General features: G+C 73.0%; 41 protein-coding genes, 1 tRNA gene and 1 pseudogene. 26 read left to right on the top strand and 17 right to left on the bottom strand.

Translation table 11 applies throughout. The features are described from left to right. Positions 1-92: 92 nt before the first annotated feature. Entirely contained in the window at positions 93-1,541 is a 1,449-nt protein-coding gene (locus Q3W68_RS28045) for a hypothetical protein (protein WP_302908288.1), read from the bottom strand. A 3-nt stretch (positions 1,542-1,544) separates the two neighbouring features. Between Q3W68_RS28045 and Q3W68_RS28040 the strand changes: the two are divergent. Both Q3W68_RS28040 and Q3W68_RS28035 read left to right on the top strand, forming a co-directional pair. Then, positions 1,545-2,063, top strand: a pseudogene (locus Q3W68_RS28040) (Replicase polyprotein 1ab); the annotation flags it as partial. A gap of 524 nt (positions 2,064-2,587) precedes the next feature. Continuing rightward, positions 2,588-3,658: an HAD-IIA family hydrolase gene (locus Q3W68_RS28035; protein ID WP_302908287.1), complete on the top strand. Its 1,071-nt coding sequence runs from the start codon at positions 2,588-2,590 to the stop codon at positions 3,656-3,658. Between the two features lie 15 nt (positions 3,659-3,673). Here Q3W68_RS28035 and Q3W68_RS28030 read toward each other — a convergent pair whose 3' ends face one another. After that, positions 3,674-4,009: an SCP2 sterol-binding domain-containing protein gene (locus Q3W68_RS28030; protein WP_120570457.1), complete on the bottom strand. Its 336-nt coding sequence runs from the start codon at positions 4,007-4,009 to the stop codon at positions 3,674-3,676. Positions 4,010-4,120: 111 nt separating this feature from the next. Between Q3W68_RS28030 and Q3W68_RS28025 the strand changes: the two genes are divergently transcribed. From Q3W68_RS28025 to Q3W68_RS28005, 5 genes are all read left to right on the top strand, one after another. Beyond that, positions 4,121-4,807 carry a phasin family protein gene (locus Q3W68_RS28025; protein WP_302908286.1) on the top strand — a complete coding sequence of 229 codons (687 nt, stop codon included), beginning with the start codon at positions 4,121-4,123 and terminating at the stop codon, positions 4,805-4,807. Then, positions 4,804-5,031 (top strand): hypothetical protein, encoded by a 228-nt coding sequence (locus Q3W68_RS28020; protein ID WP_073831637.1) that lies wholly within the window; start codon positions 4,804-4,806, stop codon positions 5,029-5,031. The genes Q3W68_RS28025 and Q3W68_RS28020 overlap by 4 nt, the downstream gene beginning before the upstream one ends. A gap of 21 nt (positions 5,032-5,052) precedes the next feature. Continuing rightward, positions 5,053-5,901, top strand: a complete 849-nt coding sequence (locus Q3W68_RS28015) for a TlyA family RNA methyltransferase (RefSeq protein ID WP_302908285.1) — start codon at positions 5,053-5,055, stop codon at positions 5,899-5,901. Next, positions 5,898-6,782: an NAD kinase gene (locus Q3W68_RS28010; protein ID WP_013285580.1), complete on the top strand. Its 885-nt coding sequence runs from the start codon at positions 5,898-5,900 to the stop codon at positions 6,780-6,782. The genes Q3W68_RS28015 and Q3W68_RS28010 overlap by 4 nt, the downstream gene beginning before the upstream one ends. Before the next feature lie 467 nt (positions 6,783-7,249). After that, positions 7,250-10,978, top strand: coding sequence for a S8 family serine peptidase (locus tag Q3W68_RS28005; RefSeq protein WP_302908284.1), 3,729 nt, complete (start codon positions 7,250-7,252; stop codon positions 10,976-10,978). Between the two features lie 46 nt (positions 10,979-11,024). On the opposite strand, the gene Q3W68_RS28000 is transcribed toward Q3W68_RS28005, so the two are convergent. Beyond that, positions 11,025-11,999, bottom strand: coding sequence for a helix-turn-helix domain-containing protein (locus tag Q3W68_RS28000; protein WP_302908283.1), 975 nt, complete (start codon positions 11,997-11,999; stop codon positions 11,025-11,027). A 79-nt stretch (positions 12,000-12,078) separates the two neighbouring features. Between Q3W68_RS28000 and recN the strand changes: the two genes are divergently transcribed. From recN to Q3W68_RS27955, 9 genes are all read left to right on the top strand, one after another. Next, the gene (gene recN, locus Q3W68_RS27995; protein WP_302908282.1) at positions 12,079-13,836 is read left to right on the top strand and encodes a DNA repair protein RecN; all 1,758 of its coding nucleotides are present in this window, start codon (positions 12,079-12,081) and stop codon (positions 13,834-13,836) included. A gap of 118 nt (positions 13,837-13,954) precedes the next feature. Further along, complete coding sequence (steA, locus tag Q3W68_RS27990; protein ID WP_135239482.1) at positions 13,955-15,133, top strand: putative cytokinetic ring protein SteA; 1,179 nt, start codon at positions 13,955-13,957, stop codon at positions 15,131-15,133. A gap of 27 nt (positions 15,134-15,160) precedes the next feature. After that, positions 15,161-16,102, top strand: a complete 942-nt coding sequence (locus Q3W68_RS27985; protein ID WP_302908281.1) for a copper transporter — start codon at positions 15,161-15,163, stop codon at positions 16,100-16,102. Positions 16,103-16,162: 60 nt separating this feature from the next. Further along, complete coding sequence (locus tag Q3W68_RS27980) at positions 16,163-17,026, top strand: hypothetical protein (RefSeq protein ID WP_302908280.1); 864 nt, start codon at positions 16,163-16,165, stop codon at positions 17,024-17,026. Between the two features lies 1 nt (position 17,027). Then, positions 17,028-18,725, top strand: coding sequence for a murein biosynthesis integral membrane protein MurJ (gene murJ / locus Q3W68_RS27975; protein WP_302908279.1), 1,698 nt, complete (start codon positions 17,028-17,030; stop codon positions 18,723-18,725). Next, on the top strand, positions 18,722-19,855 hold the full coding sequence (locus Q3W68_RS27970) for a glycosyltransferase family 4 protein (RefSeq protein WP_302908278.1): 1,134 nt from the start codon (positions 18,722-18,724) through the stop codon (positions 19,853-19,855). Before murJ ends, Q3W68_RS27970 begins: the two co-directional genes overlap by 4 nt. Beyond that, positions 19,855-22,209 (top strand): hypothetical protein, encoded by a 2,355-nt coding sequence (locus Q3W68_RS27965; RefSeq protein ID WP_302908277.1) that lies wholly within the window; start codon positions 19,855-19,857, stop codon positions 22,207-22,209. Before Q3W68_RS27970 ends, Q3W68_RS27965 begins: the two co-directional genes overlap by 1 nt. Positions 22,210-22,392: 183 nt before the next feature. Beyond that, positions 22,393-24,123, top strand: a complete 1,731-nt coding sequence (locus Q3W68_RS27960; protein ID WP_302908276.1) for a CTP synthase — start codon at positions 22,393-22,395, stop codon at positions 24,121-24,123. A gap of 34 nt (positions 24,124-24,157) precedes the next feature. Further along, a complete protein-coding gene (locus Q3W68_RS27955; RefSeq protein WP_302908275.1) occupies positions 24,158-24,763 on the top strand; it encodes an NUDIX domain-containing protein in 606 nt (201 codons plus the stop codon). Between the two features lie 65 nt (positions 24,764-24,828). Here Q3W68_RS27955 and Q3W68_RS27950 read toward each other — a convergent pair whose 3' ends face one another. Continuing rightward, complete coding sequence (locus Q3W68_RS27950; protein WP_030274369.1) at positions 24,829-25,080, bottom strand: TM2 domain-containing protein; 252 nt, start codon at positions 25,078-25,080, stop codon at positions 24,829-24,831. 288 nt (positions 25,081-25,368) lie between these two features. Between Q3W68_RS27950 and ald the strand changes: the two genes are divergently transcribed. The 9 genes from ald to Q3W68_RS27905 all read left to right on the top strand — a co-directional run bounded on the left by ald (position 25,369) and on the right by Q3W68_RS27905 (position 33,941). Then, complete coding sequence (ald, locus tag Q3W68_RS27945) at positions 25,369-26,484, top strand: alanine dehydrogenase (protein ID WP_302908274.1); 1,116 nt, start codon at positions 25,369-25,371, stop codon at positions 26,482-26,484. 11 nt (positions 26,485-26,495) lie between these two features. Then, positions 26,496-27,467 (top strand): tyrosine recombinase, encoded by a 972-nt coding sequence (locus Q3W68_RS27940; RefSeq protein ID WP_302908273.1) that lies wholly within the window; start codon positions 26,496-26,498, stop codon positions 27,465-27,467. Between the two features lie 195 nt (positions 27,468-27,662). After that, positions 27,663-28,586 (top strand): ParA family protein, encoded by a 924-nt coding sequence (locus tag Q3W68_RS27935; RefSeq protein WP_013285595.1) that lies wholly within the window; start codon positions 27,663-27,665, stop codon positions 28,584-28,586. Positions 28,587-28,627: 41 nt separating this feature from the next. Next, complete coding sequence (locus Q3W68_RS27930) at positions 28,628-29,638, top strand: ScpA family protein (protein ID WP_302908272.1); 1,011 nt, start codon at positions 28,628-28,630, stop codon at positions 29,636-29,638. Positions 29,639-29,642: 4 nt separating this feature from the next. Continuing rightward, positions 29,643-30,647, top strand: a complete 1,005-nt coding sequence (gene scpB, locus Q3W68_RS27925) for an SMC-Scp complex subunit ScpB (RefSeq protein WP_302908271.1) — start codon at positions 29,643-29,645, stop codon at positions 30,645-30,647. Beyond that, complete coding sequence (locus Q3W68_RS27920; RefSeq protein WP_302908270.1) at positions 30,634-31,404, top strand: pseudouridine synthase; 771 nt, start codon at positions 30,634-30,636, stop codon at positions 31,402-31,404. The genes scpB and Q3W68_RS27920 overlap by 14 nt, the downstream gene beginning before the upstream one ends. A gap of 169 nt (positions 31,405-31,573) precedes the next feature. Then, positions 31,574-32,254, top strand: a complete 681-nt coding sequence (gene cmk, locus Q3W68_RS27915; protein WP_302908269.1) for a (d)CMP kinase — start codon at positions 31,574-31,576, stop codon at positions 32,252-32,254. A 46-nt stretch (positions 32,255-32,300) separates the two neighbouring features. Then, positions 32,301-33,710, top strand: coding sequence for a ribosome biogenesis GTPase Der (gene der, locus Q3W68_RS27910; RefSeq protein ID WP_302908268.1), 1,410 nt, complete (start codon positions 32,301-32,303; stop codon positions 33,708-33,710). A 157-nt stretch (positions 33,711-33,867) separates the two neighbouring features. Next, a tRNA-Pro gene (locus Q3W68_RS27905) sits at positions 33,868-33,941 on the top strand. Between the two features lie 26 nt (positions 33,942-33,967). Here Q3W68_RS27905 and Q3W68_RS27900 read toward each other — a convergent pair. From Q3W68_RS27900 to Q3W68_RS27855, 10 genes are all read right to left on the bottom strand, one after another. Continuing rightward, positions 33,968-34,993, bottom strand: coding sequence for a site-specific integrase (locus Q3W68_RS27900; protein ID WP_302908291.1), 1,026 nt, complete (start codon positions 34,991-34,993; stop codon positions 33,968-33,970). A gap of 173 nt (positions 34,994-35,166) precedes the next feature. After that, entirely contained in the window at positions 35,167-35,391 is a 225-nt protein-coding gene (locus Q3W68_RS27895; protein ID WP_302908267.1) for an AlpA family transcriptional regulator, read from the bottom strand. Between the two features lie 57 nt (positions 35,392-35,448). Further along, positions 35,449-36,915 carry a replication initiator gene (locus tag Q3W68_RS27890; RefSeq protein ID WP_302908290.1) on the bottom strand — a complete coding sequence of 489 codons (1,467 nt, stop codon included), beginning with the start codon at positions 36,913-36,915 and terminating at the stop codon, positions 35,449-35,451. A 98-nt stretch (positions 36,916-37,013) separates the two neighbouring features. Further along, a complete protein-coding gene (locus Q3W68_RS27885; RefSeq protein WP_302908266.1) occupies positions 37,014-37,997 on the bottom strand; it encodes a hypothetical protein in 984 nt (327 codons plus the stop codon). Positions 37,998-38,319: 322 nt separating this feature from the next. Continuing rightward, positions 38,320-39,000 (bottom strand): hypothetical protein, encoded by a 681-nt coding sequence (locus tag Q3W68_RS28380; protein ID WP_368045775.1) that lies wholly within the window; start codon positions 38,998-39,000, stop codon positions 38,320-38,322. Beyond that, positions 38,997-39,395, bottom strand: coding sequence for a hypothetical protein (locus Q3W68_RS27875; RefSeq protein ID WP_302908265.1), 399 nt, complete (start codon positions 39,393-39,395; stop codon positions 38,997-38,999). Before Q3W68_RS27875 ends, Q3W68_RS28380 begins: the two co-directional genes overlap by 4 nt. A gap of 89 nt (positions 39,396-39,484) precedes the next feature. Then, entirely contained in the window at positions 39,485-39,814 is a 330-nt protein-coding gene (locus tag Q3W68_RS27870) for a hypothetical protein (protein WP_302908264.1), read from the bottom strand. After that, positions 39,811-40,647, bottom strand: a complete 837-nt coding sequence (locus Q3W68_RS27865) for an FtsK/SpoIIIE domain-containing protein (RefSeq protein ID WP_302908263.1) — start codon at positions 40,645-40,647, stop codon at positions 39,811-39,813. The genes Q3W68_RS27870 and Q3W68_RS27865 overlap by 4 nt, the downstream gene beginning before the upstream one ends. Before the next feature lie 13 nt (positions 40,648-40,660). Next, complete coding sequence (locus Q3W68_RS27860) at positions 40,661-41,119, bottom strand: single-stranded DNA-binding protein (RefSeq protein ID WP_302908289.1); 459 nt, start codon at positions 41,117-41,119, stop codon at positions 40,661-40,663. A gap of 68 nt (positions 41,120-41,187) precedes the next feature. Then, a complete protein-coding gene (locus Q3W68_RS27855) occupies positions 41,188-42,039 on the bottom strand; it encodes a hypothetical protein (protein WP_302908262.1) in 852 nt (283 codons plus the stop codon). A gap of 221 nt (positions 42,040-42,260) precedes the next feature. On the opposite strand from Q3W68_RS27855, the gene Q3W68_RS27850 reads away from it, so the two are divergent. After that, positions 42,261-43,517 carry an XRE family transcriptional regulator gene (locus Q3W68_RS27850; protein ID WP_302908261.1) on the top strand — a complete coding sequence of 419 codons (1,257 nt, stop codon included), beginning with the start codon at positions 42,261-42,263 and terminating at the stop codon, positions 43,515-43,517. 366 nt (positions 43,518-43,883) lie between these two features. Here the strand turns inward: Q3W68_RS27850 and Q3W68_RS27845 are convergent, their stop codons facing one another. From Q3W68_RS27845 to Q3W68_RS27835, 3 genes are all read right to left on the bottom strand, one after another. Further along, positions 43,884-45,524 (bottom strand): DUF262 domain-containing protein, encoded by a 1,641-nt coding sequence (locus Q3W68_RS27845; RefSeq protein WP_302908260.1) that lies wholly within the window; start codon positions 45,522-45,524, stop codon positions 43,884-43,886. Between the two features lie 453 nt (positions 45,525-45,977). Then, positions 45,978-46,442, bottom strand: a complete 465-nt coding sequence (locus Q3W68_RS27840; protein ID WP_302905318.1) for a hypothetical protein — start codon at positions 46,440-46,442, stop codon at positions 45,978-45,980. 90 nt (positions 46,443-46,532) lie between these two features. After that, positions 46,533-48,299 (bottom strand): IS481 family transposase, encoded by a 1,767-nt coding sequence (locus Q3W68_RS27835; protein WP_302905687.1) that lies wholly within the window; start codon positions 48,297-48,299, stop codon positions 46,533-46,535. Between the last annotated feature and the right edge of the window lie 128 nt (positions 48,300-48,427).

Genomic DNA, 48,427 nt, shown 5'->3' with positions numbered 1-48,427 from the left:
TCTTCCAGTCGAGGGCCGCCCCAGCAGGGGCGGCCCTCGACTGCGTTAGCGTTCTCGGCGGAAACGCCATCAGGAAGGATGTACCTGTGAGCTCAGGACCCCAGGGCGGGGACCGCCCCCGTCGTTACGAGGATCGCGCCGACCGCGGCCAGGGGCGTGGTGACGCCGGCCGCGACGGCCGTCGCGATGACCGTCCCTCGTACCGGGGCGGCCGCGACGACCGCCCGGGCGGCTTCCGTGGTGGCGACCGAGACAGCGGCGCCCGTGGCGGCGATCGCCGCGAGGGCGGTTTCCGCGGCGGCGACCGGCGCGAGGGCGGCTTCCGCGGTGGCGGTCGGCGTGAAGGCGGCTCCGGTGGTGGTGATCGCCGCGAGGGTGGTTTCCGTGGCGGCGACCGTGAGGGTGGCTTCCGCGGTGGGAACCGTCCGGGCGGCGACCGTCGCGAAGGCGGTTTCCGCGGCGGTGACCGTGACGGCGGCTTCCGCGGCGGTGAACGTCGCGAAGGCGGCTTCCGCGGGGGTGACCGTCGCGAAGGTGGCTTCGCCGGCGGCGACCGCCGTGAGGGCGGCTTCCGTGGCGGCGACCGCCGCGAGACCGGCGCCCGCGACGGTGGCTTCCGCGGCGGTGACCGTCGCGAGGGCGGTTTCCGTGGTGCCGAGCGTCGTGAGGGTGGCTTCCGGGGCGGCGACCGCGAGGGTGGTTTCCGGAGCGGGAACCGTCCGGGCGGGGATCGTCGCGAGGGCGGCTTCCGTGGCGGCGACCACCGTGAGGGCGGCTTCCGGGGCGGCGACCGTGACGGTGGCTTCCGCGGCGGGGATCGCCGCGAAGGCGGTGCCCGTGAGGGTGGTTTCCGTGGTGGCGACCGCCGTGAGGGTGGCTTCCGCGGCGGTGACCGCGATGGCGGTTTCCGTGGTGGCGACCGTCGTGAGGGTGGTTTCCGTGGTGGCGACCGTCGTGAAGGTGGTTTCCGTGGCGGTGACCGTGAGGGTGGCTTCCGTGGCGGTGATCGCCGTGAGGGTGGTTTCCGGGGCGGCGACCGTCACGAGGGCGGCTTCGGCGGTGGAGACCGTCGTGAAGGCGGTGCCCGCGAGGGCGGCTTCCGGGGCGGCGACCGTCGTGAAGGCGGTTACCAGGGCGGCAACCGCCGCGACAGCTACGCAGGCGGCGACCGCCGTGAGGGCGGATTCCGTGGCGGCGACCGCGACCGTGGCTTCCGGCGCGACGACCGTGGCGACGACCGGCGGCCGGGCGGCTACCGGGGCGAGCGGGACGGTGAGCGCCGTGGCTACGGCGACCGGCCGGGCGGCGACGACCGGCGGACCGGCAGCTACGGGCCGCAGCGGGAGCGCCAGGACGAGCGCGGCGAGGGGCGTACCGGTGAGGCGCCGGAGCTGCCCGACGAGGTCGTCGCGAGCGACCTCGACTCGGCCGTCCGGGCCGAGCTGCTCTCCCTCGCCAAGCCGGTGGCGGAGACGGTCGCCCGGCACCTGGTCGCGACCGGTCTGCTGATCGACGAGGACCCGGCGCTCGCGCTGGCGCACGCCATGGCGGCTCGCAGGCTCGCCTCGCGGATCGCCGCGGTGCGGGAGGCGGTCGGGTTGGCCGCGTACCACGCGGGTGAGTGGCAGACCGCCATCGCCGAGCTGCGGACGTACCACCGGATGAGCGGCCTGCAGAGCCACCTGGCGGTGCTGGCCGACTGCGAGCGGGCGTTGGGCCGGCCGGAGCGGGCCATCGACCTGTTCCGCGGCGCGGACCGGGACAAGCTCGACCAGGCCGTCGCGATCGAACTGCTGATCGTCGCCGCCGGGGCGCGCGGCGACCTCGGGCAGAAGGACGCCGCGGTGGCGATGCTCCAGGTGCGCGAGCTGACCGGCGACTCGACCGAGCCGTGGGCGGCGCGGCTGCGCTACGCGTACGCGGACGCCCTGCTGGCGGTGGACCGGCGCGAGGAGGCGCGGGAGTGGTTCTCCCGGGCCGCCGACGTCGACTCCGAGGGGGAGACCGACGCCGCCGAGCGACTGCTGGAACTGGACGGCGTGGTCATCGAGGGCGACGACGAGCCGGAGGACGACGCGGACGCGTCCGAGCCGTCGGCCGAGGCCGCCAACGACGACGAGGACGACGACCTCGACGACGATGACGACGATGACGATGACGATGACGATGACGACGACGACCTCGACGACGACGATGACGACGACGAGGATGACGACGACGAGGATGACGCGCGGCTGAGCGGCGGCGGCGACATCACCTCGGCTGCCGGCGGGGACGCGGCACGGGCCGGCTACCGGGACCGTGACGCCGGCGATCTGGCCGACGACGAGCTGACCGACACGGAGGCCGGCTCGCTCGCCACCAGCACCGCCACCACCCCGACCTTCGTCGCGGCGAACGAGGAACCGGCCACCACCGCGCCGGCCACCACCGCGCCGGCCACCACCGCGCCGGCCAGCACCGCGCCGACCGGCACCCCCGCGGCTGCCGAGGCACCGGCCGCCACCCCGGCGGACGAGGCCGACGGCGACGACCGGCCCGCGCCGGGTGACACCGCGGGCGGCGAGGGTGAGGCGGCGGAGCGCCGATGACCGGGTACGCCGGTGACACCGCCTCCGGCGCGGATCGGGGAGAACCCGACCGCGCCGGGGCGGGCGGCGCGCTGGTCGAGGCGTACTCGCTTGTCGTCTTCGACCTCGACGGCGTCATCTACCTGATCGACCGGCCCATCCCCGGCGCGGTCGAGGCGGTCGGCCGGCTGCACGCCGAGGGGCGCGCGGTCGCGTACGCGACGAACAACGCCTCCCGCCGCTCCAGCGAGGTGGCCGACCTGCTCACCGGCATGGGCGTTCCGGCTCAGCCGGCGGAGGTGCTCACCTCCGCCGCGGCCACTGCCGAACTGCTCCGCGACCGGCTGCCCGAGGGCGCGGCCGTGCTCGTGGTCGGCGCGGAGGCGCTGCGCGCCGAGCTGCGGGCGATGGGCCTGCGGCCGGTGTCCACGGCCGACGAGGAGCCCGCCGCCGTCGCCCAGGGCTACGGCCCGCAGGTCGGCTGGTCCGACCTGGCCGAGGCGTCCCTGGCGGTACGGGCGGGCGCACCCTGGTACGCCACAAACACCGACCGCACGCTGCCCAGCCCACGCGGCCCGCTACCGGGCAACGGTTCGCTCGTCGCGGTGCTGCGTACCGCGCTGGGCCGCGACCCCGACGTGGTGGTGGGCAAGCCGGAGCCGGCGCTGTTCACCACCGCCGCGCGGCGGGCCGGAACCGGGCGCACGCTCGTGGTGGGCGACCGGCTGGACACCGACATCGAGGGCGCCCGCCGGGCCGGACTGGACAGCCTGCTGGTGCTCACCGGGGTCAGCGACGCCGCCGAGCTGCTGGCCGCACCCGAGGAGCGCCGCCCCGCGTACGTCTCGTTCGACCTGGCGGGTCTGTTCGACCCCGCCGCGGTGGTGGCGGTGCCGGGCCGGGCGACCGGCGGCGGCTGGTCGGTGACGGAGGCCGGCGCGGACCTCGTGCTCGACGGCGCGGGAGCGCCGCTGGAGGCCCTCGCGGCGCTCTGCGCGCTGGCCTGGTCGACGGCGGCCGGGCCGCGCGTGCGGGCACAGTCCCCGGCGGCGGAGGAAGCGCTCGCCGCGTTCGGTCTCGACGACTGAGGCGCCGGGCTGCCGTCAGAGCAGCTTGCGGAGCTTCATCAGGTCGAACGGGTTCGCCTTGATCGAGACCCGCCGGGAGGCCACCGCCGACATGACGTCGAGCCGGCCGTGCACCAGCGCGACGAGGTCGTCGCTGCCGGTGCTCAGCGCGATCTTCGCCTTCGGGTCGTCGCCGTCGGCCAGGTCGACCAGCCGGCCACCCTCCAGCCGCCCGTGGAACGCCGTGCCGAGGTCGGTGATCCGGCAGGCCAGGGTGCGGTCGAGGTCGATGCGTCCCTGTGCCTCGGCGTTGCGGTCCAGCCGCGCGGCCAGGTCCTGCAACGCCTGCCGGCACTCGTCCACGCTGGCCACATCGTCTCCTCACCACGAACCACGCCGTTCCCGGCACCGTACCGCAATGGAGCGTCCGGGGTGCCCGGTAGCGTGGCACCTGCACACCTCGCCCCGCGGAAGGACTCAGGCATGCAGGACGCGTGGCGCGCCTACCTCGAGCTGGCCATGGGCCTGACGGAGGCGCCCCGGAAGAAGGCACAGGACGCGGTCATGCGCGTCGTCGGCCAGGGCGGCGCGACAGCCGCCCAGCTCCAGACGCTCGCCGAGGAACTGGTGGCGACCGGCCTGGCGAACCGGGAGTCGCTGACCAAGCTGGTCCGCTTCGAGGTGGACCGGGCGCTGGGCGCGGTCGGGCTGGCCACCGCCGACGAGGTCGCCGAGCTGACGCGCCGCGTGCACGACCTGGAGCGGCAGCTGCGCGAGGCGCGCGGCCACCTCGGGCCGGGCGAGACGCCGCCCGCCGGAGCGTCCGAGCCCGCCGCCGCACCGGCCGGGACCGCGGCGGCGCCGTCCGGCGCGACCACACCGCCGGCCGAGCCCTCCGGCGCCGAGCCGCCCGAGGCAGCGCCGTCCGGGACCGAGCTGTCCGAGGCCGGGCCGTCGAAGAGCGGGCCGCCCGCCGCCGAGTCCTCGCCGACGACGAAGGCCCCCGCGACGACGCCGACGAAGGCCCCCGCGACGACGCCGACCAAGGCGGTGGCGAAGAAGACGGTGGCGAAGAAGGCGATCGCGAAGAAGCCGCCGGCCACCGTCTCCCGTACCCCGGAAGCCGCGCCGGCGAAGAAGGCCACCGGGCGCAAGGCGGCCGGCTCGTGACCGCGCCCCGGCCCGGCCCGCCGCCGGGTCCGCGGCCCGGACCGCCCCCGGGGGTACGCCCCGCGCCGGTCGAGGAGGTCGGCGAGGCGCGGCACCCGGCGGTGGACGCCGCGGTGCTCGGCATGGCAAACGCCGAGGCGCTCGCCCCGGCCGACCAGATCGCCCAGTACGAGGCGGCGTACGAGACGCTGCGCGAGACCCTCGCCACCATCGACCAGGCCTGAGCAGAGGCGGAGAGACACCTGATGGCTCGTCGTACCCGGCTGGACGCCGAACTCGTCCGGCGCGGGCTGGCCCGCTCCCGGGAGCAGGCCGCCGCGCTGGTCGAGGCCGGTCGCGTCCAGCTGCGCGGAGTGCAGGCGCGCAAGCCCGCGGCCATGGTCGACCCGGCCGATCCGCTGCTGGTCACCGGCGAGGACCCGGCGCAGGAGTACGTCTCCCGGGGCGGCCACAAGCTGGTCGGCGCGCTCGCCGCGTTCGCCCCCGGCGGGCTGACCGTCACCGGCCGGCGCTGCCTGGACGCCGGCGCGTCGACAGGCGGTTTCACCGACGTGCTGCTGCGCGGCGGTGCCGCCGAGGTGGTCGCCGTGGACGTCGGCTACGGGCAGCTCGCCTGGTCGCTGCGTACCGACGAGCGCGTGCGGGTGTTCGAGCGCACCAACGTGCGTACCCTCACGCCGGAGGCGATCGGCGGCCCGGTCGACCTGACGGTGGCCGACCTGTCGTTCATCTCACTGCGGCTGGTGCTGCCCGCGCTCGCCGCGTGCACCGGCCCCGGCGGCGACCTGGCGCTGATGGTGAAGCCCCAGTTCGAGGTCGGCAAGGAGCGGGTCGGCGCCGGGGGTGTGGTGCGCGACCCGGCGCTGCGCGCCGAGGCGGTGCTCGACGTGGCCGCGGCCGCCGCCGGGCTGGGCCTCGGCCTGGCCGGCGTGGCGGCCAGCCCGCTGCCCGGGCCGAGCGGCAACGTCGAGTTCTTCGTATGGTTGCGCGGGGACGCGCCCGCCGCGGATCCGGAGCGGGTCCGCGCGGTGGTGGCCGCCGGCCCGCAGGGCGCCGCCGCGACGGCGGCCACGACCGAGGAGGTGTCCGGGTGAGCCGTACCGCGCTGCTGGTCACGCACACCGGCCGTCGACGCAGCACCGAGCACGCACGCGCGGTGGCCGCCGACCTGATCGCCGCCGGGTTCGAGGTGCGGGTGGTGGCCGAGGAGGCCGACGACCTGGACCTGCCGGGCGTGGTGCCGGTGACCGGCCCGGAGGCCGCCGAGGGCGCCGAGATCGTGTTCGCGCTCGGCGGGGACGGCACGTTCCTGCGCGCCGCCGAGCTGGCCCGCCCGGCCAAGGTGCCGCTGCTCGGCATCAACCTCGGCAAGGTCGGCTTCCTCGCCGAGGCGGAGATCGACGACCTGGACACCGCCGTGCGTGACGTGGTCGACCGCAACTACACGGTGGACGAACGGCTCACCCTCGACGTCACCGCCGAGTTCGAGGGCGGACCGACCATCGAGTCGTGGGCGCTCAACGAGATCAGCGTGGAGAAGGGCGAACGCGCCCAGATGCTGGAGCTGCTCGTCGACGTGGACGGCCGGCCGCTGTCCCGGTACGGCTGCGACGGCGTGATCTGCGCGACCCCGACCGGCTCGACCGCGTACGCGTTCTCCGGCGGCGGGCCGGTGGTCTGGCCCGAGGTGGAGGCGCTGCTGCTGGTGCCGATCAGCGCGCACGCGTTGTTCAGCCGCCCGCTGGTGACCGCGCCCACGTCGACGTTCGTCATCACCGTCGACCCGTTCACCACCCTGGCGGTGCTCTGCTGCGACGGGCGGCGCGTCTACGACCTGCCGCCCGGCGCCCGGGTCACGGTGCGCCGGGGCACGCTGCCGGTGCGCATCGTGCGGCTGCGGGCCCGTCCGTTCACCGACCGGCTGGTGGCCAAGTTCGACCTTCCCGTCCAGGGCTGGCGGGGCAACCGTCGCTGACCAGCGGCTCAGCGGAAATCTCCGTTCGGCCCACCGGTCCCGGCGCGTGCGCGCGTTACGGTGGGCGGACGGGCCGCGAGAGGTGAGTCCGGGCGCGGCGGTGAGGCCCGCCGCTTCGGGATGCGGCCCACCTGTCGCGGGCTCGGCCAGGGGGTGGTCGGGACCGCGACGGTCGGGACGCCGGAGCGTCGTGAGCCGGCCGCGGCGGGCGGACCGGCACGCCGTGTCCGGTCGGGTGTCGACCCCGGCCGGGCCGACAGGTCGCAGGGCCGCCGCCGGAGGAAGCGGCGGCACGCGAGCTGGGCGACACGGTCTCCGGCGTCCCGGCCTCCACCCCGTCGTGCTCGTGTCCACCTGGCGACATGTCGCCGGTGCGGCGGCCCCTACCCGGTGACCCGGCAGCGGACGCCGTCGCAGACTCCGATCGCCGGCCTTACGAGGTCGGCCTCGGAGTAGAGGAGCGTCACATGCACCGGTTCCCCCGCTGGCTCGCCGCCGGCGCGGCCGGGGCGTTGGTGGTCGGGCTCGCCGTACCGGCGTCCGCCGTACCGCCCGCCCGGCCCGCCGGCCCGCCCCCGGGCACATCCGCCCCGGGCGCGCCGCCCGCCCGCGTCACGCTGATCACCGGCGACCAGGTCGAGCTGGTCCGGGCCGCGCCGGGCCGGATCGCCGCCACGGTCCACCCCGGCCCGGGCCGCGACCGGATCGTCTTCCAGACCACGCAGGCCGACGGCGGGCTGCGGGTGCTTCCCGCCGACGTCGTGCCGTACGTGTCGGCGGGCGTGCTCGACCCGGACCTGTTCGACGTGCAGGAACTGGCCGAGCAGGGCTACGGCGACGCGGGCCAGAAGGCGCTGCCGCTGATCGTGCGTTACCGGGAGCCGGCCGCGGGACGGGTTCGCCCGCTCGCCGTCGCCGCCGAGTCCCGTCCGCTGTCCAGCATCAACGGCGCCGCGCTGCGGGTCGACAAGGACGACCTGGGTGCGCTGTGGACGTCGCTGCGGGCGGCGCCGCAGGCCCGCGCCGCGGGCGCCGGAGCGGTCCGGCTCGGCGCGGGCGTGGAGCGCGTCTGGCTCGACGGGCGGGCCCGGGTGGCGCTGGAACACAGCGTCCCGCAGATCGGCGCGCCCGCCGCGTGGGCGGCCGGCCGCGACGGCGCCGGGGTACGGGTCGCGGTGCTCGACACCGGCGTGGACGCCGGCCACCCCGATCTGGCCGGCCGGATCGCCGAGGCGCGCGACTTCACCGGCGGCGGCAGCGCCCGGGACGGCCACGGCCACGGCACCCACGTGGCGGCCACCGTCGCCGGCAGCGGCGCGGCCTCGGCGGGGCTGCGCAAGGGCGTCGCACCGGGCGCGCGGCTGCTGGTCGGCAAGGTGCTCGACGACTCCGGCTCCGGCTACGACTCCGGCATCATCGCCGGCATGGAGTGGGCCGCGCGCTCCGGCGCGAAGGTGGTCAGCATGAGCCTCGGCGGCGCGCCCACCGACGGCACCGACCCGATGAGCCAGGCCGTCAACGACCTCACCGCCGAAACCGGCGCGCTGTTCGTGATCGCCGCCGGCAACGACGGGGAGCCGCGCAGCGTCGGTTCGCCCGGCGCGGCCACCGCCGCGCTCACCGTCGGCGCGGTCGACCGCGACGACGTGCTCGCCGACTTCTCCAGCCGCGGCCCGCGGCTGGGCGACAACGGCCTGAAGCCGGAGATCACCGCGCCCGGCGTCGGCATCGTCGCCGCCCGCGCCGCCGGCACCACGATGGGTACGCCTGTTGACGACGCCTACACGCGCGCCTCGGGCACCTCGATGGCCACGCCGCACGTCGCGGGCGCCGCCGCCGTACTGGCGCAGGAACATCCCGGGTGGAGCGCGGGGCAGCTCAAGGACGCGCTGGTCAGCACCACCCGGCCGAGCGCCGGCGCGACGGTGTTCGAGCAGGGCGCCGGGCGGGTCGACGTGGCCCGCGCGCTGCGCCAGCGGGTGTACGGCACCGCCACCGCCGACTTCGGCCGGCTGACCACCGGCGCGCCGGCCGCCACCCGGACGGTGCGCTACGTCAACGGCACCGCCGCCGCGCAGACGCTGCGTCTGGCGCTGGAGCTGCGCAACCTGGACAGCGGCGCGGCCGAGACCGACGGCCTGACGCTCGACGCCGGCACGGTGACGGTGCCGGCCGGCGGCGGCGTGGACGTGCCGCTGCGCGCCGACCCGGCCCGGCTGGACCGGGGCCCGCACGGCGGCTGGCTGGCGGCCACCGGCACGGACGGCGTGACGGTGCGCACCGCGGTCGGGCTCACGCTCAGCGGCCCGCAGCACACGGTGACGCTGCGCGCGCTGGACCCGGCCGGGCGGCCCGGACCGGCGCCGGTGGTGACGCTGTTCGGCGAGCACCCGGAGCCGGACGCGCTGGGCTGGCTCGGCGGCGGCGACGAGTGGCAGGTCCAGGTGGAGGAGGGCCCGTACCTGCTGCACGCGCTGATCGAGCACGGCGCGCCGCTGGACGAGCAGCTCACCCTGGTCACCGACCCGGAGCTGACAGTGGACCGGGACCTCACCGTGGTGCTCGACCCGCGGCGCGGCACACCGGTACGGATCGAGACGCCGAAACCCGCCGAGCAGCGGGCGGTCCTCAGCTTCTACCAGCACCGGGTGTTCGGAAACGGCCGGCAGGTCGACCACGGCGTGATGACGTTCAGCACCGTGCAGCAGCTCAACGTCACCCCGACCCGGCAGGTGCGCCGCGGCGAGTTCGAGTTCTCCTCGCGCTGGCAGCTCGTCGCGCCGATGGTCGACATCGACGTCAGCGGCGTGTCCGGTGCCCTCGACGTCAACCTGATGGGTCAGTCGCCGGCCCCGGCCGGCCGGCAGCGGCTGCGCCTCGTCGCGGCCGGCACCGGCGCGCCGGGCGAGCTGGCCGGGGTGCGGGGCGCGGCGGCGCTGCTCACCGCGTCCGCCGACCGGTCCGAGGAGGAGCAGGTGGCAGCCGCGGCGGCGGCCGGCGCGAAGGCGGTGCTGATCGTCCGGCCGGCGGACCAGAGCGCGTGGACGGTGTGGCGTCCGACCGGGGACCGGCTCCCGGCGCCGGCGCTCGCGGTGGCGTACGACGACGGGCAGCGGCTGCTCGCGGCGGCGCGTACCGGCCGGGCCCGCGTCGACCTGACGCTCACCGTGGACAGCCCGTACCTCTACGACGTGTTCCAGGTGTCGAAGGGCCGCGTGCCGGAGCGGATCTTCCACCGGGTCACCGCCGCCAACACCGCCGAGGTGACCGCGCGTTACGGCGACACCGGCGGCCTGGACTGGGCCACCGAGCAGCGGTTCGGGTGGCGGCCCTGGCAGGAGTTCTCCTGGAACGACGACCAGCGGATGGTGCGTACCGGGACGACCCGCCGGGAGTACGTCAGCTCCGGTGACTCGTGGTGGCAGCACCGGGTGCTGCACCGGCTGATGTTCTCCAGCATGGGGACGCTGACCGGCGGCCTGTCCGACCGGCCCCGGCGCTACGCGCCCACCGACCGGACCACCGAGTCGTGGCACGCGCCGCTGGTGCGTCCCGCCGTGCCCGCCGGTGCGGCCGCGCCGAGCCGGACCGGTGACACGCTCGACCTGCGGGTAGCCGAGTTCGTCGACGCCGACGGTCACGCCGGCGTGGACAACCGGTCGGAGGAGCAGGACGCGGTGACCCGCCGGGTCAGCCGGGACGGGCGGCACATCGCCGACCTGTCCGCCGGCTGGGCGCCGGTGCCTGCCACCGCCGGTCCGGCCCGCTACCGCCTCGACGTGACCACGGCCCGGTCGTCGGCGGAATGGCGGTGGGCGACCCGTACCGAGACGGCGTGGGAGTTCACCTCGGCCCGCCCGGCCGGGGACGCGGCCCGGCCGCTGCCGCTGCTCCAGGTCGACTACCGGGTGCCGGCCGACCTGCGTGGCGAGGTGCCGGGCAAGCGGAAGCACGCGGTCGGGCTGACGCTGCGCCACCCGGCTGGCCTGCCCGCGCCGACCGGCACGACGGTACGCGCCGAGGTGTCGTTCGACGGCGGACGCACCTGGCGCACGGCGCCGGTGCGCGGCTCCGGCACCCGGTTCACCGCCGAGATGCCGGCCGGGCGCGGCTCGGTGTCGCTGCGGGTCTCCGCGCGGGACCGGTCCGGCAGCACCGTGACGCAGACCGTGATCGACGCGTACGGGCTGCGGTGAGACGCCGGGGCGGGGCGGTCCTGGGGCCGTCCCGCCCCGGCCCCGGTCAGATCCAGCCGCGCCGGGCGGCCTGGAACGCCAGTCCGGGCCGGGTGTCCACACCGGCGGCGGCCATCAGGTCGGCGAGCCGGCGCTGCACGGTACGCCGGCTCACCCCGAGCTGTGACGCGATCGACTTGTCCGGCACCCCGGCGACGAACAGCGACAGCAGCCGCGCCTCGTCGCCGTCGGGCTGGTAGCCGGTGGCCGCCCGGTCGGCCGGCGTGCCGAGCGGCGTCGCCATCAGCCAGTGGCTCTCGAAGAGCGCTACCAGCGCGTCCAGCAGCTGACTGCGGCCGATCACCGCTGCCGTGGGCTCCCCGCCGTCGCGGTCGGGCACCAGCGGGCAGACGGCGGTACGACCGTCCACCACGGCCAGTCGAACCGGCAGCCGGTCCAGCACCCGGGCCTGTTCCCCGGCGCGTACGCCCCGCTCCACGTCGGCCAGCGCGCCCGGCTCCAGCAGCATCGCCCGTTCGTAGATGGCCCGGTAGCGCACGCCGCGGGCCAGCGCGTCGAACTCCTCGACGTTCTCCGGGCCGGGCATCGCCAGCGGGTTCGCCCGGCAGAACCAGAGCACCTCCTCGCGCGCGCCGTTCTGCAGCTCACGCAGCCGTTCCCGCAGCGCCCGCGCGCCGGTGACCACCTCGACCAGGTGCGCGGCGTCGTGGCGGCGCATCCCGGCCCGGTAGTCCTCGGCGAGCCGGCTGACCGCGGCGCGGGCCTCCTCCAGCGCCGACTGGCGGCGCAGCAGCGCCTCGCCGAGCGGCACGTCCGGCGCCAGGGGCCGCAGCGGCGCGTCCGGCTCCGGGCCGGTCGGCAGCACGAGACCCTTGTCCCGCAAGGCGTCCAGCCGGGCGACGACCTCCGCGCGGGGTCGCCCCAGCCGCTGCGCGAGCTCACCGACGCGGGCCGTGTTCGCCCTGACCAGGCAGCGGTAGAGCTCCTCCTCGTCCGGGGTCAGGCCGATCTCCTCCAGCACGGGGCTGAACTGTACGGGTGCCGACGCCCGGCCCTGCCGGCTGGTCAACTGTCACACGGCGGGGCTACTGTCGGGTGCTGTGCTGGAAGAGCTGCGCATCACCGGACTGGGCGTCATCGAGGACACGACGCTGCCGCTGGCCGCGGGGATGAACGTCATCACCGGCGAGACCGGCGCCGGCAAGACCATGGTGGTGACCGGCCTCGGCCTGCTCTTCGGCGGCCGCGCCGACGCCGGCCGGGTGCGCGCCCAGCCGGGCCGCGCGGCGGTGGAGGGCCGGGTGCGCCTGAGCGGACGGGTGGCCGAGGCGGTGCACGCCCGCATCCTCGACGCCGGTGGCGAGCCCGACGAGGACGGCTCACTGCTGCTCAGCCGCACCGTCACCATCGAGGGCCGCTCCCGGGCGCACCTGGGCGGGCGCGCCATGCCGGTGTCCACGCTCGGCGAGGTCGGCGAGCAGGTGCTCGCCGTGCACGGCCAGTCCGACCAACTGCGGTTGCTGCGCCCGGCCGAGCAGCGCGCCTCGCTCGACCGGTTCGCCGGTCCCGAGCACGAGAAGCTGCTCGACGCGCTGCGCGAGACGTACGCCCGGTGGCGCACTGTCGTCGACGACCTGGCCGACCGGCGGCGCAACGCCCGCGAGCGCAACCAGGAGGCCGACCTGCTGCGGCTGGGCCTGGACGAGATCACCCGGGTCGACCCGCAACCGGGGGAGGACGCCGAGCTGAAGGCCGAGGCGCAGCGGCTGGAGCACGCCGAGGGGCTGCGCACCGCCGCGCAGGTGGCGCAGCAGTGCGTGGCCGGCGGCGTCGAGGCGACCGACGAGACGCCGGACGCGACGGCGCTGCTGGGCACCGCGCGGCGCACGCTGGAGGCGCAGGCCGGCACCGACCCGGCACTGGGCGAGCTGGCGGCCCGGCTGGAGGAGGCGGCCACGCTCGTCACCGACGTGGCCGCGGAACTGTCCGCCTACCTGGCCGCGCTGGACGCCGACCCGGCCCGCCTGCAGACCGTCTACGAGCGGCGGGCCGCGTTGCGTGCGCTCACCCGCAAGTACGCCGACGACGTCGACGGCGTGGTGGCGTGGGCCGAGCGGGCCCGGACCCGGCTGTCCGATCTGGACACCTCCGACGAGCTGCTGGACGAGCTGGACCGCGAGGCGACCCGGCTCGCCGGTGAGGTGGCCGACCTCGCCGGCCGGGTCTCGGCGTCCCGGCGGGAGGCGGCGGTCCGCTTCGCCGAGGAGGTCACAGTCGAGCTGGCCGGGCTGGCCATGCCGCACGCCCGCATCGAGGTGGCGGTGCTGCCGCGCCCGGCGGGCCGGTCCGAGCCGAGCCTGCCGGTCAACGGCGTGGAAGCCGGCGTCGGCGCGGACGGCGCCGACGAGGTGGAGTTGCGGCTGCTGGCGCACCCGGGCGCGCCGGCGCTGCCGTTGCAGAAGGGCGCCTCCGGCGGCGAGCTGTCCCGGGTGATGCTGGCCATCGAGGTGGTCTTCGCCGGTTCCGGCGGCCCGCCCACGCTGGTGTTCGACGAGGTCGACGCGGGTGTCGGCGGCCAGGCCGCGGTCGAGATCGGCCGCCGGCTGGCCCGGCTGGCCCGCAGCCACCAGGTGCTCGTGGTCACACACCTGCCACAGGTCGCCGCGTTCGCCGACCGGCACCTGGTGGTGGCCAAGGACACCGGGGGAGCGGTCACCACCAGCGGGGTGCGCGTGGTGGAGGACACCGAGCGCGCCCGGGAACTGGCCCGGATGCTCGCCGGTTTGCCGGACTCCGATCTGGGTATCGCCCATGCCGAGGAGCTCCTGGCCGTGGCGGCCAAGGAAAGGCGTCCGTGACGCCCCTATTGTGAGCGCAAGCACACCGGCGCGGGTTCCGGTGTGCTTCCCTGGGTAGGCGGCCCTGCTCAGGCATGTCGCGACAGCAAAACCTGCCTCACATGCCAGGATGGTCACGATGCGTCTACCCACACTGCGCCGGAGCCGGAACCCGGAGCCGGGCTCCATCGTCGGCACCGCGCGCCTCGACCGCCGGACGAAACGGCTGGTCGGGCGCCTGCGACCCGGCGACATCGCGGTCATCGACCACGTCGACCTGGACCGGGTGGCGGCCGACTCGCTCGTCGCGGTGGGTGTGGCGGCGGTCCTGAACGCCAAGCCGTCGGTCTCCGGCCGCTATCCCAACCTCGGGCCGGAGGTGCTCATCTCGGCCGGCATCCCGCTGCTGGACGATCTCGGCGAGAGCGTCTTCGAACAGGTCCGTGAGGGCGACCGGGTCCGCATCGAGGGCAACACCGTCTTCGTCGGCGACGAGCCGGTCGCGCACGGCTCGTTGCAGGACGCCGAGACCGTGGCCAAGTCGATGGCCGACGCTCGGGAGGGCCTGTCGGTGCAGTTGGAGGCGTTCGCCGCCAACACGATGGACTACCTGCGGCAGGAACGCGACCTGCTGCTCGACGGCGTCGGCGTACCGGAGATCCAGACCCAGATCCAGGGCCGGCACTGCCTGATCGTGGTGCGCGGCTACGACTACAAGGCCGACCTGGACGTGCTGCGCCCGTACATCCGGGAGTTCAAGCCGGTGCTGATCGGCGTGGACGGCGGCGCCGACGCGCTGGTCGAGGCCGGCTACACCCCGGACATGATCATCGGTGACATGGACTCGGTCACCGACGACGTGCTGCGCTGCGGCGCCGAGGTGATCGTGCACGCCTACCCGGACGGGCGCGCGCCGGGCCTGGCCCGGGTCAACGGGCTCGGCGTACCGGCGATCACCTTCCCGGCGGCGGCCACCAGCGAGGACCTGGCCATGCTGCTGGCCGACGAGAAGGGCGCCTCGCTGCTGGTGGCGGTCGGCACGCACGCCACCCTGGTGGAGTTCCTCGACAAGGGGCGCGGCGGCATGGCGTCGACGTTCCTGACCCGGCTGAAGGTCGGTGGCAAGCTGGTCGACGCCAAGGGCGTCAGCCGGCTCTACCGGCAGAGCATCTCCGGGTCGTCGCTGCTGCTGCTGGTCCTGTCGGCGGTGGCCGCGATGGCCTCCGCGGTGGCGGTCTCCACCGTCGGGAAGGCGTATCTGGGCGTGGTCTCCGAATGGTGGGACAATTTCGTGTTCCAGCTCGGCCAGCTCTTCTAGCTCCCCGACGATCAAGAGGCTGCAAGCGTGATCAACTTTCGCTACCACGTGGTGTCCCTGACCGCGGTGTTCCTGGCGCTGGCGATCGGCCTGGTGGTCGGCACAGCCGCCCTCAACGGGCCGGTCGCCGACTCGCTCCGGGAGAACGTCAACGGCCTGCGCAAGGACAACTCGCTGATGCGCCAGTCGGTCAACAGCATGCAGAAGCAGCTGGAGACCGAGGAGGAATTCGCCGCCGAGATGGCCCAGCTCGTGCTGCCCGGCAAGCTGACCGGCCGCCGCGTGCTGGTGCTCACCCTGCCCAGCGGCCGGGACCAGGCCGAGGGCGTGGTGAAGATGCTCCAGACCGCCGGCGCCGACGTCACCGGCCGCATCGACGTGCAGGACAAGTTCGTCAACCCGGACAGCAACAACAACCTGCTGGAACTGGCGGTCACCGCCGCCCGGCCGAACAGCGCCCCGACCGGCAACCTGCCCGGCAACGGGCACGGCGTGGAGACGTCCAGCGCGTTGCTGGCCAACGTGCTGGTGGACCGCCCGGCCGGGAGCCCGCCGGTCAGCGAGGCCGACCGGCGCGCCGTGCTGGAGCAGTACGCCACCGCCGGCTACCTCACCCCGGCGGACCGGATCTCCACCGCCGCCGAGGCGGTGGTGATGGTCACCGGCCAGCCGTACGTGGACAAGGACTCGGCGAAGAAGGACGAGTCGGTGGTGAAGATCGCCGAGCAGTTCGACCGGGCCGGCGCGCTCGTGGTCGCCGGCATGGGCTCGACCGGCGGCAACCTGGTCTCCGTGGTGCGCGGCGACCCGGTGCTGTCGCAGACCATCTCCACCGTCGACAACGCCAACACCGTGCAGGGTCAGCTGGGCACCAGCCTCGCCCTGGCGCAGCAGCTCACCGAGAAGAAGACCGGCCAGTACGGCGTGGGCGACAACGCCACCTCCCGGGTGCCTACACTGCCCCGGTGACCGCTCCGGGCCGCCCGGTCCGTGCCGCGTCGCGTTCGAAGTCCGGATCGAGGAGGTCCCGTGAGACTGGGTCGGCTGCTGGCAGTGGGCGCGGGCGCGCTGGCCGCCCGCTACGTGCTGCGCCAGACGCGCACGTCGCCGGGCGGGCCGGCGCTGGAGCGCACCAACTACCGGGGCCGCACTGTGACCCTGGCCGCCGGGCCGGCCCTGGCCGTCGGCGCGGCCACCGGGGCCGCGCTGGGTGCCGGTAGCGCCCCGGCCGGCGCCGCCGCGCTCGTCGCCGGGCTCGGCGCGGGCGCTGTCGGCCTCTACGACGACGTGGTCGGCGCGCGCCCCGAACAGAAGGCCGCAAAGGGGTTCGCCGGGCATCTCGCCGCGCTGCGCGAGGGTCAGGTCACCGCCGGGATGGTCAAGGTCGCCGGAGTGGGCGTGGCCGGGCTGGGCGCCGCCGCGCTGCTCGCCGCCGACCGGCGGGTCGCCGCGCACCCGCGCCGCCAGCGGGCCGGGGCGTTCGGCCGAGGGCTCGACGTGCTGCTCGGCGCCGGCGTGGTGGCCGGCACCGCGAACCTGGTCAACCTGCTCGACCTGCGGCCCGGCCGGGCGCTGAAGTCCGGCATGCTGCTCGGCGCGCCGCTGACCGCCGGCCCGTACGGCGGCGTCGCCGCGGGCGCTGTGGGCGCGTCGGCCGCGCTGGTCGGCGACGACCTCGGCGAGCGGGTGATGGTGGGCGACAGCGGCGCCAACGCGCTCGGCGCACTGCTCGGGGTGAGTCTGGCCGCGCGTACCGGGCCGCTGGGCCGGGCCGGCGTGCTGGCCGTGCTCGCCGCGCTCACCGCCGCCAGCGAGAAGGTCAGCTTCACCCAGGTCATCGCGCGGACCCCGGGGCTGCGGCACCTCGACGAGCTGGGCCGGCTCCCGGACTGACGTGACGAAACCGGCTCCTCTCGCCGCCGCCGGCCGCGTCGCCGGGGCGGCCGCCCTCATCGCCGTCCTCACCGTGCTCAGCCGGCTCGCCGGCTTCGGCCGTACCGCCGTGTTCACCTGGATGCTGGGCCCCACCGATCTCGGCGGCGCCTACCTGGTGGCGAACTACGTCCCGAACTTCATCTTCGAGATCGTCGCCGGTGGGGCGCTCGCCAGTCTCGTCGTACCGCTGCTGGCCGGTGCCGTCGAGGCGGGTGACCGGCGCGCGGTGGCCGCGACCACCGGCGCGCTGCTGACCTGGACGCTGAGCCTGCTGGTTCCGCTGGCGGTGCTGCTGGCGGTGTTCGCCGACCCGCTGCCGGGCCTGATCGGGAACGGTCTCAGCCAGGCCCAGCAGGCATCAGGCGCGCGGATGCTGCGGGTCTTCGCGCCGCAGTTGCCGCTGTACGGCGTGGGGATCGTGCTGACCGGTGTGCTCCAGGCGCACCGCCGCTTCGCCTGGCCGGTGATCGCGCCGCTGCTGTCCAGCGTCACGGTCATCGCCGTCTACCTCGGGTTCACCGCGGCCGAGGGGCGGCTGGCCACGATCGGGGAGGCCGGTCGCGGCGGCGAGCTGCTGCTGTCCGCCGGCACCACGCTCGGCGTGGTCGTGCTCTCGCTGTCGCTGCTGATCCCGGTACGCCGCCTGCGGCTGCGGATCCGGCCGGGGTACCGCTTCCCGGCCGACGCCCGCGCCCGGGTCGGCGGTCTGGTGGTCGCCGGGGCGGTGACAGTGGCCGCCCAGCAGGTCGCCCTGGTGGTCGCGCTCAACCAGGTCACCTACGGCCGCACCGCCGACGTCAGCGTCTACAACCTCGCCCAGACCGTCTACTTCCTGCCCTGGGCGGTGCTGGCGGTGCCGCTGGCGGTGGCCGCGTACCCGACGCTCGTGGCGGCCCGGGCCACCGGCGACGAGGGCGCCTACCGGCAGACCCTGGCCCCGGCGGTACGCGGGGTCGTGCTGCTCAGCCTGCTCGGCGCCGCCGCGCTCGTCGGCACCGCGATCCCGGTCGGGCACTTCTTCTTCTCCGACCCCCTGGACGCGCGTACCGCGGCGGCCGGGATCGCCGGGTTCGCGCCCGGCCTGGTCGGCTACGGCCTGTTCGCGGTCCTCACCCGCGCGCTGTACGCCCGGGGCGAGACCCGCGCGGCCACCGTCGCCACCGCGGTCGGCTGGCTCAGCGTGCCCGTGCTGGCCGTCCTGTCCGCCCAGGTGGCACCGCTGGCCGACCGGGTGCTCGCCGTGACGCTGGCGTCCTCGGCCGGCATGCTGCTGCTCGGCGCGCTGCTGATCGCCGCGGTCCGGCGGGCCGCGGGCGGCGAGGCCCTCGCCGGGGTCGGCCGTGCCGGCGCCGCCGGGCTGCTCGCCGCCGTGGTCGCCGGAGCCGGCGGGGCGGCCGTCGCGTCGGGACTCGCCGGGCTCGGTGACGGCACCCCGACGACACCGTGGGCCCTCGCGCAGGGCATGCTGTCCGGGGTCGTGGTCGGTGTCCTGTTCCTCGCCGTCGCCTGGCTGACCGACGCCCGCGACCTGCGGCCGCTGCTCGCGACCGTGACCCGCCGGCTGCGCCGGCGACGCCCGGCCGGCGGGGACGACGGCCCGCCGGCGCAGCAGCACCCCGGCGAGCGGGGCGACGGAAGGGAGACCGTTTCCTCATGACGGACGCCTCGCCGGCACCGCGCTGGCCCGGGTCGGTGGCCCTGGTGCTCGCCTCCAGCACCGGCGGGGTCGGGCAGCACGTGCGCTCGATCACCCGAGGGCTGACCGAGGCCGGCGCGTCCGTGCTGGTCTGCGGCCCGGCCGCCACCGAGGAACAGTTCGGCTTCACCGGCGCCGGCGCCCGGTTCGCGCCGGTGGAGATCCCGGCCAGCCCCACGCCGGGCGACGCGCGCGCGGTGACCGCGCTGCGCCGGACGCTAGCGGACACGCCCGTCGACGTGGTGCACGCGCACGGGCTGCGCGCCGGGCTGGTCGCCGCACTCGCCCGTCCCGCCGCGCCGCTGGTCGTCACCTGGCACAACGCGGTCCTCGCCGGTGGCATGCGCGGCGCGGTGTCCCGGCTGGTCGAGCGGGTCGTGGCCCGCTCCGTCCGGGTCGCCCTGGGCGCCTCCGCCGACCTGGTCGACCGCGCCGCCGCGCTCGGCGCCGCCGACGCCCGTCTGGCCCCGGTCGCCGCGCCGGCGCTGCCCGCGCCGCGCCGCCGCCGCACGGCGGTACGCGCCGAGTTCGGCGTCGCCGCCGACCGCCCGCTGATCCTCTCGGTGGGCCGCCTGCACCCGCAGAAGCGGTACGACGTGCTGATCGACGCCGCCGCCCGCTGGCGGACCCGTACCCCCGCCCCGCTCGTGGTGATCGCGGGCAGTGGCCCGGCGTACCTGCCGCTGGCCGCCCGGATCTCCGCCGCCCGCGCGCCGGTGACGCTGCTCGGGCACCGCGGCGACGTGGCGGACCTGCTGGGCGCCGCCGACCTCGCGGTCGTGACGAGCGACTGGGAGGCCCGCCAGTTGTTCGCGCAGGAGGCGCTGCGGGCGGGCGTGCCGCTCGTCGCGACCGCCGTCGGCGGGCTGCCGGACCTGGTCGGCGACGCGGCCGTGCTGGTGCCGCCCGGCGACGTGGACGCCGTCGACGCGGCGGTGCGCGACCTGCTCGACGACCCCGTACGCCGGGCCGACCTGGGCCGTCGCGGCCTGGCTCGGGCCGCGACCTGGCCCACCGAGGCGGACACCGTGGCCGCGCTCGCCGGCCTCTACGCCGAGCTGACACCCCAGCTCTCGACCGGGAACCGCTGATGCTGCGCAGACTGACCCCGGTGCTGCTGACCCTGGTCGTGGTGGCACTGGGCATCACCGCGCTGTCCGCCCGTCCGGACGACGGCGCGACCCGGCCGAACGCCGACTTCGTGGTGCTCGTCGGCGCGGCGGGCCTGCGGTGGGACGACGTCGACCCGGAGAACACGCCGACGCTGTGGCGGATGGCCGAGCAGGGCGCGATCGGGTCGCTCTCGGTGCGCTCCGCGCACCGCCCCACGTGCCCGGTGGACGGCTGGCTCACGCTCGGCGCGGGGAACTTCGCCGCCTGGCCCGGCGGCCGGCCGGGCGGTGGCTGCCCGGCCACCGGTGTGACGATCGAGCGGCCCGACGGCATCGGCGCGAATCTGCCCGACCAGGCCAGCGCCGTGGTGCACAACCAGGAGCAGCTGTCCTGGGGCGCGACGCCCGGCGCGCTGGCCGAGTCGGTGCGCTGCTCGGTGGCGGTCGGGCCGGGCGCCGCCGTGGCCGCCGCCCGCCCGTTCGGCCGGGTCGACAGGTACGCCCCGTCGCTCCCCGAGAACCCGGCGGAACTGCTCGGTTCCTGCGTGCTGAGCGTCGTCGACGTCGGCACCGTCGACGACGACGATCCGGTCGTACGGGCCGCCCAGGCGCGGCAGGCCGACGCCCGGCTGGCCCAGGTGCTCGCCGCCCGGCCGCCACGCTCGCTGGTGCTCGTCGCCGGCGTGTCCGACACCGACTCCCCGTCCCGGCTGCACGTCGCCATCGCTGACGGCCCCGGCTGGGAGGGCGGCTGGCTGACCTCACCCAGCACCGCCCGGTCCGGCTACCTGCAACTGATCGACCTGGCCCCGACCGTGCTCGCCGTGCTCGACAAGCCGATGCCGGACCGGGCGTTCCTCGGCCGGCCCGCGGTGACCGTCGACGACCGGCCGGACGACCTGCGGGCCGCGATCGAGGCGCCGGCCGACGCGGACCGGGAGGCGGCCGCCCAGCGACGCGTCGCCGGCTGGTTCTTCACGCTGCTCGCCGCCGCCCAGATCGCTCTCGCGGTGGCGGTGCTGCCGCTGCTGCGCCGAGCCCGCCGGCTCGCCGGTCCGCACGGGCCGGAACCGGTGTCCCAGCGGATCGTCGCGGTGGTGGAGCTGCTGCTGATCGCCGCCGCGCTGGCGGTGCCCGCGGCGCTGCTCGCCGACGCCGTGCCCTGGTGGCGTGGGGACCACGCCGGCCTCTGGTACGCCTCGGTGACCGCGCTGCTCATCGTCGGCGGCACCGCCACGGTCCGGTTCACTCCCGGGCACGAGCGCACGCTCGGTCCGCTCGGCGCGGTCGCCGGGCTGGCCACGCTCGTCGTCGGCGTGGACGTGCTCACCGGCTCCCGGTTGCAGCTCAACGGCGTGGTCGGCTACTCGGCGCTGGAGGGCGGCCGGTACGCCGGGCTCGGCACCGTCGGGCTGGGCGTGTTCATCGCCGGGGCGCTGCTGTGCGGGGGCTGGCTCGCCCAGCGGTTCCGCCGGGGCTGGCGGCCGATGGTGATGGTGACAGTCGGCGGGCTGGCCGTGGTGATCGTGGGCAGCCCGTACCTGGGCGCCGACTCGATCGGCGCGATCGCGCTCACCGCCGGGGTCAGCGTCGCGGCCGCGATCTGCAGCGGCGGCTGGCTCACGGTGAGCCGGCTGGCCTGGGCCACCATGGCGGCGCTGGCGGTCACCGTCGGGTTCGCCCTGGTCGACCTGGGCCGTCCGGCGGACGAGCGGGGCAGCCTGGGCCGGTTCCTGGCCGCTGTCGGCGACGGCACCGGTGGGCTCACCGTGCACCGTTCCAGCAGCTCCAACATCCAGACGCTGGTGAACAGCCCGCTGACCGTGCTGGCCCTGGCCGGGGCCGCGCTGGTCTGGCTCGCGCTGCTCCAGCCGTGGGGCGGGCTGATGCGGCTGTTCGGCATCTACCCGGCGATCCGGGCGGCGATGGCCGGCACCGGCGTGGCCGTCGGGCTGGGCGGCCTCCTCGGCGGGTCGGCGCTGGACGTGGCGGGCGCGGCGGCGGCCCTCGTGGTGCCGATGGCGGCCCTGTCGGCGCTGCGGGTGCTCGACCACTCCACCGACCGCACGGTGCCCGACAGCGGGCGTCCCGGCGGCGAGGTCGGCGCGACCCCTCCGGACGGCGGCCCGGGCGGCGGCGGCGCGGCTCCCGTGGACGATGCGGCTCCCGCGGACGATGCGGCTCCCGCGGACGGCGCCGCGACCTCGGACGGCGCCGCGACCTCCGAGGGCGGGGAGCGCGACCCCGAACGCCCGCGGGCGGCGGGGGAGCGGCCCGCTCCCCGGGTGCCCGCCCAGCCGGCCCCGGCCGCCACCGAGATCCCCGCCGGTTGACCCCTGAGCGGCCGTTCCGCGGGCGGCGCACCGGCCGGATACGGCCTCACGTGCGCCGACAGCGGGTGCGACGCCGGCTCACGGTCCGGATGGTGTTACCGTGGAATCCCGTGGATCGCGTGATCACTCTGCTGATCGGCACGGCGGTTCGCACGACCGCTACGGACGACACGGGAGCAGGCCTTGGCCCCAACAGCACGGACGACCAGGCACATTTTCGTCACCGGGGGCGTCGCCTCCTCGCTGGGTAAGGGCCTCACCGCCTCCAGCCTGGGCAGTCTGCTCACCGCGCGCGGACTGCGCGTGGTGATGCAGAAGCTCGACCCGTACCTGAACGTCGACCCCGGCACGATGAACCCGTTCCAGCACGGCGAGGTCTTCGTCACCGAGGACGGCGCCGAGACCGACCTCGACGTCGGCCACTACGAGCGGTTCCTCGACCGGGACCTCTCCGGCAAGGCGAACGTCACCACCGGCCAGATCTACTCGGCGGTGATCGCCAAGGAGCGGCGCGGGGAGTACCTCGGCGACACGGTGCAGGTCATCCCGCACATCACCAACGAGATCAAGGCCCGGATCCGCGGCATGGCCGACCCGGACGCCGACGGCCAGGTGCCCGACGTGGTGATCACCGAGGTCGGCGGCACGGTCGGCGACATCGAGTCGCTGCCGTTCCTGGAGTCGATCCGGCAGATCCGCCACGACCTGGGCCGGGACAACTGCTTCTACCTGCACGTGTCGCTGGTGCCGTACCTGGCGCCGTCGGGCGAGCTGAAGACCAAGCCGACCCAGCACTCGGTGGCGCAGCTGCGCAGCATCGGCATCCAGCCCGACGCGCTGGTGCTGCGCTGCGACCGGGAGATCCCGGACAAGGTCAAGGAGAAGCTGTCGCTGTACTGCGACGTGGACCGGGAGGCGGTCACCGCCGCGCCGGACGCGCCGAGCATCTACGACATCCCGAAGGTGCTGCACCGGGAGGGCCTCGACGCGTACGTGGTGCGCCGGCTCGGCCTGTCGTTCCGCGACGTCGACTGGGCCCGCTGGGACGACCTGTTGGAGCGGGTGCACCAGCCCCGGCACACGATCACCGTCGCGCTCGTCGGCAAGTACGTCGACCTGCCCGACGCGTACCTGTCGGTAAGCGAGGCGATCCGGGCGGCCGGGTTCGGCCACCGCGCCCGGGTGCAGCTCAAGTGGGTGCCCAGCGACGACTGCGTGACCCCGGCGGGTGCCGCCGCCGCGCTGTCCGGCGTCGACGGCATCGTGATCCCCGGCGGCTTCGGCGTCCGCGGCATCGAGGGCAAGGTCGGCACGGCCCGGTACGCGCGCGAGAACGGCATCCCGCTGCTCGGCCTCTGCCTCGGCCTGCAGTGCATGACCATCGAGGTGGCCCGGCACCTGGCCAACCTCGACGGCGCGAACTCCCTCGAATTCGACGAGGAGGCCGTGCACCCGGTCATCGCCACCATGGCCGACCAGGAGGACATCGTCGCCGGGCGGGGCGACCTGGGCGGCACCATGCGGCTCGGGGCGTACCCGGCGAAGCTGGCCGAGGGCTCGATCGTCGCCGAGGCGTACGGCAGCACCGAGGTCAGCGAGCGGCACCGGCACCGGTACGAGGTGAACAACGCCTACCGCGACCAGCTCACCAAGGCCGGCCTGACCATCTCCGGCACCTCGCCGGACGGGCGGCTGGTCGAGTTCGTCGAGCTGGACCGCAACCTGCACCCCTTCTTCGTGGCCACCCAGGCGCACCCGGAGCTCAAGAGCCGGCCCACCCGCCCGCACCCGCTGTTCGCCGCGTTCGTCGGCGCCGCCGTCGCGTACTCGCAGGCCGACCAGCTGCCGGTGGACCTGGACGGCGCGGCGAAGAAGGCCGGCCGCGGCGGTGGCGCGAAGGCGTCCGCGAAGTGAGCGGCCGGTCCGCGCGGGCGTGCGGGGAGGCGGCGTGAGCGGCGTCGAGCACCGGTACGAGGTGACCGGCCGCCGCGAGATCTGGTCCGGCCGGATCTTCTCCGTGGTCAGCGACGACGTCGCCATGCCCGGCGGCGGCAGCGCGACCCGCGACTACGTGCGGCACGTCGGCGCGGTCGCGGTGGTGGCGCTCGACGCCGCCGGTCAGGTGGTGCTGATTCGCCAGTACCGGCACCCGGTCGGCCGGCACCTGTGGGAGCTGCCCGCCGGGCTGATGGACGTCGGCGGCGAGGACCTGGCCGCCGCCGCGCTGCGGGAGCTGGCCGAGGAGGTCGACCTGACCGCCGGCCGGGTCGACGTGCTCGTCGACCTGCACAGCTCGCCCGGCTTCGCCGACGAGGTGGTGCGGGTCTTCCTGGCCCGTGACCTGGCCGACGTGCCCGCCGACCAGCGGCACGACCGGCACGACGAGGAGGCCGACCTCCAGGTGGTCCGCGTGGACCTCGACGAGGCGGTGCGGATGGTGCTGGCCGGCGAGATCACCAACGCGTCCTGCGTGGCCGGGCTGCTCGCCGCCGCCCGCGCCCGCGACACCGGCTTCACCGAACTGCGCCGCCCGGAGGCGCCGCTGCCGCGCTGATCCGCGGACGACGAGGGGCCGCCCGGCGCGCAGTGCGCCGGGCGGCCCCTTCCGTGTGCCACAAGTCAGTCGCGCAGCGGGCGTCCCTGCCCGTCGACACCGCCGTTGACGAGGATCAGGATGCCGTCGACGAGGCCCCAGATCGCGCCGAAGCCGCACGTCACGAGCGTGACGATGAGCTGGATGACACCGGTCTTGGTGTCACCCATGTAGAACCGGCCGATGCCGAAGCCGCCGAGCAGGATCTGGAGAACACCCGCGACGACCTTGCTCTTGTCCGAGACGCCCTGCGGGTACTGCTGATAAGGAGTGGTCATGAGCGGACACAATAGTGATCGGTTCCCGTCCTGTCGGCCTCGCCACCCAGCCGGTGGGAAGATGTCATCGAAGTTTGTCCTCTCGGCGGATGGCGTCCCCACCGGGAAGTCCGAGACATGCCTGACACACCGTCAGGACCAGCGGGCACCGGATGTCACAGTGTCGCCGCCCGTGGGCTTCCCACGGGCCTAGACTGCCGCCGGCGGGACAGGAGGACCGCGCCGGCAACGGAGCCGGCGCGGCCACGCAGTCGGGGGTGAGCCGCCCCGGAGGAAGGTGTCTGCATCGTGAAGGTCGGAATCCCCCGCGAGGTCAAGAACCACGAGTACCGGGTGGCGATCACGCCCGCCGGAGTCAACGAGTTCACCCGCCACGGCCACGAGGTCTTCGTGGAGGCCGGCGCCGGCGTCGGTTCCAGCATCACCGACGACGAGTTCGCCGCCGCGGGCGCGAAGATCCTGGCCACCGCCGACGAGGTGTGGGACACCGCCGAGCTGGTGCTCAAGGTCAAGGAGCCGATCGCCGAGGAGTACCACCGGATGCGCGAGGGGCAGGTGCTGTTCACGTACCTGCACCTGGCCGCGTCCCGCGAGTGCACCGACGCGCTGGTCGAGCGGAAGGTCACCGGCATCGCGTACGAGACGGTCGAGTTGCCCGACCGCTCGCTGCCGCTGCTCGCGCCGATGTCCGAGGTGGCCGGCCGGCTCGCCCCGCAGGTGGGCGCCTTCTACATGATGCGCACCGGCGGCGGGCGGGGCGTGCTGCCCGGCGGCGTCTCCGGCGTGTACGCGGCCAAGACCGTGGTCATCGGCGCGGGCGTGTCCGGCCTGAACGCCGCCGCCATCGCGCTGGGTCTGCAGTCCGAGGTGCTGCTGCTGGACAAGAACGTGGCCCGGCTGCGCTCCGCCGACGCCATCTACCGGGGCCACCTGCAGACCGTCGCCTCCAACGCGTACGAGATCGAGCGGGCCGTGCTCGACGCGGACCTGGTCATCGGCGCGGTGCTGGTGCCCGGCGCGAAGGCCCCGAAGCTCATCTCCAACGAGCTGGTCTCCCGGATGAAGCCGGGCAGCGTCCTCGTCGACATCGCCATCGACCAGGGCGGCTGCTTCGAGGACTCGCGCCCGACCACGCACGCCGACCCGGTCTACAAGGTCCACGACTCGATCTTCTACTGCGTGGCGAACATGCCCGGCGCGGTGCCGAACACCAGCACCTACGCGCTGACGAACGTCACCCTGCCGTACGCCCTCGAACTGGCCAACCAGGGCTGGCAGCAGGCGCTGCGCAACGACCCGGCGCTGGCGCTGGGCCTGAACACCCACGCCGGCCAGGTCGTCTACGGCCCGGTCGCCGAGGCGCACGGCATGGACGTGCTGCCGCTGGACGAGGTGCTGAGCTGACCGAAGCCGCTGTGCGCACGGCCGGCGCGGAACCCGCGCCGGCCCTGCGCCGTGCGGTCCGGACCTACCTGGACCACCTCACCGTCGAACGCGGGCTGTCCGCGAACACGCTCGCCTCGTACCGCCGGGACCTGGACCGCTACCTCGCCACGCTGGCCTCCGCCGGGGTGGACGACCTGGCCGCCGCCGGGCCCGCGCAGGTCGAGGCCCACCTGAACCGGCTGCGCGCGGGCGACGACGACCACCCGCCGCTCGCCGTCTCCTCCGCCGCCCGCGCGGCCAGCGCGGTTCGCGGCCTGCACCGCTTCGCGCTGCGCGAGGGACTGGCCGGCGCCGACCCCAGCCGCGACGTCCGCCCGCCCGCGCCGCCGCGCCGGCTGCCCCGGGCGCTGCCCGTCGACGCGGTCCTGCGGCTGCTGGAGGCCGCCGGCCTGCCCGGCGCCACCGGCGACGCCGCCGCCCGCGCGCTGCGCGACCGGGCGCTGCTGGAATTCCTGTACGGCACCGGCGCGCGCATCTCCGAGGCGGTCGGCGCCGCCGTCGACGACCTCGACCTGGACGCCGGCAGCGTGCTGCTGCGCGGCAAGGGCGGCCGCACCCGGCTGGTCCCGGTCGGCGGGTACGCGGCCGACGCGCTGCGCGCCTGGCTGGTCCGGGGCCGCCCGGCGCTGCTCGCCGCCGGGCGCGGCACCCACGCGGTGTTCGTCAACGCGCGCGGCGGCCCGCTCACCCGGCAGGGCGCCTGGGCCGTGCTGCGCACCGCCGCGGCCCGTGCCGGCCTGCCGGTCGACGGACCCGACGCGGTCTCGCCGCACACGCTGCGCCACTCGTACGCCACCCACCTGCTCGACGGAGGCGCGGACGTGCGCGTCGTGCAGGAACTGCTCGGGCACGCCTCGGTGACCACCACCCAGGTCTACACGCTGGTGACTGTGGAGCGGCTGCGCGAGGTGTACGCGACGGCCCATCCCCGGGCTCGCTGAGCGCCGGCGTCGTGCGGCCCGGCTGACGGGCGGCCGACACGCCGACCCGCTACCGAACGCGCTGCTGGCCGGTGGCGTACAGTCGGCATCGGCGCGGGCCTCCAGGTGCGACGGACCGGGGGGTGCGCAGCGGCGCCGCGAGGGACGTCGGACGGCTCCGACGCCGGGTGGTCGTCGGGAGGGGGCAACGAGGACATGGCAGGAAACGGTGACCGTGCCGAGACCTGGACGTCGGAGCTCCGTGAGCAGCAGGCGACGCTCGGCGCCGATCTCGGCCCCGCCGACCCGGCCGCTTACACCATGCGCAAGCCGATCCCCGAACCCATGCCGACCGACCGGCACGGCCCGGCGCGGATCATCGCGATGGCCAACCAGAAGGGCGGCGTGGGCAAGACCACGACGACCATCAACCTGGGCGCGGCCCTGGCCGAGTACGGCCGCAAGGTGCTGCTCGTCGACTTCGACCCGCAGGGCGCCCTCTCCGTCGGGCTGGGCGTCAACCCGCACAACCTCGACCTGTCGGTCTACAACCTGCTGATGCAGGACGACGTCACCGCCGAGGACGTCCTGATCAAGACCGACGTGGCCGGGCTGCACCTGCTGCCGGCCAACATCGACCTCTCCGCCGCCGAGATCCAGCTGGTCAACGAGGTCGCCCGGGAGATGGCCCTGGCGCGGGTGCTGCGCACCATCCGCAAGGAGTACGACTTCATCCTGATCGACTGCCAGCCCTCGCTGGGCCTGCTGGCGATCAACGCGCTCACCGTCGCGCACGGCGTGCTCATCCCGCTGGAGTGCGAGTTCTTCAGCCTGCGCGGTGTGGCGCTGCTGCTGGACACCATCGACAAGGTGCGCGAGCGGCTCAACTTCGACCTGGAACTCGAAGGCATCCTCGCCACCATGTACGACAGCCGCACCACCCACTGCCGCCAGGTGCTGCAGCGGGTGGTCGAGGCGTTCGGCGACAAGGTCTACCAGACAGTCATCACCAAGACGGTCAAGTTTCCCGAGTCCACGGTGGCCGGTGCCCCGATCACCACCCTCGACCCGGCCTCCTCCGGCGCGCGCAACTACCGGCAGCTCGCCCGGGAGGTCATCGCCGCCCAGGCGGACCGGTAGGTCGCACGCCGGCCGCCCGCCGCGTCGTCTACGGTTTCCCGGTGACCGCACCGCCCCTCGACCCGCCGCACGGCACCGGCGACCCCGCCGTCGCCGCGGAGCTGGCCGCCGAGGTCGACGGCGTGGTGCCCGCCGACCCGGGCACCGGCGAGCAGGCCAGTGGCTTCACCGTCCGGCTGGACAACTTCACCGGCCCGTTCGACCTGCTGCTCCAGCTCATCAGCAAGCACAAGCTGGACGTCACCGAGGTCGCCCTGCACAAGGTCACCGACGAGTTCATCGCGTACCTGCGCGCCATGGGCGACCAGTGGGACCTGGACGAGACCAGCGAGTTCCTGCTCGTCGCCGCCACCCTGCTCGATCTGAAGGCGGCCCGGCTGCTGCCGTCGGCCGAGGTCGAGGACGAGGAGGACCTGGCGCTGCTGGAGGCGCGGGACCTGCTGTTCGCCCGGCTGTTGCAGTACAAGGCGTACAAGGAGGCCGCCGCGCACATCGCCGAGCTGGAGGCGGTCGGCGGCCGGCGCTACCCGCGGGCGGTCACCCTCGAACCGCGGTACGCCGAGGCGCTGCCCGACCTGGTGCTCGGCATCGGTCCGGAACGGCTGCGCAAGCTCGCGGTCAAGGCGATGAGCCCGAAACCGGTGCCCGAGGTGTCCATCGCGCACGTGCACATGGTCCGGGTCAGCGTCCGGGAACACGCCGGCATCATCGCCGACCGGCTGCGCCGTGCCGGGGTCGCCACGTTCTCGCTGCTCTGCGCCGACTGCGAGATGACGCTCGAGGTGGTGGCGCGGTTCCTGGCGCTGCTGGAGCTGTACCGGCAGGGGCTCGTCGCGTTCGTGCAGGAGCAGGCGCTGGAGGAGCTGACCATCCGCTGGACCGGCCCGTCCGACGGTGAGGCCGAGCTGACAGTCGACGAGTACGCCGGCACCCCCGAACCCACGACCACGTCCACCCCCGCAGCCGACGCCGCCGCGCCGAGCGATGCTGCCGCATCCGACGCCGCCGTGCCCGCCGAGGCGGCGGACGAACACGCACCGACGCAGGAGTGAACGGATGAGCGACCAGGAACGCCGCGACTCCCTGGCCGACCAGGCCGCCGCATGGGTGCCCCCGTGGGAGCGCCCCGCCCCGCCCCGGCCAGCCCTGGACGATTCCGACGCGGCCGCCGAGCAGCCGGAACCCGAGATCGCGGACACCACCGATTCCCGGGAAGCAGATCTCGACGCGACGCCGGATTCCTCGGCGGATCTTGGAAGCGAAGGGCCCTCAGAGGGGCCCAATCCTTCCAAGATCGCCACGGTCCAGGGGGATCTTGGTACAGGGACGCCCCTCGGAGGGCGGGACCGTACCAAGATCTCGGGAGAGGCCGGGACGGACGACGCCGGGGGAGACGTCGGCCTGCCCGCGCGGGACGCGGCGCCGGAGGCGAGCGGGGGAGCGGGTGCTGACGGCGTACCCCCGAAGCGGGGACGGCGGCGAGCCGCGCCGGAACCGGCGCCCGCGCCCGTCCTGGACGACGCGGAGCTGCGCGGCGCCCTGGAGGCGATCCTGCTCGTGGTGGACCAGCCGGTCAGCGAGCTGGTCCTGGCCGAGGTCCTCGAACAGGCTCCCGAGCGGGTCGGCGCGATGCTCGACGAGATCGCCACCGGGTACACCGCCGCCGGGCACGGGTTCGACCTGCGCCGGGCGGCGGGTGGCTGGCGTCTCTACACCCGGCCGGAATACGCGACGTACGTGGAACGGTTCGTACTGGACGGGCAGTCCGTGCGGCTGACCCAGGCCGCGCTGGAGACGCTCGCCGTGGTCGCCTACCGCCAGCCGGTCACCCGTTCGCGCATCTCGGCCATCCGGGGTGTCAACTGCGACGGGGTGCTCCGTACCCTGGTGGGTCGCGGCCTGGTCGAGGAGTGCGGCACCGAAGCGGACAGCGGCGCCTACCTCTACCGGACCACCACCATGTTCCTGGAGAAGCTGGGGCTGAACTCGGTGGACGACCTGCCGCCGCTCGCCCCGTTCCTTCCCGACGACGTAGAAGAGCTTGCCGATGCGACGCGATGACCGTGCCCCGAAGCCCGACGCCCCCGTGTACGAGGGCGCCGAGCGCCTCCAGAAGGTGCTCGCCGCCGCAGGGGTGGGTTCCCGGCGCGCCTGCGAAGACCTGATCTTCCGGCGCCGGGTGACAGTGAACGGGCGGGTGGCGCAGCTCGGCGACAAGGCCGACCCGGCCCGCGACGTGATCGTCGTCGACGGGGAGCGGCTGCAGGCCGACGTCCGCCTGGTCTACGTGGCGATGAACAAGCCGCGCGGGGTGGTCACCACCATGGCCGACGAGAAGGGCCGCACCGAGCTCGCCGACTTCATCGGCGCCCGGCTGGAGCAGCGGGTCTACCACGTCGGGCGACTGGACGCCGACAGCGAGGGCCTGCTCCTGCTCACCAACGACGGCACCCTCGCCCACAAGCTCATGCACCCGTCGTACGAGGTGCTCAAGACCTACCTCGCCGAGGTGGCCGGGCCGATCCCGCGCAACCTCGGCAAGCGGCTGACCACCGGCGTCGAGCTGGAGGACGGGCCGGTGAAGGTCGACGGGTTCAAGCTGGTCGACACGCTGGGCAAAACCGCCCAGGTGGAGCTGACCCTGCACGAGGGGCGCAAGCACATCGTCCGGCGCCTGATGGCCGAGGTGGGACACCCGGTGTCCCGTCTGATCCGTACCTCGATCGGTCCGATCAAGCTCGGCGACCTGCGCACCGGGCGGCTCCGGCGGCTGACGAACGCGGAGGTCGCCGCCCTGTTCAAGGCGGTGGGTGACTGACCCGCCGATCCGGGTACGGCTCCCGGTAGGCTTCGACGCGGTCCGCGGGCCGGCACACGCCGGGCCCGGCGGACGCCCGCGCGGCGCGGGCATGATTCAAGATGGAACATCCGCTCAACGGCGCCCGGCACACGGGCGACCCGCGAGGTACGGGCTGAGGAGGACAACGGTGGAGGAAAACGTACCGGCCGGGCGATGCGTGGTCGCTGTGGACGGGCCGTCCGGTTCGGGGAAGTCCACCGTGTCGCGGCGACTGGCCACGGGCCTCGGCGCCCGCTACCTCGACACCGGCGCCATGTACCGGGCGCTGACCTGGGCGGTCCTGCGCTCCGGCGTGGAACTCACCGACACCGAGTCGGTGGCAAAGGTCGCCGCCGAGGCCGACCTCCGCATCGGCACCGACCCCCAGGGGTACGCCGTGACAGTCGACGGCACCGACGTGTCCACAGCCATCCGCGGCGCCGAGGTGACCAAGGCGGTGTCCGCTGTCGCCGCCGTCGCCGCCGTACGCGAGCTGCTCGTCGACCGGCAGCGGCGGGTGATCGCCGACGCGGGCCGGATCGTGGTCGAAGGCCGGGACATCGGCTCGGTGGTCGCGCCGGACGCGGACCTGAAGGTGTACCTGACCGCCTCCGAGGCGGCGCGCGCGCAGCGGCGCAGCGCCGAGGACGCCGCCGACGTCGCGGCGACCGCCGCCGACCTGGCCCGCCGGGACCGGCTCGACTCGACCCGCAAGGTCAACCCGCTCCAGCAGGCTCCCGACGCGGTGGTGCTGGACACCACCGAGCTGGGCATCGACGAGGTCGTCGCGCGCCTGCGCGAGCTGCTCACCGAGCGGGGTGTCGCATGAGCGGGTTTTCGCAGGTGCCGCAGACGCGGACGAAGGGCGGCTCGGCATGAGTGACGACGATTTCGGTGGCTGGGTGGAGCTGCGCGAGCCGGAGGCCGACTCCGGTGAGCCGACCGGCCCGCAGCCCGTGGTGGCTGTGGTCGGCCGTCCCAACGTCGGCAAGTCGACGCTGGTCAACCGCATCATCGGCCGCCGGCAGGCGGTCGTGGAGGACATCCCCGGCGTGACCCGGGACCGCGTGCCCTACGACGCGCAGTGGAACGGCCGGTCGTTCACGGTGGTCGACACCGGCGGCTGGGAACCCGACGCCAAGGACCGGGCGGCGGCCATCGCCGCCCAGGCCGAGATCGCGGTGGGCACCGCCGACGTGGTGCTGTTCGTGGTGGACGCCATGGTCGGCTCGACCGACGTGGACGAGGCCGCGGTGAAGATGCTGCGCCGCAGCGCCAAGCCGGTGATCCTGATCGCCAACAAGGCCGACAACACCACCATCGAGATGGAGGCGACCTCGCTGTGGTCGCTCGGCCTCGGTGAGCCCTTCCCGGTGTCGGCGCTGCACGGACGCGGCTCCGGCGACCTGCTCGACGCCATCCTGGACGCGCTGCCCGAGGCGCCGAAGATCGTGGAGGACCGGCCGCGCGGCCCGCGCCGGGTGGCGCTGGTCGGCCGGCCCAACGTCGGCAAGTCCAGCCTGCTCAACCGCTTCTCCGGCGAGGAGCGGGCGGTCGTCGACTCGGTGGCCGGCACCACTGTCGACCCGGTCGACAGCCTGGTCCAGATCGGCGGCGAGACGTGGCAGCTCGTCGACACGGCCGGTCTGCGTAAGCGGGTCGGCAAGGCCAGCGGCACCGAGTACTACGCGAGCCTGCGTACCGCCTCGGCGATCGAGGCGGCCGAGGTCGCCGTGGTGCTGATCGACTCCAGCGAGGTGATCAGCGAGCAGGACCAGCGGATCCTCACCATGGTGGTCGAGTCCGGGCGGGCGCTGGTCATCGCGTTCAACAAGTGGGACCTGGTCGACGGCGACCGCCGCTACTACCTGGACAAGGAGATCGACCGGGAGCTGCGGCGCATCCCCTGGGCGATCCGCCTGAACCTGTCCGCGAAGACCGGCCGCGCCGTCGACAAGCTCGCGCCCGCGCTGCGCAAGGCCCTGGCCAGCTGGGAGACGCGCATCCCCACCGCGCAGCTCAACCAGTGGCTCACCGCGCTGGTCCAGGCCACCCCGCACCCGGTACGCGGCGGACGCGCGCCACGCATCCTGTTCGCCACCCAGGCCGGGGCCGCGCCGCCGCGGTTCGTGCTGTTCACCACCGGCCCGCTGGACGCGGGGTACCAGCGCTTCGTCGAGCGCAAGCTGCGCGAGGAGTTCGGCTTCGAGGGCAGCCCGATCGAGATCTCGGTACGCCCACGCAAGAAGCTCGGCCCGGGTGGCCGGGGCAAGGCGCACGGCTGACGGCTCGCCGGCCTGCTTACCGCTTTGCTGCCGCACGCCACCCTCCTAGGACGCTCTAGGGGGTGTGGCGTGCGGCGCGGGAGGGGCCTCTGCGCATGGTGCGAAGATCCTGCGCTAAGCTGTACCGGCTGCCGCAGGGGAGACCTGGCGGGGGCATCGGGACGTGGCGCAGCTTGGTAGCGCACTTGACTGGGGGTCAAGGGGTCGTCGGTTCGAATCCGGCCGTCCCGACGCAGGTAGAGGGGCATTTCTCGCGATCATGCGATGCCCCGCTGGGGACCATTTGGGGACCTCAGGCCGGTGAGATGCGAAGACAGCGCCTCACCGGCAGCCCGGATCGACTGCCGATCCGGATGCAGATACCGCTGAGTCGTCATCAACGAGCCGTGACCGGCAATCTTCCGTAGGACGTGCACCGGCACGCCGGCATCCGCCATCCAGGTCAGCCCGGTGTGCCGCAGGTCGTGCCGCCGCAGGTACTCGAAGCCCAACGAGCTGACCACCTCATCCCAGTGCGTCGCGTCGCGCAGCACCGCCGTGCTGATCCGGCCGCCACGAGGACCGACGAACAGCCGGCCGTCATCCTCGGCGATCCGATCGAGTTTCGTGGCCACCATCGGCCGCAACTCCTCGATGATGGGCACCTGCCGCGCCCGCTTGCCCTTGGTGCCCTTGTCGACCAGGCCGCCGGGCCCGGTGGTGGTCTGCCGGCGCACCGTCCACAGCCAGGTGTCCCGGTCGATGTCGCCCTTGCGCACGCCCGACACCTCACCGATGCGGGCCGCCGTGCCGGCCGCGAACATCACCACCTCACCCCAGCCGGGGTAGCGGCCGTGCGAGCGCTCGACCAGCGCCGCCGCCAGGGTGGCGAGGGCGGTCCAGTCCGGCAGCGCCAGGGAACGCGGGTTGTCCAACTCGTCCTCGGCGCGCTGGTACTCCCGCTGCCACCCGGTCAGCCGCGCCGGGTTGCGGTCGATCAGTCCGTCCCGCACCGCCTGCTCCAGGACCCGCACCAGGACGGCGAGGCTGTTCTTCACCGTCGACCGGCCGCAGCCCTCGGCGATCCAACCGTGTGCGGCCCGGTCCACCGCACCGTTGGTGATGAGCCGCACCGGCAGGTGGCCGAGCGTCGGCACGACCCGCCTGCGCCACCCCGACAGGTACGGGTCGAGCGTCTTGCCCTCCAGGCCGCGCAGCGCCAGGCGCATCACGCTCTCGCCGTACTGCGCCAACCGCATCGACGCCGCGTCGGGGTCGACGCCGCCCCTCGCCGCGCGCTGCATCGTGCCGAGCCAGGTTTGCGCCTGCTCGGCGTCCGCGAACGCCTGCGACTTGGAGCGGCGTCGGCCCGACGCCGGATCGACCCACCGGACCCGGGCACGGTACGGGTTCGAACGGCCCGGACGGTGCTCGACGTCCGTGGAGACGGCGACGCCGATCGGCAGCAGGGGAGTGGTCACCGAGCCGATTCCTCGGGATCGGTGCGGTGCCGCCCCAGCCACGCCCGCACGTCCTCCGGGTCGTACTTGACGACCCGGGCGGACAGCCGGATGAACGCCGGCCCCTGCACGGGGTTGGCGGTGCGCCACCGACGGACGGTGGACGGGTCGACCTTCACGAGCCGGGCAAGCTCCTCAGTGGTCAGCAACGCGCCCGGCGCTGCCGGTACATCAATGCTCATCGGATCCCCAAAGTTGTCGGGTCTACTGTCAAGGCGGGCTTGACGCTGAATCGCGCGTCAGGCGATGAGGGTCTGTAGGTACTCGCGCGCGGCGTCCTGGTGCTCTCGGGCCATCGCGGCGGACGCATTGGCGAGCAACGCGTCAGCAGTGGTGTGCCAGCCGGCACCCACGAACTGCAGGAAGTTGACCACCAGCGTGGTCGGCTCGGTCCCGGCCGTGGCTTCCTCCGGCCCGCTGCTCTGCGCGCGGCGGAACACCACACGTTGGTTGCGCAGCAGGGCGAAGGTCACCGAGTAGCGGCGGGACTTGGTGAGGAAGTGACCCCCGAAACCGAGCATGTGCGCCCACCGCCGCAGCCGCCGCCAGTCGCGCGGACGGCCGAGCATCCAACACGCGTCGATCAGCCGCTCCGTGTGGCTACCGGCCGGGTCGGCATAGATGTCGATGCTGTCGGCGGTGAGCCGGTTGGAGGCGTGCCCGGTCACCTCGGTCGACTTCGTGGCGTACTTGGCCAGGTACGCCGCCACCTGCGCGTCGGTCACCTCACCCCGCCCGGCCACGGTGATCACCTTGGTCAGCACCTGTGTGCCCCAGGCAATCGGCCAGCCGCCCGGGTGGGCGGGGTGGTCGGCGGTGGTGAAGCCGACCGTGGCGGCGGCGTGGCCGACGGCGGCCACCAGGTCGGCCGCGTCGAGCTGCGGCGGTGCCGGCACGATGGCGTCCGGGTCGTCGGCGTCGCGGCCGTCGAGCCGGATGATCGCGTGGAAGTGCACGACGCCCCGCCGCTGCATCTCGGCGGCCTTGCCGAACGACAGCCGCACCGGCGACACCCACCGGGTCTTGCCGGTACGCGGCGACGTCACCGGCACGTCCGGGATGCCGCGCGCCGTGGCCAAGCGGTGCATGTAGCGGTTGATAGCGATGGTGGTGCGCCGCCACAGCTCCCCGGCCGAGAGGTTCCAGACCGCCTGAGCGTCGTGGTCGTAGCAGTCGAGACACAGCGGCGTGCCCAACCGGGTGTCGGTGTCCTCATGGCGGGCGAAGCAGACCAGCCGCACCCCATGCGGGCAGACTGCCGATTCGCGGCGGGCGTGGCAGGGCTCGGCGCGGCAGTCGCAGGCGGCGCGGCGGGTGCAGGTGTGCCGCTTGACGTAGCGGGTGTGCACCTCCCCGAAGGACGGGGCGGTGAAGGTCGGGAACACCGCCGGATGGTGGGCGACCTGCTCCGGTACGCCCTTGCCGCCGACGAGGCCGGCGCGGACCACCTGGTACGCGTCGCGCTGGTAAAGCTTGGAACAGGTGGGGCACACCGAGGCGCGGCGGTTGCCGCACGGCTTGTAGATCGCGCCGTCGGGCATGTCAGCCGTCGACCGCTCCGACAGGAGGCGGCCGGTGGCGGCCTCGACCGTGGCCATGGTGCCGACCAGGCGGATCGGCCGGGTACAGCCGGCTGCCGGGCGGACGTGGCGCAGCCATGCGGGCAGGTCGGGTCGGGTGAGCCGGGCGGCGGCTTGCAGCCGGATGTCGGAGGACGTGGCGTACCAGGGCGGTGCGGCCGGCTCGGCGCACGGGGCCGTACCCGAAGCAGAAGCTTCGGGTACGACGGTCAGCGTCGAGACGGTCAACGGGTCGCCTTCACGGGGCGGCCGTTGGAGGATCGGACGGGTCGGTTGTCGGTCGGGTCGAGGTCCAGAACCGCGAGGGCTTGCGTGGCTTCCTCGGAGGTCACCTTGAGGCGGACGGCCAGTTGGCCCGGGGTGATCGGCGTGCCGTGCTCGATGCGGTACTGCTTCGCGACGCGGGTCGCTCGGGCGAGCAGGTCCGGGGCCACGATCGGCAGCGGGAGTTGGGCAGCGTCGGACGCGGTGACAGGAGTGTCGGTGGTGGACGGTGCCAACGTCGGTGCCGGGGTGACATCAGGCTTACTCGGACGGGGACGGGCGGTGCGAGCAGTCGCATCGGGCCGGGGCGTCGCCGGCTCCGGGGCCGGGGCCGGTCGCGGTGCGGTGATCCGGGTGGCGAGCTGGGCCGGGGTCGGGATCTCGGGCTGGACCGGCGTCGTTGCCGGTTCCGCCATGTCGATGGTCGGAATGATGGGCAGCTCGGGCCAGCCGGGCGTCGGTGCCGGGACGGCGGGAACGGTCAGTGTCGGGGTTGGCGTCTCGGCGGGTGCCGGGAACCTCGGTGCGCTGCCGGTGGCGGCGGTCAAGGTTCGGCCGCTTTCCCGGCGGATCAGGGCGCGCATGTGCACGGCCAGACCGGCGACGGCCGGCGGCAGCGCGCCGACGATCGCGGCCATGGCCACGCGCCAGGTTTCATCGGTGTTGGCGTTGGTCTGGAGCAGGTGGTACGCCGACTGGGCAGCGATGCCGATGCCGGCCGCACCGTAGGTGTTCTTCTTGGCGAACGCGGCGACCCGTGCGGGCACGGGAGCCATCCACAGCACCAGGGCGACGACCACGTAGCCGTCGACCGCGATGGGCATCAGCCAGGCCAGGGCGAGGCTGACGGAGGTACCGGGGATCGTGATGCGAGCGGTGAAGCCGGCGAGTTCGGCCAGCGCGATCCAGGTGGAGGCGGACAGGCCGAACGACGCGACCAGCACCGCCCACGAGGCGACAGACGCCAACCGGGGCTCTCCGGCGTTGACAGGTGCAGTGTTGACGCGGGTCACCGGCGTGCCCCTGTTCCGGAGATCAGAACGAGACGCGGCCGGCCACCCGGCTGCCCGAGGTGGGCGGCGGGTGCATGCTGGGCGGCGCAAGCCGCACAGTGGCGCTCCCGCAGCCTCACCGTCACACCGGTCATCGAGCCGGTCACCGTGACGCCGCAGATGTGCGGATACGGCTCACCGGTGCTGACCGGCCGCCCAAGGGCGTAGCTTGCGCCGATCCACTGACCAGTGCCGGGCGGGTTGGATGCGATGTTCACGCCGAAGCCCTCCCGTCGCTGAGGCCGAACAGGGTCAGCTCCGGACGGGACGCCGGGGGCGTGGGTTGGGCCGCCCTGCGGGTGGCCGTCCGGTTGGTTCGGGCGGCCTTCTGGTTGTGCAGGTCGGCGAGCTGGTCAGGCGTCAGCACGGTGAGCGCCTGCTTGTCCTCGCCACGTCGCCGGTACAGCAGCGGGCGAACCGTGGCGTTGGTCGGGCAGTCCGTCACCCCGTCGGGGTAGCGGAAGCCGCAGCCCGGGCACACCGAAGCGGCCGGGCTACCGGGGTGGTGATCGGCGAACACCTGCGCGAGGGTCGTCACCGTGACGCCGAGGCCGGCGCGGATGAGCCGCTCGTCCAGCGCGATACGGTCGGCACGGTCGCCGTAGCGCATCTGCACCGCCTGCCGGGACACGCCCAGCCGGTCGGCAATTTCCGACCAGGAGTAGCGGTACGGAGGCTGACGCAGGCCGGTGACAGCGAGCCGGGTCATGGCGTCCACGTCGGTGGACAGCACCGCGAGCGACCGCAGCGCCTCGATGTCGCCGGCAGCGACCCGACGGGCATACGCCCGCAGGATGCGGCGTACGAACGCGTCGAACTCGGTGGTTTCCACCGACCGCTTGGCGCGCTTGGTACGGGTGCGCGTCAAGCCGGGCTTGACGGTGTTCTTGTTCATGCCGCACCACCGTTGGTGCGGTCCCAGCCGTCAGCCGCCGCGTTCAGCGCGGCGATGACGTCATCGCAGGTACGGCCCGGCGTGTCGTTGAAGCTGTACACGCCAATGTCGCACGGGTGGATCTCGCGCAGGTAGACGTCGAGAAGGGTCAGCGCCGCATCGAAGTCAACGAACTCCGGGGCGTCGAACATCTGCGCCGGGGCGTCGGCCGGTCCGCCGTAGCAGACCATGCCGATCGCTCCGACCACGCAGGCCGGGGGAGTGAACGACCCCGACGTGGCGTCGTAGTAGGCGCCCTGCGTCCAGCCGTGGCGGGACAGGTACAGGGCGGCGTCCCGCAGCGTGCGGGCCGGGGTGGTCACCTGCTCGGCGAGCGGGTTTTGGGTAGCGTGCATGACGGCAGCTCCTTCCGGGCTGTTGATGGGGCGGGTCGGCGGCTTCGGGGTGCTTTCCTAGGGCTGATCCCGGTGCTGCCGGCCCGTTTCTATGGGGTTCGGCGCTGAGGGCGGACCATCCGCCGCAGGGCCGCGTCGAACTCGGTGACGATCCGCATCAGGTGCGCCCGAGCGGTGATCTCGCCGGGAGCGAGGCTGATGCGGGTGCGGATCTCGGCGTGCTGGCTACCGTCGGCGGCCAGCACCCGGGTCAGGACCACCACACCGCGCCCGGGAACCCGGAGCGTGACCGGCTGAGCCCGGTGCTCGCCCAGGCCGCAGGCGTGCCCCCGGGCGCACCAGTCCGGGTGCGACAGGTGGTCGTCGGAGGCAGGCCAGGTCGGCGACGTCGCCGGCCGAGGTCGGATACGGATACTCATGCCGCACGCTCCTTGCGGTCAGCCCGCAGGCGGGCGGCGTGAATGGCGATACGGGCGCAGGCCGCGTCATCCAGGTATGCGGCTTTGATCAGTTGCGGGGTGCCACCTTCGGCGATGAGCAGGCCCACGCCGGGATTGGTCGGGCTGATCGTGTTGGCCGACCAACCGCGGTCCGCCCACCCGTGCCCCAGGACGATGTCCGAGGACACGTTGGTGGTGCACCGGAACGCGCACCGCCAGGCGAAAAGGTCCCGCAGACTCGTCGGAATGATGTCCGACGAGGGTCGTTGCGTCGCCGCGACGACGATGATGCCGACCGCCCGGCCCCGAGCCACCAGGTCACGCAGCAGACCCGCGAAGTCGTCCCGGGTCTTCTTGTCCCCGACGGTGGCCGAGAAGTAGGCGATTTCATCAAGGGCGACGAGGATCGGGCTGAACACGTCATCGCGTTGGGTCTTCCGGCGGCCCGCCACTTCCAGGTAGGCGTACCGGTTGTCCATCACGATCTGCATGCGCCGCAGCGTCGCCAGGGCATGTGTGATGTCCGGGCCGACGAACACGTCAGCGCAACTCTTCCACTGGCCCAACTCGACCTGCTTGCCGTCGAGCAGGCACAGCCGACAGTCGAGCGACAGTGCGGCGTGAGCCACGATCAGGTTCAGCAGGGTCGACTTGCCGCCGCCCGGTTCCCCACCGATCAACAAGTTGCGGTAGATCAGCGGAACCCGCACCGGGTGGCCGAACTCGTCCACCCCGACATGCACCGGGTCAAAGATCGACACGGGGTCGGCGGGCATGCCACCCGGCACGGCGGGAACGGTCAGCGTCGACATCAGTCGCTCCCGCTCAGGCCGCCGGCGCGGCGGTCGACCACGGGTCATCCGCCGGCGTCTCCGGAGTGAACCCGTCACCGTTGCGGGAGCGGGCCATCTTCTTCACCGCCGCCGTGGCGAACCGCAGCGACGGGCCGACCTCGTCCACGTCCAGGCCGTACGCGGAGCGCTTCTCGCCCTGCTCGTTCTCCCACCGCGACAGCCGCAGCCGCCCGGCCACCACCACGCGGGTCCCCTTGGCGAGGGACTCGGCGATGTGCTCGGCCAGGTCCCGCCACGCGGTGCACGTCAGGAACAGCGGGTCACCGTCGCGGTACTCACCCGACGCCCGGTCGAACACCCGAGGCGTGGACGCCACGGTGAACTTCACCAGCGCCACCCCGGCCGGGGTGAACCGCAGTTCCGGGTCGGCGGTCAGGTTCCCGATCACCGTCACGGTCGTGTCGTTTGCCATTGCGATCTCCTCCGAGATTGGTCGAGGTGAACCGTCCTTGTGGCGGTCACCGCACACACCCCGGTCAGGGCATGTGAGTCTTGGTTTTAGCGGCGCGGGTTGCGCTGCTCCGGTGCCGGTTCCGGCACGTCGAGCAGGTCCAGGCCCAGCGGCGGCATGGCGGGAGACACCGGGGCGTCCTCGTCGCGCAGCCATGTCGCCAGCGCCGACAGCGGCGACGGCACCAGGCCGGTAAGCGGGTCACGACGGGTGATGTCGACCCGCACCAACGCGGCGTGCCGGGCCGACGCACGGACCATCCGCGCCTCACCCGCCCAGCAGGCCACCGCGAGCTTGTCCGCCTTGCCGTCCAGGTCCGTCAGGTCCAGGCCCGGCCGCAGCCACACCCACACCCGCTCCCCGGCCGGCGTCGGCCGCGCCCACAGGATCAGCGGCAGGCGACCCGGATGCAGCCGCGACGCGGACCGGATGAACTCCGTGAAGCAGAGCCGCAGCCTGTGTCGCACCACCATGCACCACACCCACGCCGACACCCGCCGACGAAGCCGACCGACGCCGAAAACCACACCCAGCACCACGGTCAGGAGTACCAGCGGCACCGCCGGATGCGTCGCCCGGGACAGGTACGCCATGCCCACGAACACCGTTACCGCAGCGACGATCTCGAACGCCCACCACCACAGCACCCGCAGCGCAGGCCACACCCGGACCAGGCATGCGACCACTAGGCCGCACACCCCACCGGACAACAGCCCCACCACCACCGCCAGCAGCAGCGGCAGCGCCACTGACGCGGTGGCGCCCACCACCAGGGCGACGGACGCCGCCACGGCGAGGAACGCCACCCGAGCCTTCTGCGCGTACGACCGCGACACCGGCGTCTCCACCAGGGTCACCGCGCCCACCGGGCGCTCACCGAACATCCCTGACCTCGCCATGCTTCGACTCCCCTCGGCAGTCCGAATACTAATCGAGTTAGTAATCCGAACGCTACGACACCGCGCCCTTGATCGCCAGCCCCTGCGAGTCGGCAACCTTCGGACAACGGAACTTGTAGATAAAACGATCTCTCGACCGCTCATCGAATGACAGGTGTCACTGCGGGGTCAGGCTGCTGTCCCCTTCCCTGTCACCCCCATGGCGGGGCCATACTGGGCTCATGGGAGACACGGGCAGCGCGGGCGAGGGCCGGCCTCTGTGGGCTCGGCGCATCCGGAACGAACGGGCCGCCCGACGGTGGTCGCAGACGGAGGCAGTCGAAGCCCTCAGGGCGCACGCCTCATCCGAGCTGCCGTCGAACGGCAGCCTGCTCCGCAACTGGAAGCGCTGGGAAGCAGGCGACGCAGAGCCGGACGACTTCTACAAGTCCCTCATCGCGGCCACGTTCGGCACCGTCACCGCCGCGTTCTTTCCACGGCGCGGTCGTGACGACGCCGACAAGGCTCTGATGGCTGGCACCGGAATGGACACCCTCGAAATCGTGACTCGGATGCGCGCGTCAGACGTATCCCAAGCAACCCTGGAAGGGCTGCGGATCACGGCCGACAGGTTGTGCAGCGAGTACCCCTACGCCGACTCGGCAGACTTGCGCGTCGAAGGGCACGCATGGCTGCGACGCATGACGGCACTTCTCGACGCTCGTCTGACGCTCGCCCAGCATCGGGAGCTGCTTACCCTGGCCGGCACGGTCGCGCTCCTGGTGGGTTGCGTCGAGTACGACATGGGTCGGCGTACCCAGGCCGAGGCGACCCGCAAGGCCGCGTTGCAGCTCGGACAGGAGTCCGGGGACGTGAACGTCGTTGGTTGGGCGCAGGAAATGCGAGCGTGGTACGCGCTCACCGCAGGTGATTTCCGGGGCGTCGTTGCCGCCGCCGAAGCGGGCGAGGCGGCCGCGCCGCGCCAGAGCGTGGCGGTTCAGCTGGCCGCGCAGCGGGCCAAGGCATGGGCGCGCATGGGGGACCGGCGTCAAGTCGAGCTTGCTCTAGACCACGGACGCCGCATCCTTGAAGGTCTGCCGTATCCGGAGAACCTTGACCATCACTTTGTGGTCGACCCGGCCAAGTTCGACTTCTACGCGATGGACTGCTACCGGATCGTCGGCGAGAACGGCCTTGCCGAGGTCTACGCGGATGAGGTCATTCGCTCATCGACAGACAGCAGCGGCATCGTTCGGAAGCCGATGAGAGTCGCGGAAGCACGGATTACGCTTGGGGTCGTGGCCGCACGGGCGGGCGACTTGGATCGCGCCGTCGAACTCGGCCGCCAGGCGCTCAGCGGCGACCGACGTTCGCTGCCATCGCTCGCCATGGTCGCCACGGATTTGTCAACGGTGCTGACGAAGCAGTACCCGGACGCGCCAGAGACCCGGGACTTCGCGGACGAGCTGCGGACCGTGAAGGCCGCACCGAGCGCCTAACGGTCCGCGTCGTCGTCCGGGGGCGGTTGGACCTTGGCCCGTAGTCTGCCGCCGACCCCGGGTCGCGGTCGTGCCTCGTGCCAGCTAACGATGTGCGCCGGCCGCCACACGTGCGTCCGCCCGACGGTCAGGTCGGGTGCAGGCATCTGACCGCGCTTCCGATACGTCGCCACCGTGCCGACCCGCACTCCGAGGTAGGCGGCGACATCCGAGGTCGTCCACCATTCCGCGTCGGGGTCAGGGTTCGTCACATCACCCATTCTGCCTGCGTTAAGCGCCCAACGCACCTACGCACCGGGCAGCGCCTGGCACGCGCCGCCGGCACGTCGGCCATGCAGAGTCGCTCCCGCGATCGAGCCTGCCCGCCTACTCTGTCGGGTCGTCGTCCGAGTCCTCGATCTCCTCGGGAGGGAGAGCGGGTCCGTAGCCCGTGCCCGCCATGGTTTGTGCCACGGTGTGGACGTACTGCGCCCGGATCTTTAGGAAGGCCCCGTAATCGTCTGCGAGAGCGGCATCCAGTGCAGACTCCGGAACTAGATTCGATTCCATTCGCCGTACGAGGCTGTCCCTTCCCTCTTGCTGGATGATTTCGCTCAAGTACTCACTCGGCGCGGAATCGCGGATATCAATGTTGCTCTTGGATGTTAGAAGAATGATGTTCCCAACTACATTAGCTTTGCTTGCGCCAATGCGTCGACGCGCGAGGTATGCTTGCGGGAAGAAGTGGTGGTACTCTTTATCATTCGACCATGACAATGATTTCCCGACGTCGATCCTCTGTCCATTTACGAGGTCGAGAGGATTGTTAAAAGCCAGCATCAGGCCGAGCATCTTCGAAACAGCGCTATTGGACCTGAATGGCTTCACCTCCCAAAGGTTCGCGGAGGCTATCGCGGCAGGGACGCTCAGCTTCTTAATCTTGCCTTCGGCGAACTGGCGAATCGCCCTGGTGTCGGTCGCCATCTGACCACTATCCCAGCCGCTGAAGTAACCAGACAGTGTAGTCAACCAGAACCAGCGCTTTATCTCGGTGAGCTGTTCTCCTGTGGGGTGGGGCAGCGTCCGGAATAGTTCGCAGAGGAAAGCAAACTGGTTCGCGTACGGCAGGCTTTCGGACCGCGGTGCACCAATCTCGGTTGCCAGAAAGTCGGCTGCGCGCTCTGCAGCCTTCTTGGTAGCGTCTGCCGCTTGGATCAAGTGATCACGCCTGAGGTCCCGGAGAGCATCGATGCTAGCCGAAGAAAAATCACCTCCAGAAGCGGCAGCTAAGGCTCGAAGAAAAGTTTTGTTGTCAAACTCGTGGAACTTCTTCTTCTCCAGAGAAGTGCGGATGCCTTCGATCGTTCGACCGAGGTCAAACTCTGGACTCCAAGTTGCAGCCCTCATCAAGTCGTAGATGGTGAGCCGAGTTCCTGTGGAGTTGATGCGTTCAAAGACCGGAGCTACATCATTAATGGACATGTCGCCGAGCGTGACCAGTGGAACATGGTAGTCCTTGAAGCGGTTGAAAAGGAGGTCGGCCCTATCTCTGAGTTTTTGATCGTCCAAGGCCGCGAGCCGCCGGAAGTAATCAGCCGGATCTGCGAGACGACGCAACGGGATCTGATGAAGCGGCAGGTCTTCGTTATTGTCTGCGTGGTGAAACTTCGCGGTCCTAAGGTCGAAGTAGACATTCCAGACGCTCTTGGCATCGCCCGGCTCCCAGTAGAGCACCCCGCAGATCGTAGATAGCCGCTGCTGGCCGTCCAAGAGGTAGTTCACCGGATAGTTCGCGCCGCGCTGCGCGACCTCCAAGTCGGCAATGGACCTCTTGCTTGCAAGCTTCTGACTGGACTCCCATACCAGCATGCTGCCGATCGGGTAGTTACGGAAGATCGAGTCTACCAACTCAAGGATCTGTGACCGCTTCCAAACAAAGGGACGCTGAAACTCCGGAAGGATGATGTCGCCGATCAGCACCCGCTGTGCCAGCTGCTCAATCCGCTCAGACGTAGGCTTCGGATCCATCGCAGTAACCGTACGGCTCACCATGGTGCCCCTCATGTCGACAGTCGTGAGGGCACAATACCTGCGACTGGTGTTGTAGGCGGTACCCCCAGCTCCGCCAGATTTCTTCGTCAGAAAGTTGTCAGACGCCCAGGACCTCGGTCGAGGTAAGAGCACGACGCAGCGCGAAGGCCTTTACCCCTCCTGCAAGCCCGAGCAGCCCAGGTTGTAGGTCGGGGTGATTCGGAAGAGTGCAACGGAGCACCCTGAGACCCCTGCCCTGTCCCGGTCGATCCCTTCCGTCCCGCCCGGGGGGGTCTGTCCGGATTCTCTGCCTGGTCTCGCATGATGGTTGACGGAACGGCGTCGGAGGACGCTTGACACCAGGTCATGATCGAATACTGGTGATCCGGTGTTGGCTTCGATGGTATGGCGCGGCGGTAGTCTGTCTGGCCGGCGGCTCCGCGTGTCGTGTTAGAGGAGCCGGAGGACCTCTACGAGTTGCGAGAAGGTCGGGGCGACGGCCTGCCAGGAGCATTGCTTCGGGTCAGTCCAAAAGTCGCTGGCGACGACCTGGGGGTCGGCGGGGTCGGTGCGATAGTCGAGGGCCATCGCGACGTCATCACCAGGGATGCGGTTGACCGCGATGAGGACTGCCTGCTCCACGTCGAGCCAGGGCAGCTCGACGCTGGCGGTGGCGATGCTTCCCCGTGTTTGCCGGAACAGGTGCGAGGAGGGCGGGTCGTCGGCAAGCAGGGTGAGCGATCTGCTCTCGCGGCGCATCCCTTCAATGCTGGTGAGAAAGTCCAGCGGAGATTCGAACCAGGGCATGAGTTCACGCAGGACGTCGTCACCTGGGTGCCGCCAGCGGCCACCGTTGAGCAGTTCGATCAGCAAGACGGGCAGCACCAGGCCATTGACGTGCAGGGCTTTCTCCACGCGGTCTTTCCCGTTTCCTCGGCATGGTGCTGGCGGACGCGTTGGCCTGCAGGCACGGTGTCGATGACGAGACTAGACGTCGTGTCGAGGTCATCGCCGGGGGGTAGTTGTCTGGTGCTTGGCCTTGGTTCGGTTCAGGTCGGTGGTGCTGCGGCGGGGAACGGCTGTTATCGGGGTGTCGGCGTCGTAGACGGTGACGGTGTGCTCGTCGAGAGCGACGGTGACAAGTTTGCGGGCGTGGATCTTGCCGATTTGGACGCGCTGTCCGGCGACTTGGATGCTGCCGTTGATGGACACGACCCGCTCGACCACCGGGATAGCGGCCGGTGGTGGGACTGGTGAGGCGGGTCGGGCGTCGCGGATGCGGCCGAGCGTGGTGGGCGGGAGTGGGCAGCGCAGGGTGCGGCGCAGCTGCCCAGCGTCGTCGATGACGTGCAGGAGGATGCCGTCGAGGCGGATGCGGACCCGCTGGCCGGCAAGGGGCATGCCGACGCTGATCTGCCGCCCGGCGATGCTGATGCCGCCGCAGGCGTTGACGACCCGGTCGACTTCGACGGCGGTGGTCTGCCGTTCGACCGGGGGTAGTGGGGGCGATCCGGCGGGTGCGCCGCCGTCGGCCAGGAGCCTGGCCAGGTCGCGTTGGGACAGCCTGGATGCGGTGGACTTGATGCGGGCGCCGTCGACGGTCAACACGTGCAGCCGGTCAGTGTCGACCCAGATCGTCACCGGAGTGCCGGCGAGGGCGGGGCCGAGCCACACCTGTTGCTGGGCGACGGTCAGGTTCCCCGACGGTGGCACGACCCGAACGAGCTGCACCGGCTCCGGACGGTCGGTGGACACGGTCACCGATCCGGTATCGACCTCGACGGCGGGTGGCGTCCGCGGGGCCGGTGGTGCGGTGGGCAGCAGCCCGGACGGCAGGCGCAGCTTCGGCGCGTGCACCTCGACCTGATCCCGACCGGGATTCGGGCGGTGGAACCGGTCGGCGGGGAAGGCGTCGTCGATGCCCTGGTGCGGCCGGTCGTAGTTGTATTCGGCGACGAACACGTCCACTGCGGCCTGGGCCTGCTCGATGGTGGCGAACACCCGGCCGTCCAGGCATTCGCCCTGCAGGCTCTGGTGGAACCGTTCCACCTTCCCGGTGGTGGTCGGGGAGCGGGGTTTGGTGTTGCGAGCCACGATGCCGTTCTCCCGGCAGATCCGCTCGAACAGCACCTCCCCAGGGTGGGGTGTGGGGAACCGGCCGGTGAACTGCTTGCCGTTGTCGGTCAGCACCTCACCCGGCATCCCGAAGCGGGTCAGGGCGGCGGCGAACGCGGCGCAGACGGCCCGGCCGGTGGCCCGACTGACCACGGTGGCGATGACGCAGTAGCGGGAGTGGTCGTCCAGGCCGGTGACGACCTTCGCCTCGGTGCCGTCAGCGAGCAGGACACCGCCGACGATGTCCATCTGCCACAGCTCCATCGGCTCCGGGCGTTCCCACCGCAGGTAGTCCTCCCGCCGGCGCTTCCGAGGCACCACCGGGACCAGATTGTTCCGCCGCAGAATCCGATACACGGTCGCCCGAGCCGGCGGTGGACTGACACCGCGACGCCCTGCCTCGAACCGCAGCCGACGCGGACCCCACCGCGGATGATCCCGGCGCAGCTCACAAACCAGCGCTTCCGTCGAGGGATCTACCCGGTGCGGGCAGAGATGGGGCCGGTGAGATCGGTCCTCCAAACCTCTGATGCCCTCGGCGGCATACCGGGCCAGCCAGTTGTGGATCGTCTGCCGCGACACCCCATACCGGGCGGCGACCTCCGTCTTCGGAGTCCCGCCCAGGCACTCCATCACCGCGTGAAACCGCTGCTCCATGACGCTCAACTCCGCGAGTCCCACCCGGTGCTCCTCCCGCCTGAGTTACAGACGCAACGAGCACCAGGCCGACCAGGTGTCAAACATCAACCGAGGCCGCCGTGTCAACCATCAACCGGCGCAGGACA

The sequence above is a fragment of the Micromonospora sp. C28ISP2-4 genome, from assembly GCF_030519385.1.
GTDB classification, from domain to species: Bacteria; Actinomycetota; Actinomycetes; order Mycobacteriales; family Micromonosporaceae; genus Micromonospora; species Micromonospora tulbaghiae.
Note: the sequence above shows the minus strand (reverse complement) of the source record. Positions and strands in the feature narration are given on the sequence as shown.

Coding starts and splice junctions, on each gene's coding strand:
- Q3W68_RS28025 (WP_302908286.1), top strand. CDS start 4,121: ATGCAGGACGCGTGGCGCGCCTACCTCGAGCTGGCCATGGGCCTGACG.
- Q3W68_RS27965 (WP_302908277.1), top strand. CDS start 19,855: ATGCTGCGCAGACTGACCCCGGTGCTGCTGACCCTGGTCGTGGTGGCA.
- Q3W68_RS27835 (WP_302905687.1), bottom strand. CDS start 48,299: ATGGAGCAGCGGTTTCACGCGGTGATGGAGTGCCTGGGCGGGACTCCG.
- Q3W68_RS27850 (WP_302908261.1), top strand. CDS start 42,261: ATGGGAGACACGGGCAGCGCGGGCGAGGGCCGGCCTCTGTGGGCTCGG.
- Q3W68_RS27970 (WP_302908278.1), top strand. CDS start 18,722: ATGACGGACGCCTCGCCGGCACCGCGCTGGCCCGGGTCGGTGGCCCTG.
- Q3W68_RS28035 (WP_302908287.1), top strand. CDS start 2,588: ATGACCGGGTACGCCGGTGACACCGCCTCCGGCGCGGATCGGGGAGAA.
- Q3W68_RS27875 (WP_302908265.1), bottom strand. CDS start 39,395: ATGCACGCTACCCAAAACCCGCTCGCCGAGCAGGTGACCACCCCGGCC.
- der (WP_302908268.1), top strand. CDS start 32,301: ATGAGTGACGACGATTTCGGTGGCTGGGTGGAGCTGCGCGAGCCGGAG.
- Q3W68_RS28015 (WP_302908285.1), top strand. CDS start 5,053: ATGGCTCGTCGTACCCGGCTGGACGCCGAACTCGTCCGGCGCGGGCTG.
- Q3W68_RS27855 (WP_302908262.1), bottom strand. CDS start 42,039: ATGGCGAGGTCAGGGATGTTCGGTGAGCGCCCGGTGGGCGCGGTGACC.
- Q3W68_RS27845 (WP_302908260.1), bottom strand. CDS start 45,524: ATGGATCCGAAGCCTACGTCTGAGCGGATTGAGCAGCTGGCACAGCGG.
- Q3W68_RS28005 (WP_302908284.1), top strand. CDS start 7,250: ATGCACCGGTTCCCCCGCTGGCTCGCCGCCGGCGCGGCCGGGGCGTTG.
- Q3W68_RS27870 (WP_302908264.1), bottom strand. CDS start 39,814: ATGAGTATCCGTATCCGACCTCGGCCGGCGACGTCGCCGACCTGGCCT.
- steA (WP_135239482.1), top strand. CDS start 13,955: ATGCGTCTACCCACACTGCGCCGGAGCCGGAACCCGGAGCCGGGCTCC.
- Q3W68_RS27865 (WP_302908263.1), bottom strand. CDS start 40,647: ATGTCGACGCTGACCGTTCCCGCCGTGCCGGGTGGCATGCCCGCCGAC.
- Q3W68_RS27935 (WP_013285595.1), top strand. CDS start 27,663: ATGGCAGGAAACGGTGACCGTGCCGAGACCTGGACGTCGGAGCTCCGT.
- scpB (WP_302908271.1), top strand. CDS start 29,643: ATGAGCGACCAGGAACGCCGCGACTCCCTGGCCGACCAGGCCGCCGCA.
- Q3W68_RS27895 (WP_302908267.1), bottom strand. CDS start 35,391: ATGAGCATTGATGTACCGGCAGCGCCGGGCGCGTTGCTGACCACTGAG.
- Q3W68_RS27900 (WP_302908291.1), bottom strand. CDS start 34,993: ATGCAGCGCGCGGCGAGGGGCGGCGTCGACCCCGACGCGGCGTCGATG.
- Q3W68_RS28380 (WP_368045775.1), bottom strand. CDS start 39,000: ATGAACAAGAACACCGTCAAGCCCGGCTTGACGCGCACCCGTACCAAG.
- Q3W68_RS27920 (WP_302908270.1), top strand. CDS start 30,634: ATGCGACGCGATGACCGTGCCCCGAAGCCCGACGCCCCCGTGTACGAG.
- Q3W68_RS27950 (WP_030274369.1), bottom strand. CDS start 25,080: ATGACCACTCCTTATCAGCAGTACCCGCAGGGCGTCTCGGACAAGAGC.